A 46,238-nucleotide genomic window follows, 5' to 3' on the forward strand; every position below is an offset into this window, starting at 1 on the left:
TTGTCGTAATCGGTTTTGAAGATCACCAGTCCTTGGGGGATTTCGCCCAATTTAGCGTTGATGTCGCGGTCGGCGGCTCGGCAGGTGGGGCACCAGCTTGCTGCAAAAAACAACACCCGCTTCTGGTTACTGGCCTCTTCAAAAGCCTGGGCACTGTACTCCATATAAGCGCTGGACTTGGCCATGCTGCCTTGCGCCTGGGTCTGCGCTACCTGCATCCACACCACCGCTGCCACAACACCCACCAATCCCCACAACAGTTTTTTCATGTGATCCTCCTGGGTGGCCCAATTTCGACCACTTGAGGGGCTGTACGTAGGCCCAACAAAAATCGGATACGGAGCAGCTTCGTATGAGTTGCTGTTCCGTGTTCAGAAACGTGTTTGGGGAATTCTTTGACGCCTACGTCAGCCTCTCCCGCAGAGCTTGACAAAATCCGCCCAGAAGCTTCTTTGACACGAATGGGGCGGTTTGCAAATGGCTGAAACCACCCAGGTTTCGTGCATCGGTGTGCCTTCCGCGGCCAGTGCTCTCACGTAGAATGGCCTGGTGTCGTTGTCTTTTCAGTTGCGAGGCGCACTGTACTACTTTGGGTTTTGGGGGGCCAATGGACTGTACCAAGGCTTTTTAGGCGTGCATTTTCGCGAACTCGGATTAAATCCAACGCAGATTGGCATCGCCATCGCCCTCTTTCCTTTGTGCAATTTGCTTTTTAGCCCGCTGGTGGCGGCCTGGGCCGATGCGCGGCAAAAGCGGGTGGCTGTGCTCAGCGTTTCGCTGCTGGCTTTGGCGCTATCGCTGGTAGCGCTCTTTTTTGCCCAGGGCTTTTGGGGGGTGTTGCTGGGTATGGCAGCCTTGGGGCTAAGCCAGGCTTTTGTGTCCCCGCTGGCGGATAGCCTGATTGGTCGAATGGCCAGCCGCAACGGCCTCGAGTATGGACGCATGCGGCTGTGGGGCAGCCTGGGCTTTGCGCTGGCCTCCTCGCTGGCCGGCCTGGCCTGGGCCCGGGTGGGCTACGAGGCCATGTTCATCGTGGCCGCGGTGGCTACCCTGCCGTTGCTGGGCGTGGCCCGCACCTTACCCGAGGTATCGGCGGAGACGGGGGCTCGAGGGGATTTTTTTCAAACCCTGCACGAGCTGTTCCTGCACGACCGGGGCACCCTGCTGCTGCTCCTGGTGGTGCTGTTGATGGGATTTGGGTTGGGGTTGGCGGCCCCTTTTCTGGGGCTGGCCATTCAGGACCGGGGGGGTGCGGCGGCCATGGTGGGATTTTTGTATGGCACCATCGCGCTGGTGGAGATGTTGACCATGCGCTACGAGCGCAGGCTTTCCCGCTGGCTGGGCGACGCAGGGGTGATGATGCTGGCCTCAGGGCTGTATGCCCTGGCCTATCTAGGAATGGCCCTGGCGAACCATCCGGCCCTGATGCTGGCCTGTGGAATGGTAGTCGGGATGGGTTTCGGCCTATTTTTCGTGGGTTCGGTACGCATCATTGACGCCCGCGCCAAGGCCCACCAGGTCAGCACCCTGCAGAGCTTTCGCAATGGGCTGGCGTTTGGTCTGGCCCATTTGATTGCCGGGCCAGCAGGAGGCGCGCTCTACCAGGCCCAGAGCCCCACAGCACTGTTTTTGCTGGTGTCGTTCTTTTTCTCCCTGGCCCTTTGGTTGTTGTGGGGCGCTCGAGGCGCCATCAACACCCTGCCACCCCATTCCCTGCCCCAAAGCAAAACCCTGGCCTAGAGCGGCCAGGACGAGGGAGGAGCAAGTTCAGGTCGCTTTGCCCCTGGTGTTGATCTTAAACGCAGCCCAGATCGGGCAGAAATTGAGGGTCGCGGTTACGGCCATAATCACCCCCAGCAACCCAAACACCCAGGCCCAGATGCCGCTGCTGCCGAAAAAGGCAATCAGGAAAAACACCACCGCCAGGATGTAGCGAATGAGCCGATCCGTGCTGCCTACGTTGGGAATCATAGTTTCCTCCTCGGTGGAAGCAGGCCATGCCTATGGCGCGCGGAAGTCTGCGCATTGGCTATAAACTGGCCCGATTCACCCTACATTTTACATCCCACCCAGTTAAGAACATCTACCCTTCTGTTTACATTTATGGCCTATCCGCATGGCGCTAGGCCTTGCGCTGGGGCACCGGGCAGGTATTGATGCCCAGGAGCGCATACAGCGGGCAGAAGCCGACAACCGACGTCAAAAGCATGACCACACCCAGGCCCGCCGCCACATAGACCCACACCCCTGCAGCCACCGCAAAAGCCAGCAGGAAAAACACCACCGCCAACGCCAGACGGATGATCCGGTCGGTTGTACCTTCGTTGGGTTTCATATTCTCATCCTCGAGCTGGTTTGTTCTACTTTGGGAACAGAACCGTTTCTCTAGTTGTTAAGGTATACTGAGTTTAATGCTATATCAATAGTGAAAATAGCGAAAATATCTATGGCGAACGGGCGGGCGGCTGAACAGCCCATCCGCACGCAGAGTCCGGCACAAAGGTGAACAGGAGCGACCATGAACACCCCCCGCCAACTGATGGAATACCTCAAGCAGCACGGCCCCAGCACCATCAAGGAGCTGATGGCCCACCTGGGCCTGAGCGAGACCGCGGTTCGGCACCAGCTTAGCAGCCTCGAGAAAAGCGGCTGGCTGGCCAAAGAGCAGCGCCGCCTGGGCAAGGGCCGCCCGGCCACGGTCTACAGCCTGACCAAGGCTTCGGAAGGCCTCTTCCCCAAGCGCTATCCCGAGTTGCTGGATGCGGTGCTGGCGGAGGCCGAGCGCGAAGGCCTGATCGAGCGGCTGCTGGAGGGGGTGGCCGAGAGCATGGCCCGGGAATTGCGGCAAAAGCTCGAGGGTCTCGAGGGGCGGGCCAAGCTGGAGGCGCTGCTGGAGTATATGGACTATGGCGACATGCTGGGCACCCTGGAAGAAACCCCGGCTGGCTGGGAGCTCAGAGCCCACAACTGTTTGTACTACGCCACCGGACAGCGTTTCGAGCCGGTGTGCGACCTGCCCCCTAAGGTGATTACCAAAGCCACCGGACTACCCGCCGAGCGCCCTTTCTGTCAGCGCGATGGAAAGCGGGCCTGCCACTTTCTGATTGCCAGAACTTAGCGGAAAGTATCGCAGCGGTTGGGATCGCCGGTCTGGAAACCCCGGTTAAACCAGCCCACCCGCTGCTCCGACGAACCATGGGTAAAGGCTTCGGGCACCACATAGCCTTGCGAGCGGCGCTGGAGGTTATCGTCGCCGATAGCACTGGCTGCGGCGATGGCCCCCTCCACATCGCCAAACTCGAGCAAACCCCGCCGCTGGGCGTAGTGGCCCCAGACCCCGGCCAGACAGTCGGCCTGCAACTCCAAGCGCACCGAAAGCTGGTTGGCCACCGTTTGGCTGCTGCGGGCTTGCTGGGCCCGCACCTTGTCGGAAATGCCCAGCAGGTTTTGGATGTGGTGGCCCACCTCGTGGGCAATCACATAGGCTTTGGCAAAATCGCTGGTCTGCCCCCGGGTCAGGCGCTCCATCTGATCGAAGAAGCTAGTGTCCAGATACACCTTGGCATCGCGGGGGCAATAAAACGGCCCCACCGCGGCATCGGCAAACCCACAAGCCGACTCCACCTGTCCACCGAACAACACCAGTTGCGGGGGCTGATAGCCCTGGATCAGCTGCCCCCAGGTGTCTTCCAGATCCCCCACGATAGAGCGCACAAACTGGCTATCGCGGTCGTTGGCGGGCGCGTTTTGCGGTGCAGGGGCCGTGGTAACGGTTCCTCCCTGGAGTTGCGAGAGGATATCGGCAGGGTTGACCCCAAACAGCAGCCCCCCCAGCAAGGCTAATATCACTGCCCCAATGCCGATGCTAGTGGGGCCGCCCATGCGGGGGCCGCGTCCCCGCCGGTCTTCCACGTTCTGACTCTTGCGCAAATCTTCCCATTTCATGCTTCACTCCTTCAATCGTTCTTGAATTTGCCGCAGGTGGTGTCGCTCGTGGTAGACCAGGGTTTGCAGCCATCCCAGGGCGGTCAGGTCGCCGAAAAAGGGGTGTCCATAGGTAGGTGGGTGGGGTAAGCGTTCGCCGCTCTCGGCCACCTCGGTCAGCACCCGCATACGCATAGCTTGCAAGCGCTCCAACACCTCTGAGCGGGACAATTCCCCTTTAGGGTACATTAGAGGTGGAGCCAGGGGGCGGCCATCGGGGCGGGTCTGTCCAGCCGGCGAGGGTGGAAAGGGGTCGGCCTCGCCCAGTGCCACCTTGCGCAACCGGCGGATGATTTTTCCTGCCGACTCTTCCACCCGCGAGATATGCTCCAACACCTCTGCCGGGCTCCAGACCTCCACGCCAGGCCGATGCAATAGCTGCTCGTCGGACAGGCTCTCCACAAAATGCAGCAATTCGCGCCTCGAGCGCTCCAAATGTTTGAGGCAATTCTCGGCATCGCCAAAGCGACCCAACATCTCCTGGGCTGTTGTCATGCCGGTATTGTACAGAACTCGGGAGGCCGCGCACCAAACAAGGCCAGACCCCAATCGCACGGGACCTCGCAGTACCCAAAAGCGACCCCGCAGGGCCGCTAAAGAACCTTCTTGACCGAATTGGAGCTACACCTTATCGAAGGCTTCGCATAGCTTGCTGCTCGAGGGGAGGGAGATCAGGCCCTTGAGGTAGAGTTCGTGTACGGCATCAATCCCAGCAATTTGCTGCAACTGATCGAGGGTCACTTGCACATCATGGCCTGGCAAGTGCACCTTGACCTGGTTCATGGTACCTGGAACCCACTCACACTGGATGCCTCCCACTGTCGTCACCCCCTGTTGAAGCGTCTGCATACCTGCCTCCCTTGCTGCCGAAAGAGACCTGCACTTTGTTAGACGTTTATAGCCTAATGTGTGTGGATTACAGTAGTGAGAAATGTCCCACCATTGGTAATTATCTAAACAACTTGTTGTAGACAATATTCTATTGGGTTTTTATGAGGATTGGTTCAGAGGCCTGAAACAGCCTGAACAACACTTTGCTAGGAGAAGATTGGAACTATCTCCAATTACTCCACCTAGGCCTTGCCAGGCCTCGAGGGGTATGGGAATTTCCGAGTCTGCGTTTAAGAGACCCTCGAACGCACCCACAGGCGAAGTCGCTTACGCAATTCTGGCGCAAAGCACTGGGCCAAGCCGGAACCTAACCGGCGTGGTAAGTGAGGGGCGCGTTTAGCGTCACTCACGCACGGAGTTGGTATAAGATACGGAGGTTATGGTCTCTATTGACTTATCCGGCAAAAAGGCCCTGGTCATGGGCGTGACCAACGAGCATAGCCTGGGCTGGGCCATCGCCGAGAAATTGTATGCCGCCGGCGCGGAAGTGGCTTTCAGCTATCAAGGGGAGCGGCTAAGGGAGAAGCTAGAAAAACTGACCGCTGGGCGTCCCCATCAACGCCTCTACGAGGTGGATGTGACCAACGAGACCGCGCTCAAGGCCATGTTTGCCGATCTGGGAACTGCCTGGGGAGGGCTGGACTACCTGGTTCACTCCATCGCTTTTGCCCCACGCCCAGCCATGGAAGGGCGGTTTGTGGATACCACCGCCGCCGACTGGAACACCGCCCTGCAGGTCTCGGCATACTCGCTGGTCGCCGTAGCCCGCGAAGCTGAGCCGTTGCTACGGGAAGGGGGTAGCCTGGTCACCCTGACCTACTACGCTTCGGAAAAAGTGGTGCCCAAATACAACGTGATGGGCATTGCCAAGGCCGCTCTGGAAGCCAGCGTGCGCTACCTGGCCTATGAGTTGGGGAAGAAAAACATCCGGGTCAATGCAGTCAGCGCCGGGGCCATCCGCACCGTAGCTGCCATGAGCATCCCTGGCTTTCGCAAGATGGTGGCCAAGTACAACGCCACAGCCCCCCTGGGCCGCATGATTACCCATGAGGAAGTGGGCAACCTGGGCTTGTATCTGCTCTCTCCCCTATCCAGCGGAACCACCGGCCAGACGGTGTATGTGGATGCGGGCTACAACATCATGGGCATGAGCTGGGATGAAGAAGAGATCTGATTAGACCACTTTACAAGCAATGAGACTGTGGTCTCTTACGCCTCAACCCTCCATGCCCAACGACCCATGAGGCCAACATGGATAGCAGAGATTTATTCCTGCACGCTTCCATCACCGAGTTCCACCGCTACAAGACCTTGGCCGATCAAGCCCTGGCACAGGTTTCGCGGCAGGCTTGGTTCTACCTTCCTGCCGAACAGAGCAACACCTTGACACACATCGTCAAGCATGTGGCCGGTAATCTACATTCGCGCTGGACAGATTTTCTGACCAGTGATGGAGAGAAACCCGACCGGCACCGCGACAGCGAATTCGAGTTGGATACAAACGACAACATAGAGAACTTGCAAGCGCGTTGGGAGGCAGGCTGGCAGGCCGTCCTGAATACGCTGGAGGCCTTATCGGTAGATGATCTTGGGCGTACCATCTTCATTCGCGGCCAGCCCCATACGGTAGTCGAGGCCATCCAACGTTCCATCACCCATACGGCCTACCATTACGGCCAGATCGTACAACTGGCCAAGCAAATCCGGGGTGCGGATTTCGAGAGCCTGTCCATCCCTAAAGGGCAATCCGAAGCCTTCTCGCAAGCTCTACAAGAAACATACAAAAACAAGCGGGGCTAACCCCGCTTCCAACACAGCTTATGCAATTACTGCGAACTGGATGCAGTCCCCCTAGGAATGGCCGATCAGCTCATCAGCTAAAACCCCTACGGGAAACATTTAGCGACGCTTGCGCCCACCCTTTCCACCACCCGGCTTTTTGCTGCCACCGCCACCAAAACCACCTGAGCCACGCAAAAAGCTTTTGAGTTTGTTCTCAAACTCGGGGGCCTGGCGGGGCAAGCGCTTGGGCCGGGGGGGCTCCACGGGAGCCGGGGTAAGTTCTTTGATGGAAAGGTCGAGGCGGCCTTTATCGTCACGGCCCAGCACCAGCACCGAGACCACATCCCCTTCGTTCAAGTGATCGCGAATGTTCTTGACAAACTCGTGGGCTACCTGCGAGATATGCACCAGACCCGATTCCCCAGTGGGAAACTCGATAAAAGCCCCAAACTCCATGATTCGCGTGACGCGACCTTCTACGATTGCACCGGCTTCAAGCTCCATTCAGGCGTTCCTCCAAAACGACGCGAAATCCCATAACACAAGTGTACTCGAGCTGTGGGGGATTCACGATGCTTCACTATATCATCTACCGCTCATTTCACCGCAAAAGCATCTCGGGTCTTACACCAACTCTGCAAGTGGGCGGTGCTGGGCACGTCCGGGGTCTCTCCCGTCGCTTTTCGGGTTAGCTACAAGCAGAGACGTTTTTAGGTGATTCCCAAGAGGGGCCTGGGGTATTTTTTGTAACGTATTTCCAACACCAACTAAAAAAAGTGATATATTAGAACCACGGAGGAGTTTCAAATGATCGCTGACCGCCCCAAGGATTTGTGGTTTGAGCTGGATAGCGAGGAGCGCCAGATAATTGGTGCTTTACGGGATTTTTTACAGGCCGAGGTGGCCCCCACCGCCGCCGAACGCGACGAGACCGGAGCCTTTCCGTTTGAAATCGCGAAGAAGCTGGGCGAGATGGGTGTGATGGGAGCCCAGGTACCCGAGCAGTACGGCGGGGCGGGACTATCTACGCGCGTTTTTGCCCGCGTTATCGAAGAAATTGCAGCGGTAGATGGTTCGCTGGCGCTTACCGTGGCCTCGCACAACAGCCTGTGCACCGGCCATATCTTGATTGCTGGCAACGAGCAGCAGAAGCGGCACTATCTACCCCGGCTGGCCTCCGCCGAGGTGCTGGGGGCCTGGGGCCTCACCGAACCCGGCAGCGGTTCGGACGCGGCGGCCATGCGCACCAAAGCCGAAGACACCGGCTCGAGCTGGGTACTGAACGGTTCCAAGCAGTTCATCACCCAGGGGTCGGTGGCTGGAGTGTACGTGGTCAATGCTCGCACCGATGCCGCCCCCAGCGAGGAAAAGAAGCACCTGGGGCTTTCGGCAGTGGTGTTTGAGGCCCCCATTCCGGGCCTGCGGATTGGGCGCAAAGAGAAGAAGCTGGGGCTCAACGCTTCGGACACGGCACAGATTATTTTTGAGGACATTGCCTTGCCCAAAGAAGCCTTGCTGGGCGAGCGGGGCAAGGGCTTCTACGATGTGATGAAGGTGCTGGAGGGCGGGCGCATCGGCATTGCCGCGATGGCGGTGGGGCTAGGGCGGGCCGCCATGGAGTTTGCGGCCAAATATGCCCTACAGCGCGAACAGTTTGGCAAGCCCATTGCCGAGTTCCAGGCGGTCTCGCACAAGCTGGCCGACATGGCCACGCAGCTAGAAGCCGCCCGGCTTTTGTACCTGAAGGCCGCCGAACTGCGCGATGCCGGTAAGCCCTTCGGCCCGGCCGCGGCCCAGGCCAAGCTTTTCGCCTCGGAGGTGGGCGTACAGGCCTGCGACGAGGCCATCCAGATCCTGGGTGGCTACGGCTACATCAAGGAGTATCCGGTCGAGCGCTTCTGGCGCGACGCCCGCCTGACCCGCATCGGAGAAGGGGCCAGTGAAGTTTTGAAGGTCATCATCGCCAAGAATCTGTTGTCGCAATACCGGTGACAAGAGGTAGAACACCCCGGCGGGTTGGCGAGAGGGGGAGGAAAGAGGGACGAGAAAATTGATGGGGGCCTCCCCTCGCTTTCCTCGCTACAAAACGCTTCATCGTAGATAAACCTTCTTCCCTTGTTTCCCCTCCCAGCACAAAGCGTTTCCCTGCTATTCTTGGCCCGTGTACGAACTGCTCAAACCCTGGCTGTTCCGTCAAGACCCCGAGGCCATCCACGAGCGGGTGATGCACGGCCTGGCCTGGCTGGGTCAGCGGGGGCCCAGCCTCGAGCTCATCCGGCAGCTCTTTAGCCTGCGCGACCCGCGCCTCGAGGTCACGGCCTTTGGCCTGCACTTCCCCAACCCCATCGGCCTGGCCGCGGGTTTCGACAAAAACGCGGTGGCCGTGCGAAGCTGGGCCGCCCTGGGCTTCGGGCACGTGGAGATTGGCTCGGTCACAGCCCTACCCCAGCCAGGCAACCCCAAGCCCCGCCTGTTTCGGCTGCCCCAGGATCAGGCGCTAATCAACCGCATGGGTTTCAACAACGAAGGGGCCGAGGCCATCGCCCGCAGGCTAGAACGCTTACAACAAACCTTTGGCCGGCCCCCGCTGCCGCTGGGGATCAACCTGGGCAAGTCCAAAGTCACCCCCCTGGAGGAAGCCCCACAGGACTACCTGCAAAGCCTCTCCCGCCTCTGGCCGTATGGCGACTACTTCGTCATCAACGTAAGCTCCCCCAACACGCCGGGCCTCCGGGCCTTGCAGGACAAAGAGCGGCTGGAAGAGCTGCTGGCCGCCCTTACCAGTTTTGTGCAGGGCCGCAAGCCCCTGCTGCTCAAAATTGCCCCCGACCTCACCTGGGAGCAGATCGACGAGATTCTGGGCCTGGTGGAAGATTACCGGCTCGCCGGCCTGATCGCCACCAATACCACCACCGCCCGCACCGGGCTGCAAACGCCCATAGACGAAGCCGGCGGCCTCTCGGGCAGACCCTTGCGGGCGCGCTCGCTCGAGGTGCTCCGATACCTGCACGCGCGGCTGCAAGGCCGCCTGCCCATCGTCTCGGTGGGGGGTATTTTCGGCCCGGAGGACGTGTGGGAACGGCTGGAGAACGGGGCTGCGCTGGTGCAGGTGTACACCGGCTTGGTCTACCAGGGGCCCTTGATGGTGAAAAAGCTGTGCAGGGGGCTGCTGGAAAGAATGGAGCGAGAAGGTTTGCGCAGCCTGAGAGAGCTCAGTTCGACTCCATAACCAGCCGTTCGCGGATTTTCTCGAGCTCCCCTTCGGTAGCAGACTCGCCATCCCGGATGGCCTGCTCGAGCTGCTGGAAGCTAAAAAGCCCGATGCCCTCGAGCCTGGGCCGCAGCACCAGGTCGGGGCGCGAGACTGCCAGCTTCACCTCGGCCAGCCGAATCTGCATAATCTCCACCGAACGGTACACGTTCTGGATGGGGTTGGCGTCAATGCCCCGGCGGAAAATCTGCTGCCACCAGGTTTTCTTCTGCGGGTGCTCGCGCAGCACCTCCAGCGGGGTCACATCCACCGCAATCACCCGCTCGGCCCCCAGGAAGCGGGCCAGATCCACCGGAATCTGGTTTAAGATGCCGCCGTCGGCCAGCAGTTGTTCCCCCACCCAGATGGGGCTGATCACCCCTGGGTAGGCAATCGAAGCCCGAATGGCCTGAAACACATCGCCCTGGCGAAAATACACCTCGGTTCCGGTAACCAGGTCGGTGGCGGTGATGCCCAGGGGAATGGGAAAATCTTCCATCTGGCGGGGCACATAGGGCTCCAAAAAGCGCACCAGCTCGCTGAAGTTGAGCATATCGCTCAGGGGGTTCAGGTCCAAAAAGCGCCAGAAGGACACCTGAGACAAAATCCGCTCTACCTCGTCGGCAGAGTGGCCGGTGGCAAAAACCGCCGCCATGATGCTGCCCATGCTGGTTCCGGCGATCACGCTAGGGCGGAACCCTTCGCGCTCCAGCACCCGCATTACGCCGATATGGGCATACCCCCGGGCTCCTCCACCGCCTAAGGCCATTCCAAAACGCTTGAAATCCGGCATGCTCTAGCCTAAACCCAAGTCAGCAAGCACCACATTTAGCCATCGAACTGTGTTTTATAGACGACCTCGAGGGCGCTCCCAGAGCGGTCTCAAGAAACATCCAGGAAGCGCTTTTGGAGTTCTGGGGTGGGCACCATGCAGCGCTCGCGCCGACCAAAGAGGCGGTAACGATTTTTAGCAATCAACCGGTAGGCCCAGTCCCGCAGCCGTTTGGGCAAAAACCACAGCACGGCCGGAATGCTCCACACGCCGCCCAGGCGATAGAGGATGTGGAAGGCCGCATCTGATTCCAGCCAGACCTTCTCCCCCTCAATTACCACCACGCTATCGGCCAAGGCTGCCTCGATAGGGATACTGTGCTGCTGCAGGATTCTTTGCCCGGCCTCAGATTGCTGCGAAGCAAACTGGAAACGTCCGGCTTTATCGTGGCGAATAATAAATTGAACGGTGCTGTTGCAAAGGTTGCACACACCATCGAACAGCACGAGGGTCTTCATAGATTTAGCATAGCCCAGTCTCATCCTTGCTTTTGTGGGTTCGGTTGCGAGCCCAAGAAGCCAGACTCAACAGCCCGGCGCTGGATTTCCGGGATATTTGTAACCCACCTTGCGTCTTAGGCTAACCGTGTTGCTAGAATATGCAACACGGGGTCATCACAGTGAAACTACTAGACAACTACGGGCGAATCATCAAAGACCTGCGGCTTTCGGTCACGCCGCGCTGCAACCTGCACTGCCTGTACTGCCATCCACTGGGCTGGGAACAGTCGGAGCCCCCCGGCACCCTCTCGGTTGAAGACACCCGCCACTTCCTGAGGGCCATGCAGTTGCTGGGCCTCGAGTCGGTGCGCTTTACCGGCGGCGAGCCCCTGGTGCGCAAAGAACTGCCCCAGATGATCGCGGTGGCCAGTGAGTTGGGCATCCACGACATCGCCATCACCACCAACGGCCTGCTGTTTGCCCGCAAAGCCAAGGAACTGGTAGCTGCCGGTCTCAAGCGGATCAACCTCTCGATGGACGCCGTGACCCCTGAAGTCTTCAAGACCATGACCCGAGGCGGGCAGGTCGAGAAGGTCTGGGAGGCTATCGAGACCGCCTGGGAACTAGGTCTGGGGCCAGTCAAGATCAACGCGGTCATGATTCGGGGTATGAACGAACAGGAGGTAATTCCGCTGGCCTCGCTCTCGCTGGAAAAGCCCCTCGAGGTGCGTTTCCTGGAGTACATGCACCTCGACAACTCCAACCCCGAGCTATACCAACAGCGCTTTATTGCCGGAGCCGAAACCAAAGCTAAAATTGAAGCCCACTTCGGGCCGCTTGAAAAGGTAGACAACGACCCCACCGCTCCTGCCAGGGTCTATAAAATTCCGGGTGCAGCAGGCAGCATCGGTTTCATCAACCCCGTCGCGGAGCCTTTTTGCTCCAAGTGCTCCCGCCTGCGCCTAACCTCCGACAAAAAAATCCGGCCCTGTTTGCTGACCGATTTGGAGATGGACATCGCCTGGGCCTTCGAGGCCGAGAACCCTGTTGAGGCCCTGGTAGACGCCATTCTGCTGGCCACCGACCGCAAACCAGCTTTCGGCAACACCCTGCCCACCCTGCGCGAACGGGTGATGGTGGGGATTGGGGGATAGTGTTTCACAGCAAACCACCAGCACCAGCGATTACCTAGGACTTCTGACATGCCTCAGATGGGCTAAAACCGGAGACCTCGAGGAAGGCGAGGGATAACCCCCACGAAATGGTCGGAGCGCACCGTTCTCATGACCCCATCGGCCTACACTGGATGCCATGCGGTTTCACGCCTGGCAATTGTTGTTTTGGCTGCCCTTGTTGGGTCTGTTGACCGGCTGCCCAGCGCCGGTGGTAGAAATTGACCCCAAGGGGCCCATGCAGGTTTGGGCGGTTGGTTCACTGGAACGCATCCGCCCCGAGGACCCCGCCCAACCCCTCCAACCAATCGAACTGTTTGCCGCCAGGGGTGAAACCGAATCGTTCCAGATCATCCTGACCGGCGCCAAAGGGGTGAGGGCCGCAAACCTAGAAGTCTCCGACTTGCGCGGGCCGGGCAGCGCAATCATTCGCAAGGACCACCTCCGCCTCTACCGCCAACACTACGTGCGGGTGGGGGAACCCAGCCCCAGCCTGGGGGATGCCAACCGCTCCCAGGGCGCGGGTTGGTATCCCGACGCCCTCATCCCTTTCGACGCGCCCGGTGGAAGGTTCAAGGCCATCCCGGTGGATGTGAACCCTGGGCAAAACCAGCCCTTCTGGGTGGATGTGTCGGTGCCGCGCGATGCAGTTCCAGGCCAGTATAGCGGCACCTATCGCGTCACCGCTCAAAACGGAACTGTAGAGGGTTCGGTTCGCCTAACGGTCTGGAACTTCGAGCTGCCCCAGCGCCCCCGTCTGCTCTCCTTCGTGCCGTTGTGGAATACCAAAACCAAAGCCGCCCGCCTCGAGCTTCTCAAACACCGCCTGATGCCTGGACGGGTCGAGCCAGGCGAAGTGCGCGAGCTGGTGAGCGAGTTTGGCCTCAACAGCATTGACCTGGGCTTCTGGAGTGGGGCCAATGCCCAGACCTGCCGGGCCAAACCTGCACCCCCGGTGGCAGAGTTGGCCGCTGCGCGGGCCGCCCGCCAGTCCGATGTGCCCATCTACAACTTTGCCTTCGACGAGCTCGGTGTATGTCCCAACGACCTGCTGCCCGACATCCGCGCCTGGGTAGGCAATATGCGGGCGGCGGGCGTGCTGCACCTCAGCACCCTGCACCCGCGCCGCGAATTGCTAGACGATGGCAACGGCAAACCGCTAGTGGACATCTTCGCCATTAATGCGGAGATGTTTGAGGAAGCCCAGCGCACCGGCCTCTGGGAAGCTGCCAGGGCCAAGGGCAGTAGCTTCTGGTACTACACCGCCCTGCTCAACCGCGACACGCCCTTCGCCCCACAGTGGCTTCTCGACTACAGCCCGATGAACTGGCGCATTTCCAGCGGCTTCCTGGCCTATAACTTGGGCTTCACCGGTATCCTAGGCTGGGCCGCCGATTTCTACGACACCAGCCGAGACCAAGACCCCTGGACAGATGTGCGCTACTTCAACGCGCGCCGGGCCTTCAACGGCGATGGGCTATGGTTCTACCCCGGCCGAGACGTGGGCCTGCCCGGCAGCATTGTCCCCTCCATCCGGGCCAAGTGGTTGCGCGATGGCATCGAGGACTACGATTACCTGAGCCTGCTGCGGGCGCGTGGCCTGAACCTGCGGGTGGGTACTGTGGCCGAGGAGATGGCCCGTAGTTTTCGGGACTGGCAGAAAGACCCGGCCGTGCTCGAGCGCGCCCGACAGCGCATTGGAGAAGTGCTGGGTCAGAGCCGGTGAGCCCTGCGTTATAGATCAGATAACCCCGTAGTTGTAGGTCTCGTTCCGCCCGTTTTTGTCCACGATGGCCCACCAGCGGTGCTCGGAGAGGGTGGGCATTTCCAGCAGGAATATCCAGAACTTTTGCGGGTTTTCGCCGCCGTCGGGCTGGAGGGGGCTCTCGGGGGTGATCAGGGTGAGTTGGGAGTCACCCGCGTTCATGAAGTCTTTGACCGCATTTTGCAATTCGTCGGTATCGGGCTCGTCGGAAAGGTCGTAGGCCGAGGGGTCGGCCTCAATCAGGCCCAGGGGGCTTTCGTCATCATCGCTGTCTTCGATAAAACTGCGAATAGCGGCTTCCAGGGCCTCGAGGAAGCCCTCCTCGTCGCTCACCTGAGGCACCTCCACGCTGAGGTCAGGCACTTCAAGCGCCTTCAGTAAGGATTCAACTCGCTGCGGCAAGGCCATAGGTAGCTCGAGTGACTACATAACCACAAAAGCCCTTGGGTGGTCAAGCCAATTCAACCAACCCCATACGCCGCCAACACGGAATAAAAATGCAAACGCGCTAGCGATCCTTTACTTCCTTGAACCGCTTGATACAGGCTTGCACCTCAGCCAACGCACCCGCCTTGTCTTTCCAGCCCGAAACCTTGACCCATTTCCCCTTGTGCGCTTCCAGGGCCTTGTAGGTTTCGAAGAAGTTCTGGATTTCCTGCTTGTGGGCGGTGGGTACGTCGTTCAAGTCCTGAATATGATCCCAGCGGGGGTCTTCGGCCACCACCCCGATGATTTTGGCATCGCCGCCTTTTTCGTCCTGCATGTCCACCATCCCCACAATCCGCACATCCACTACCACCCCCGGCAAGAAGGGATGGGTCGAGAGGATGACGCCATCCAGGGGGTCGCCGTCCTCGGCCAGGGTGGAGGGAATGAAACCGTAGTCGCCGGGGTAGAACTGGGCGGTGGGCAGCACCCGGTCGAGCTTGATGGCCTCGAGGTCGGGGTCGTACTCGTACTTGTTGGAAGAGCCGCGCGGCACTTCAATCACCATGTGGACAATTTCAGGGGCTTTTTTCCCAACCGGTAGGTTCTTGAGATTCGCCATAGCGCACCTATTCTGACATCCTCTTGCAAAAGCGGCAAAGGTTTATGGCCCAGGCACGTGGGGAAGCAGTTGCACAGGCAGAGTCTAGGGGTTAGCATGAATGTAAGTATGTACTTACTTTCAAGCTTCGATGAAGCCGACCCCACCCGCGCAGCCCTGATGCGCGCGGGATTGGAGCTTCTGGCCGAAAGAGGCTACAAAGGCTCCACCACCCGCGAAATCGCGGCCAGGGCCGGGGTCTCCGAGGTTACGCTGTTCAGGCAGTTTGGCAGCAAGAAAGCCCTGCTGCAAGCGGCGGTACAAAAGCTACGCCCGCCGGTAGAGCAGATTCTGCCCGGCTCATCCCATAAGGAGATGGCCTCGTCTTCGCTGGAAAACAGCCTGCTGCACCTGGCCCGGGGGTACACGCAGATGCTCGAGGCCAACCAGGGGCTTTTGGTTCGGCTTCTACCCGAGCTGGCCCGCCACCCCGAGCTGCGCGGTGAAACCGGGCCCTTGGGCTTGCGCAAGGCCATGTCGGCGGTTTTTGAGCATTTTGCTGAGCTACAAAAACAGGGCTTGTTGCGCTCCGATGAGCCTCCTTCCCAGGTGGCCGTCGCGCTGCTGGGGCCGCTTTTTGCCAGGGTACTGCTTCTGGGCGCGATGGGGATTCAACCCCCATTCGATTTGAAAGCCCACGTGCGGGGTTTTCTGGAGGGAAGGCGCTATGGTCAGCGTTGAGCAGGTCTCGAGGCGGTTTGGCCCTCTGATGGCCCTTGACAGGGTGAGCCTAGAGGTTCGCCCCGGCGAGGTGTTTGGCCTGCTGGGGCCCAACGGTGCGGGCAAAACCACCCTGATTCGTATCCTGAGTGGGGTTCTGCTGCCCAGCGCAGGCCAGGCCCAGGTGGCCGGACTGGATGTAACCCGCTTCCCCGAGCAGGTCAAGGCCGCCATCGGTTACGCCACCCAGGAGGCCAGTGTCTACCGCGACCTCACGGTGCAGGAAAACCTGGAGTTCCGCGCCCGGCTCTACCTGGAAGCCCGCGCAGTGCCCCCAGCCGTTGAAGCAACTTTGCGGCGGTTTGGCCTGCAGGACTTTGCCCACCAGCTTGCCGGGGCCCTCTCGGGGGGTTGGCGGCAGCGGCTGGCCCTGGCCCAGGCGGTGGTGCATGGGCCCAAGGTGGTGTTCTTGGACGAGCCCACCACCGGCCTCGACCCGGTTTCGCGCCGCACCATATGGGATCTGATTCACCAGGAAGCCGCTCGAGGCGCGGTGGTACTGGTCACCACCCACTACATGGACGAGGCCGAGCGCTGCCACCGGCTGGCCCTGCTGTATGGCGGCCAGGTGGTGGCCCAGGGCACCCCCCACGAGCTCGAGCAGCTCGCGCTGCAGCAAGCTAGGGTGGCCTACTGCGAGACCGACCTGCCCCTCGAGCACATCCGGGCCCTGCCGGGGGTGCTGGATGCCTGGCCCAGCGGGCGCGGGGTGCGGCTGATTCTGGAACAGCAGGCCTCCCTCAGCCTGCCCCTCCAGACCGTGTACCCCAACCTCGAGGACGTCTTCATCATCCTGACCCGCCGTCAAGGGGGTGCTGCATGAGCCGCATTATGGCCCTGGCGCAAAAGGAGTTCACCCAGATCCGCCGCGATCACGTGCTGTCCCGGCTTATTGTGGGGCTGCCCATCGTCATGACCCTGTTGTTCGGCTACGCCATAAACTTCACCCTCTCGGGCATCCGCCTGGCCGTCTACGACGGCTCGCAAGACCGCATCAGCCAGTACCTGCTGCAGGAGCTGCAAAAGGAAAACCGCTTTACCCTCACCCACATCGCACAAAACCCAGCGGAGGTGCCGCAGGCCATCCAGAAAAACCAGGCCCGGGTCGGCCTGGTAATTCCTTCGGGTGCCCTGCAAACCGTGCGGCAGGATAAAGCCGTACAGCTCGAGGTGTTTGTGGATGGTGCCGACCCCAACTTTGCCTTCCAGGCCCAGGCCGCCCTGCGCAAGGTGCTGGGAGACGTCAACAGCCGCCTGCTGGCCGGCAAGGTGCTGGCCGGAACCGCCACCACCCCGCCCCTCACCCCCAGCCTGCACACCCTCTACAACCCCGACAACAAGACCGCCTGGTTTACCATTCCGGGCATCATCGGCCTGATTATGACCATTTTTACGGTGCTCCTGACCGCGCTTTCGATTGTGCGCGAAAACGAGGGCCGCACCATGGAGGCCCTGATGGCCAGCCCCATCAAACCCCACGAGGTGGTGCTGGGCAAGGTGTTGCCCTATTTTGTGATTGCCACCTTGGTAAGCCTGGTGGTGCTCTCGATTGGGCACTGGGTGTTTGGCGTGCCGCTGCGCGGGAGCCTGCTGCTGCTGTTTGGGCTGATCGTGCTGTTTGTCCTGGGCTCGTTGGGGGTGGGGGTGCTGATTTCCACCCTGGCCCGCACCCAGATTCAGGCCGTGTTTGGTACTTTTGCCTACATCCTGCCCACCATTTTTCTTTCGGGGTTCGTATTTCCGGTGGACGGGATGCCCCTTTTCTTTAGGTGGTTGGCGGCGGTAATCCCGGCCCGCTATCTGATTGATGGCACGCGGGGGGTGATGCTGCGGGGGGCCGGCCTCGAGGCCCTCTGGATCGACCTGGTAGCGCTGGTTATTTTCAGCGTAGTGGTGCTGGGTCTGGCCAGCCTGCGTTTTAGCAAGCGACTGGCGGCATAATATGCTTCGGATGAACGCTTACCCACATCTGCGCATCTTGCACCTCGTCGTGGCGGCCTTCGGCCTTCAGCTTGCAGCCTTTGGTTTTGCACAGTCCCTCTCTTTTGGGCTGTATGGCCGCTTGGCGCCCAACTACCTGACCCCCAGCCTCGAGGCCACCCTCCCGCTGGGCGAGTTTGAACTAAGTGCGCGGTTGCAGCGCGATGCCATCGGGATCGGGTTCGGCGGTGCGCTGGATTTCAGTGCCCTGGGGCGGCTGAGCTACGGCGCACGGGCCAGTCTGGGTTTGGCGGGTTGGGGATTGCAGGCCAGCGCCAGTGGAACCTTGGGCCCGGTGGCCGCCAGCCTGGAAGCCCTGTACAGCAACACCCCGCGCTCGAGCCTGTGGGTGGGCGAGGAGGCCGAAGGCGGGTTGAAGCTGGGGCTCGGGGGACGCTACCGCCTCGAGCCCCGCCAGACCCTGGGCCTGCAACTGGGCTTCAAAAACAGCCTGGCGGGTATCGCCAGCGGTTCGGGGGAGCTGAGCTATGCCCTGCGGCAGGAACAGACCTATACCCTTGGGCTGGGGGTGGACGACTCGCGCCTGTATGGCCTCTTGGGCTGGCGGGGTGAGCTGGACGAGGCCGGGACGCTGCTCGAGGCCACCCTGCGGGCCGGGCAGCTCAACCGGCTGGAAGCGGCCCTAACCACGCCTTTAGACCAGGAGCAACTCAACTATCTTAAGCTGCGCCTAACCGCGGCCTACCCCTGGGCTGCTACCTTGGGGGTGGAGGCCCACGGCTTCCGCGCTGAGGCAAGCTACGATGGTGGATTTTCCCTATGGCTAAGGTACATCCTCGAGTTCGGAGGCAATGAATGAAGAAACTGCTGGCAATCGCCTTTTTATCCCTTGGGCTGGCCATGGCCCAAAGCATCGCCGAAATTACCCGCCAGGTGCAGGCCAACATGGAGCGCTCGCCCTGGGAGGCCACCGTCACGGGCAAGGTGCAGCTACCCGACGGCAGCACCCAGGAGGCCGATTTCCGGCTCCAGGTGATTCCGGGCAAGGAGCAACTGGCCCGGGTCGAGTTCAGAAAACCCGCCGCCCTCGAGGGCAACTTTGTGGTGATCTCGGATAAGGAAGTCTGGAACTACCTGTTCCTGACCAACCAGCTCATCATCCAGCCCCGCGCCAAAGCCCGCATCGAGGGCCTGGGCTTCAACCTGTCCGACCTGGGCGACTTCGAGGAGCTCACCCAGCGGGTCACGCTGCGGCTTCTGGGCGAGCAAAACACCCCCGCCGGCCCGGCCTGGCGCATTGGCGGGGCTCCCAAGGACGCCTCGCTGGGCTTTGCCAGCATGGAAATTCTGGTGCTCAAGTCCGACCCCCGCCCCCTCTCCATCACCCTGCGCGACAACAGCAACAAGGTGCTGGCCGACCTTAATCTCACCAACTTCCGCCGGGCCAACCTAACCCCCCAGGCCCTGCGCAAGCGGCCCGCCGATGCCGAGGTGTTGCGGCGCAACTGAGCACCCCGTGGGAAGCCTGGCCCTTTGGCTCGTTGTAATAAACGGCCCTCTTCCACTTCCTCCGGATGTTGAAAAATGTCGCTATTTGTGCGACAGTTGACGTAGGAGGAAGGCATGGCCTACGCGGCTTATACACCCACTGCCTCGAGGAAAAATCATCCCGTGGCCCGGTTGCTGGGCCTACGGGCCAGAAATCTGGCGGAGTTGACGACCCAGATTGAGAAGGGGCTACCCGCGCAATCGCTGCACACCCTGGGCAGCCTGCTGGGGTTGAGCCAGCCGCAGCTTGCCGAGCTGCTGGGGATCAGTGTTCGCACCCTTCAGCGCAGCAAGGAAACCCTATCTCCCGCGGTGAGCGATCACCTGTACCGCCTGGGCAACCTGCTGGAAACGGCGGTGCGCTTCCACGGCAGCCTCGAGGCCGCCGTTCGCTGGCTCAAGCACCCCAACATCGCGCTGGGCGGGGTGGCCCCCCTCGAGTTCGCCCGCACCGAGGCAGGCAGTCAGGTAATTCTGGATCTGCTGGGTGGCCTCGAGCACGGGGTTGTGCAGTAATGGCCGAGAAGCTAACGCTCTGGCGGGTGTGTGCCAGAGACTACGCTTCCACTGCGTTCAACGGAGAAGGGGCAGCCCTGCATCCGGGCCGCTGGAACGGGCGCGGTACGCGGATGGTGTATCTGAGCGAATGCCTGCCTGGCGCCACCCTCGAGTGGTTCGCCTACGCGCTCAACGCCAAGCCGGGCCGGGAGTATGTGTATTTTGAGGTTTCGGCGCCCCCCGAGGCCGTGCTGGAACTGGAACCTGGGAGCCTGCCCGAAGACTGGAACCTTTACCCACACCCCGTAAGCACCCAAGAAATTGGCGACGAGTGGGTAAAAAGCAACGCCTCGCTGCTGCTGCGGGTGCCCTCGGTGCTGGTTCCCGAGAGCTACAACTTTTTGCTAAACCCACAACACCCCCACTTCCCCCAACTCACCTGGAGTGAGCCCAGGGCGCTGTGGCTGGATGGGCGCTTGCGAAGGCTGGTGGAGCAGGCTCGAGGGCAGAGGTAACTTTCCTCGCTGCGCCAATGCAATGCGTCTTTGCAGTTCCGCACAACGTCTGGGTTCAGCGGCGCGCGGCTTTTCGCGCGTCCGCTGAAACGATTTGTTGGGCGTTTTTCTGATAGCCTGACTACCTCGCATCCGCTAAGGTAGGAAACAGTGCTCCTTGACCTTGAGATTCACCTTTCGGCTTTGCTTTCTTTTTTGGTTCTAATTCGCAGACTGTTTCACCAATAAAGAAGTTGGCATGACTGTCATTCAACTCTCCAAAAACTCGCTTCACGACCTCAGCACTACGACCCTCAAGGAACCAAAATACAGACGAGGCTAAGTACTCCTTGTTCAACTCAAAAGTTAGCCACTTCCGCTTTAGGGCTTCGGCGACAAATCCAGTCGTATTTGATCCACCAAAAATGTCAAGAACAACATCGCCCTCATCAGTCAGCATCTTGATAAAAAATGCAGGGAGTTCCGGAGGAAATCGCGCCGGATGGCGCTCAACTCCAAGTTCCTTACAGAGCCGGAGATAGCTTGAATTGCTGGCGGTGTTCGGTATAGAGAGAAGGTTGGAGGGAATTGCTCCTCCATTATCCTTACCAAACCCAGCGCTAATATCATGACCAGATGGTCGTTTCTTCGGCTTGTAGAAGCTCTTTGGGTCCTTGATCAATTTCTTCATCCGGTCAGAGTACGGGGCCAGCACTTTTCGAACATCGGATTTGGGAAACTCTGTCTTACTAAACCACCATACAGTATTCACGGAATCCTTTGTCCTAATCTTTCGTTTGTTTACCCATTCGATTGGCGAAGGCAATTTCGCTGGATTGAACCAATAGAAATCTTCGGCTAGATGAAATCCGATCTCGTCACAAAAAGCTAAAAGTACGCGAAAGTTATACAGAGAGCGAGACGGCATTCCAGAACGATATGCACCCCCTAAGTCTAGGACGAAGCTCCCACTGTCCTTGAGAACGCGAAAGACTTCCTTGCCAAATGGTTTAATCCATTCCACGTACTCCTTTTCCTCAACATTGCCGTAAATTTTTTGACGCCGAAGTGCGAATGGCGGTGATGTCATGACCAGATCAATGCTAGCGTCGGGTAATTCAGCGAGAAGTCTAAGCGAATCTCCGACATAGGCTTGCCCGTTGGGAGTGCGGTAAAGCGGCTTGCTCTGCATATCAGTATTCCCTTAGGTCGTTGACCCAGCTTGCCACGATCTGCCACAACACACTCGCGGCGAAATAAACTTCCGGGTCTGCATTACAGATCGCCTCAACATCGCTGTGAATAAACTTATCTTTGCCATAGCCAACGATGTAGCTAATCCACTTTCTAAGGTTATCATCCGCTCCGACGATCATGTCTGATGGATTAAATTTACCAGTTCGAGCGAGTACCCATGATATGCCGTCGCGCTTGGAGGGGTCGCTTCTTTTCAGAAGATCAATCAAGTGAGGAATTTGTGGTTCGGCAATACGCAGAAGTGCGCGAGCAGCTTCGACCTTGATCTCCAAAGGGCTTGAATTGAATGTATCAACCAGTGCATTCGCAGAAGTGGTTGTAGCGAATTGCCCAAGCGCCCATGCTGCTCCAGCGCGCAGTTCATCGTCGCATTGTGAGTTCCGCAAAACTTGGATTAGTAGCTGCTCGCTCCGGCTCTTGGGTATTTCGGATGCAACGATAACCGTTTCAAGCTGTGTCTCAAGAGGAACCATCATGGCCGAACTGCACAGCTTTTTCTCAATGAACTCCCAACCTTCCGGGTCGTCATATGCGGCTAGGGCAGCGGCAGCCTCGAGTTGGACATAAATGTCTTCACGCTCATCGGTCATTCTTGATTTGAGCACCGGTTTGGCAGTCGTGTAGCCTCTGTACCGCAGTGCTTTTGCAGCGGCATACCGCTCGCTCAGGTTAACACTCTTGAGCTTTTCCACGAAATAGTCCTCGCTGACCGATGCGGGACACTGAAGCACGGTGCTCACTGGAACGACTGCTGCGACTATCTGATTTGCCTCAACGGTTTCACCAGCTTTGGCCTGTGGCAGCAAAGTTATCTTCCCTTTGCTTCGGCTCAACCAAATGGATTGTCGTCGCCCCCCTGAAATAGGAGCTAGGCTGACTCTTCCCGCTTCCACTGATTCAACAACTGATCGCTGGTGCGCGGCAGCACATGGCCACACCACACGGATTTCAGAACCTTCTTCAACGCCTTTCGGCTTAGTAATGGATACCTGCCCTTCGGCGAATGCCTTTCGCATTTCGCGCACGCTGACGAAGTGAACGGGTGAGGTTGGTTTCAAATCTATCGGAGAATCGTCGCTTTGCTCAAAGACAACGATCGAAACAAAGTCATCGTCACGCATGTCCGCGTCCCAAGCCCGCTTCGGGTCTTTGAGGGAATGAGACATTGATATTTCAAGCTTCGTTTTGCCACGGGACTCGAAACGTATGCCTGTGTTCAAACACAGAATGTCAGGAACCCGTACCCGCTTGATCTTGATCTTTTTCCATATTTTGAAGCCTGTGGAACCACGCTCAAGTTCTATAGGATTGAATCCCATAGCTTTCAGTCTGCTGATTGTTGAATTCGTGCCAGCAGCACCTACAACGAGTTTTCTCAGAAAGCTATCATCGCTCTTAAAGTTATTTGCCACCGCAAAACCACCATGATTTTTTGCGAATGTCTATTATATTCGCGCGCCCCTTCATGACGCCCAACGGACAAAACTCAACCGCGCTGCAAGGCGTCGGTTGCAGTGAGTAGATATGTGGCGACCAAACAGCCTCCGAAAAGCCATTTTCGCAGTTTGATTGTCTGCACAATTCTCCATCAATCCAACCACCTCAACTCAAATTATGTCGCCAAGAACGCCATATCGCCACATATCTAGTAATTATACCGCACCAGCGGTACAACAAAACTCAACAAGCCACTTATACCGCAAGTTTATCTGCTTCCCGATATAGACTTCTTTCATTCAAATATCCCTCCTTTTCTAGCTTGATACAGTTAGGCATTCAGGGTTCGTGTTTCGGCCTAGGGTCATAGGTTGCGGCTACTTTGGAATCAGATTTTATCCCATTTTCCCGCCTTCACAAACCCCAAATGCACCTCAACCCTTGTATCCTGAAGCCATGCGCCTGGGCGAGCGGGGCGAGGGGTATGTGGTGGGGCAGTTTGTCCTGCTGGGCCTGCTGGTGCTGGCTTTGTGGGTTACGCCTTCCTTTAGCCCGCCCTGGCTGGGGGGGCTGGGGCGGGGGCTGGCCTGGGTGGGGCTGGGGGTGCTGCTGCTGGCGGCCTGGCAACTGGGCCGCAACCTGACCGCCCTGCCCAAACCCAGGCCGGGGGGCTACCTGGTGCAGCAGGGGCTCTACCGGGTGGTGCGGCATCCCATCTACTGCGGGGTGCTGCTGTGGGCGCTGGGCAGCAGCCTGGCCCATCTGAACCTCTGGACGCTTCTGTTGTGCGGGCTGCTGTTCATCTGGCTCGACCGCAAGGCCAGCCTCGAGGAAACCTGGCTTCAAGAGCACTTCCCCGAGTACGGCGCCTACCGCCAGCGGGTCAAAAAGCTGATTCCCTGGGTCTACTAGATGCCCCCTGGCAAGCTTCGCCCCATGGCCGGTTGCAGGCCTAGCCCAAAGCCCGCAGCCAGTCCCACAGGCGCGGGTCGGTAAAGTTGGGAATGCACAAAAAAGCCCCCGCCTGGGCCAGGGCGTCGGGCGGGTGGCCGGTGGTGAGGGCCACGGTGGGGAGGCCGGCCCCCACCGCCGAGCGCACCCCGGAGGGCGAATCCTCGAAGACCAGGGCCTCCTGGGGGTTGAGGTTAAACTGCTGTAGAGCCACCCGGTAGGGCAGCGGGTCGGGCTTGCCAGCGGGCAGTTCTTCAGACAAAACGATGTGGTCGAAGGCCAGGCCCAGCCGCTTTAGCAGGTACAGGGCGTTCTCCCGCGGGGCATTGCTAACCAGCGCCCGCCAAAGCCCCCGTTCGCTAGCCCAGTCCCATAGCATCCTCAAGCCCGGTAAAGGCTGTACCGTGGTGGCCAGTTCGCGGAAGCGGGCTTCTTTCTGCTCGATAAAGCGCTGTCCTTCGGCCTCGGAAAGCTGGGGCAGCAGGCGTGCTACAATCTCGGGGTTCAGGCCGCCGCTGATCTGGGTCTGGTAGAAGTGGTGGTCACCCTGGATGCCGTAGCGGGCTAGGCCCTCGAGCCAGGCCTGCTCGTGCAGCCGGTCGGTGTCGGCCAGGGTGCCGTCAAGGTCGAAGAGCAGGGCCCTCAGCTTCACTTTTCCTCCAGAGCAGGTAGGTCATGCCGGCCATCCAGCCCACCACCAAAAGCATACCGGGGGCCAGCGCCGCCTTGGGCAACAGGGCAAATCCCGCCGGGATCAGGTTGCTGCCCACCGCCGCTGCATAAAACAAAAAGGCCAGCCCACCGTAGCCGATGTACTTCTCGGTGAAGGCATAAAGGGTAGGAAAGGTGGGGGCCACCCAGAACCCCACCAGGGGAAATAGCCAGGCCAGCGGGGGCACAAAATAGCACCCCACCAGCAGCAGCGCCCCCAGGTGCAGCCCCACCAGCCGGGCCAGGGGGTTGGCGGCCACAAAGTCGGCCAAGAGCCAGCGGCCCAGGGTCAGGCTCACCCAGTACAGCGAGAGCAGCACCCCCACCCAGTGGGGGTCGTAACCCAGGTGGCGCAAATAGAGGCCGGAGAAGCTCGAGACCACCAGCTCCACCGCCACATACGAGACCGCCGCCAGCAGCACAAAGGGCAGCAGCCCCGACGGGTTGCGGGCCTCCTCGGCCCGGGGGCGTGTGCGCGCCGCCGGGGCTTTCCACAGGAGGCCCGCCGCCACCAGGGCCACCAGCGCCAGCACCCCGTAGCCCACCCGCCAGCCCAGCCCCACCAGCAGCAGAGGGGCCAGCACCGCCCCCACCCCAAAAGCCGTGTTGATGCGGTAGAGCACAGCCAGTTGGCCCCTGGGGTAGAGCTCCAGCGGCAGGGCGTTGCAGTGGAAGTTGACCACCGCCACCCCCAGGCCCAGCAGCAAAGCGGCTGCAAACAACCCGCCCATCCAGGGGGTCAGGGCCATGCACAACAGGCCCAACCCCTCGGCCAACAAGGCCAGGGGCAGCCAGGGATGGCGCCGGCGCAGACGGCTGCCCAGAAAAATGCCCAACAAAGCCCCCACAAAAAACAAGTTGAAGTACCAGGCCAGCTCGGGGCCCACGGCAAACTGGGCTTGCCACTGGGGGATGGCCGCCCCCACCGCTGCCCCAATGGCCCCGGTCATAAACAGCCCCAGGGCGCTGCCCCAGGTCAGGCGTAAACGTTGGGCGTTGTCTACCGGGTTCATGGGTGGGCTCTCAGCCTCTCGACAAAGCTAAAACCCCCGGCACAAACCGAGGGCTGCTGGTGACCCCAAGGGGATTCGAACCCCTGCCGCCGCCTTGAAAGGGCGGTGACCTAACCGCTAGTCGATGGGGCCAGGTTGGGTTTATCCCGGGGGTGCTGCCCTGCGCCTAGGTCAGGGCGCAGCAGGTGGCAGTTCTTCGAGATAAATCTGGCTGGGGCACGTGGATTCGAACCACGATTGACGGAGCCAGAATCCGTAGTCCTGCCGTTAGACGATGCCCCAACAGGGAGCCTGTTCGAGCAGGCAACGGGTATGGTACAAGATGACCCTGGTTTTGACAAGGGCTTCACTATAATCGTCCAAAGGCCCGGCCTGTGTGAGCCCGCCCTTTGGAGGATGTGGTTGAACGATACCGAGCAGAAAATTACCGAGGCCCTCTCAAAGGTGATCTCCCCTGTGGCCGCCGCCAACCTGCTCCGGCGGGCTTTGCGCGGGCAGTCGCCGGACTCGCTGGGGCCCCGCGGCTGGGTAGAGCTTGTGGAGGGGCCGTTGCAGCGTGAGTTGATGGGTATTCTGCCGGTGAGCGGGCTTCTACCCGACCTGCAAAAGCTGATACGGCAACTCAAGGCGCAAACCCCGAGCCTCGAGGTGGTGCGCGACCCTACCCGGCCCACCCTCGAGGCCACCGACCTGAGGGAATATGTAGACCTGGAAAGGGAACCAGACCGCCAAGCCCTGGTGCTGGATTTGGCCCGCCGGGAGGGGGTGCTGGCGGTGGTGCTGGATTCAGTTCACGGGCGGGAATGTCGTCTGGGTGCGCATGACGATAACCTGTTAGGCTTGCTCACCACCGTGCATCGGTTACTTGACCGTAAAGGGAGTTACCGGGTGTTTTACACTGTGTTCAGGGAAGCCCAGCTGGTGCTGCGCCCATTAGACCGTGGCTACCTGGCTGTGCTGACACGCAACGAGACCAATCTGGGGCAATTGCTATATCGAATGAGCAAGATCGAAACCCTCCAGGTGGGCGCCGAGCGATAGGAGGTTATGACGATGAAGCGTTGGTTCGCAATAATCGCTCTGTTGAGCATGGCTTGGGCAGCCCCAGCCATCACCTTATACGACCAGCTCGCACCTACGCTGGATCAGGTGCGTTCGCTGCAGAGCAGCAACCCCGCACGGGCTCTAGAGCTCTTGACCAAGGCCGAGGACGACTTCCGTAAGGGGGCGGGCGACCTGACCCCGGTGCTGCGCGATGGGGTGCTGCAGTCGTTGGCCGATGCCCGCCAGGCCCTGGCCCGCCGCAGCAACACCGACGTCGAGGCCCGCATCCAGATCATCAAGGCCATCATGGGCAAAGCCCTCTACGACAACTACTTCAGCGCCCTTGCGGCGGGCAACAGCGCCGAAGCCAGCCGCCTGCTACCTAAGGTACTTTCGGCCAGCGGATTACCCAGCAGCCTGCAGGCCCAGGTGCAAACCCTGGCAGCCGCCAACAACCTGGATGGGGTACGCCGCCTGTTCGAGCGCACCTTTGCCCAGGGCATTACCAACGCCCTCCAGCGGGCCCAGGCCCAGACCAGCGCCGTGCAGGCCTACCTCGAGGCCACCCGTGCCTATGCGCTATACCTGATCGTGCAGGACTCACCCCGCGCCCGGGGCCTCAGCGCCAAGGGGTTTGTGGATGCGCTGGGTAAACTGTCCAGCGGAAACCTGAACGGTTTCAAGAGCGATGTGCAAGGGCTGGTAGCCCAGGCCCAGAGCTTCCTCAGGGCCGCTTCGACCCCCCAGAGCCAGCGGCGAAGTAACCCCACCACCGCCCAAAACCCCCCCGCTGCTGGGGGGGTTCGCCTACAGGCCCCCTCCACCCCACCCGCCCCCAAGGAAGTAGCCCCGGCCAGGGCTGCCGCAGCCCGACCCCCGGCCCCGCCTGCCGCACGCCCAGCCACCCCCACAACCCCTCAACCAGCCCCTGCCCCACGTCCCGTTCAACGGACGGCCCCTACCCCAACTGCCGTTCAACGCATGGCCCCTCCCCCCACCAATGACTCTTATCAACAACTCCTGGGCGACCTGCGTTTCCTGATCAAGGACAGCCGCAAAGTAGAGCAGGTTGCCGATAGCCTCTCGGGAGCGGGGATCTACAGTATTGACGACTGGAAACGAGCCTTGGTCGAGGTGCGTGGGCGCTTGTTGGAAGCCCAGGTGCAGGCCGAAACCGGCCAGAGCGACGCTGCCCGGCGCACCCTGGCCCAGGTCAACGCCCGTTACAAGATCGCCATTCAACCTGTGGTCGAAGCCCTCAAGCCCGAACTGGCCCAGCGTACCGGTCGGGTCTTTGCCCTGGCCGAAAACGCAGTAGGTCTGCGCACCAGCGACTTCACGGTGCTCTCAGGGGAGATGCTCGAGAACGGTCTGGCCCTCGAGGGCCAAAGCCTGGGCACCTTCCACGATGTGCAGGTCTGGTTGCTGCAAACCATCCTGGGCATCCCCCGTGCCTTCTTGTTCATCCTGGCGGGTATGCTGGCCTTCTTCCCCCTCTACCTCCTGACCCTCACCTTTGGGGGGCGCAACATCTACTGGCGCTTCCTGGGGCTGGCCTTCTTTTTCCTGCTGCTCCCAGCCATGATGGAAGGGCTTTCCTACATTGGCTCGATTCTGTCCGACTCGCGCTATGGGCGGCTGCCCTTCTTTGGTGCGCTCACCAACCTCTCCATCCAACAAAACCTGATGGCCCAGTTGTTCTGGGGATTCACGGTGTTTTTGGTAATTATTTTTGCCACCATCGGTCTGCGCGGCATCGCTGTTCAGTTCGGCCTATTGCAAAACCAGCGTACCCCCTTGCGGCGGGGCCGCAACCCCACCATCCCACAGGCCGCCGCTGCCGCTGCGGGGGTCGGCACGGCAGGTGTGGCGGGCGCGGCCAGCGCCAAGCCCAACCCTGGCCTCACCAGCGAGACCATTGTGGAGTGGGACGAGGAGTTTTAGTTTCTTTGCCAGGGTTCTCCCACTTCTACCCAAAAACCGGTATGCTCTGAAACCTCCAGCCAAAGCTGGAGGGTTCTTTCTTCCAAAGTCAGCCACGCTGCCGTGAAACAAACTCCTGGCACGTAACGCCTGGCTTCGCAACTTTCCACGGTATAATCCACCCATTTCTTCTATGAAGCTGGGTTTCAGCCCCCTCACTGCCGGCCTGAACTACCGCCAGTCTTTCGACCTAGCCGCGGAGCTTGGGCTTTTTCTGGAGATTGCCTACGACCAACACGAGATGGATCCCCGGCTGCCGGGGGCCAAGGAGCTGGCCGAGATGGGCCGCGCCGCCGGGGTGGGCTTTAGCTTGCATCTGCCCTTTGTGGACTGGAACCTAGCCTCGCTGGTGCCGCAGGTGCAGCGGCTCTCGCAGGAGCGCACCCAGCGGGCCATCGCTTTTGGGGCCGAGATTGGCGCAGCTTGCGGGGTGCTGCATACCGGTCTGGTTCCCTTGCGGTGGCCCGAGGCGGTGGCCCATGCCCATCAGCAAGTACACCAAGCGCTCGAGCAATTGGAACTGGCCATTCCGGTAGCCCTGGAAAACCTGGGCCTGAATAGGGCCGATTTGCTGGAAACGCCCGCCGAACTGTTGGCCCTGCTAGACGCCCACCCACAGTACGGCTTCTGCCTGGATGTGGGGCACGCCCTGATCCAACGCGGTTCTGGCGGCCCCCAGGAATACTACCAGTTGCTTCACAACCGCCTAAAGCATTTTCACCTGCACGACAACCAGGGGCATCGGGATGAACACTTGCCCTGCGGAATGGGGTTGGTGGACTGGGCCTGGCTACGCGGGGTGTTGCACCCATTTACCGGAACGGTAGCCCTCGAGGTGACGGGTGGAGTGGAGGGCGTGCGGCAGAGTGTAGCCCTACTCCGGGAAGGTGGGGGGTAAGGGTTGCCCCTCCACCCCGTAGCGTAGTTTCTCAAAACCAGTCCAGATTACTATTGGAACACAAAAGGTTTTTATCGTTACAATCGGAGCTAGGGACATTTGCCCTGGTTGAAAATTTTTATATTCAAATCTAGGGGCATAATGCCCCAATTTCTGGTAGTCTTTGGAACAGTGCCAGACCGATTTGGGAGGCCTGACTAGGAGGAACCCAGCAATGCCGATTGAGCGCATCGAAGTCTATCTGGATGGCGGCACCCAGCCTGTACAGGTGCTCACCCAACCCCCCTTCAAAGTTACCTACGATACCCGCTCGCTAAGCGACGGGGAGCACCTACTGCGGGTGGTCACCCACTACACCAACGGGGCCCGGGAAGTGAAGGAGATCCCCTTTAAGGTCGCCAATACTCCCGGTGTACTGGTGCAGGGCCTCGAGGAGGGCAAGGAGGTCTCGGGCACCCTGGACGTGACCCTGCGGGTGGCCGACCCCGATGTAAAACCCACCCGTGAGCGCTTTCCAGGGCTGGGCGCGGTCATCGCCACCGCGGTAATCCTGGGTGGGGTCTGGCTCTTCTTCGCAGCCACCGGCGTGACCAACAAGACCCTCGAGGAAGTGGCCAAACCCCCCGCCACCAAGGAGGCCGGGGCGCATGGTGAGGCAGCAGGCCCGGTTGCAGCGGTGGACGAGGCCCTCAAAGCCAAAGGGGAACAGGTCTACAGCGCCAACTGCGCCGGCTGCCACCAGCCCACCGGCAAGGGCCTGCCAGGGGTCTTCCCGGCCCTGGATGGCAGCAAAAACGTGGCCGATAAGGCCTATACCATCAACATCCTGCTCAAAGGCAAGGGAGGGATGCCCGGCTTTGCTCAACTTTCCGACGAGGAGCTGGCTGGGGTCGCCACCTATATCAAGAATAGCTGGAGCAACAACTTCGGCGGCGTAACGCCCGATGAGTTCAAGGCGGCCCGCTAAATCCTGGAGGGGACATGTATCGGAATGACACGGTGGTTCCCTACTTCGCCTTGGTTTTCTCGGCGGCGCTGTTTCTGATGGCCTACCTCAACAACCAGATGCGGGTGGTGCACGAGGCCGGGGTGGTGCCCCACCTCACGGTGGGCAACATCGGGCTGATGGCCTTTGCCATGGTGCTGTTTGTCTATGGTTTTATTGGGCTCCTGAGCAACTGGCTCGAGGGCTCCGAGTTGCGCCCCGGCAATCATCACCCCGAACCCAGCAGCCTGCCGATGGTGGCAGGGGTAGTACTCTCAATTCTGTTAGTGCTGCTTTCGGGCTTCTTTGTGCGCACCCTGGTGTTTGCCAACAACCCCGAGATCGGCTACTATAACGCCACCACCCTACAGGCCGGGGTGTTTGCAGCCATGATGCTCATCATGGCCTTGCTGATTGCTATTTATAAAAAGTTTTTCATGCAAGAGGAAGTGCTCGCCGAGGACGAAAAAGGCGACTTCCCTTGGTAGTTGGGAGGAACACACAATGGCCGAACATGAAGCCACAGCCCATCACCACGACCACCACCCCGAAGACCCGCAAGCCCATGCCACCCGCCGGGCGGTGTTGCAGGCAGCCATCGGGGTGAGTGCGGGTGCTGCGGTGCTTTCCACTTTGTGGGTGGGTGCGGGCCTGGTGCCCCGCGAGGAAAAAATTCCCAGTAGAGAGCCTGTCGCCGTGGGCGATACACTGGTCTTCGCCGCTGGCCCCAAGGCCGAGCAAGAGATCACCCTGGACGACCTCCGGGCTGCCCAGGGCACTGCGCTGCCTTTCTTCATCGCTTTTCCCAAAAGCCCCGAGAACGTGGTCAAAAAAGACCTCACCAACAACACCATCATGGTCATCCTGGCCGACCCCAACAAAATGAGCCCGGAGACACGCCAGCACGCCTCCCCCGAAGGGGTACTGGCCTACTCGGCGGTCTGCAAACACCTGGGCTGCACCGTTAGCCAGTGGCAGAACGATACCTGGCTGTGCCCCTGCCACGGAGGCAGGTACGACATCTACAACCAGGCCAGGGTTGTGGGGGGCCCCGTGCCCGCGCCCGTTCCCCAACTGCCCGTCAAGGTAGAAGGGGGCAAGGTGGTAGTCGCGGGCGAGTTTCTGGGCAAGCCGGGCGCGGATGTATAGGGAGGGAGTATGTATCAGTGGTTAGACGATCGCTTGAGCATAGGCAAGCTATATGCCAAGGCCTTCCGCAAGGCCTTCCCGGTGCACCACTCGTTTTTCCTAGGTGAGATCACCCTTTTTTCCTTTGTCACCCTGGTGCTCACCGGCATCTTCCTGACCCTCAACTACGAGCCTTCCATCCGCCCGGTCTCGGGCTCGCTTTCGGGCGGGCAAGAAGTACCGGCGGCCTACTACTCGATTCTCTACATTGACTCACTGCCCTTTGGCGCGGTGATCCGCTCGCTGCACCACTGGGCCGCCCACATCATGATTGCCGCAGCCTTCTTTCACATGCTGCGCATCCACCTGACCGGGGCCTACAAGAACCCCCGCGAGCTGAACTGGATTGTGGGGGTATTTTTGCTGGTGCTTTCTATCATTACCGCCTTCACCGGCTATGCCCTGCCTTTCGACAACTATGCCCTGACCGCAACCAAGATCGGTTACGAGATTGGCGCGGCGGCTCCCTGGGTGGGCAAGCTGCTCTCGGACATTCTCTTCGCCGGCGAGCTCTCCCCCACCAACACCCAGACCATCCCCCGGTTGTTCCCCATTCACGTCTTGTGGCTGCCGCTGGCCTTGATCGGTCTGATTGGTGCCCACCTGGCCATCATGATCAAGCAAAAGCACACCCAGCCCAAGTACGCCGAGAAGGTAGCACCGGGCAAGATTGTGGGCGTGCCGCTGTTCCCGCAGCAGGCCGCGATGATGGGCATTCTGTTTTTGGTCTACATCGCCGTGACCACCTTCATCGCCGGGGCTTTCCTGGCCCACCCGGTGCAGGCCTTTGGCCCCCCCACCGCCAACACCCCGCCGGTCAAACCCGACTGGTACTTCATGTGGATTTACGGGATTTTGCAGATCATCCCAGCCAACTGGCGCTTTGAGTTCCTGGGGGCCACCTTTGGCCCGCAGTTCTGGGGCGGCATCCTGGTGCCCACCGTGATTATTCTGGGAGCCCTGGCCATCCCTTTCCTGGACTATGCCAAAGACAAGCGGCGCTACCTCGAGCTCCCCAGCCAACATCCCTTCCGCACCAGCTTTGTGGTCGGGATGCTGATGTTCTACATCATGAGCACCCTGGCCGGCTACAAGGTAGACCTGAGCCTCTCCAACGGGCTGCTCTGGGTGCTGGTCTTCATCGTGCCCATCATTACCGGGATGGTCTGCTACATCATCATGAAGGCCATCTACGGCAAGGACTGGAACCGGGAGCCCGAAATCAAGTTCATCGGCAAAGGTTCCGCTGCCGACGACTAAACCCTACCCCCTCGTCCAAGCGCTCCCACTGTTGGAGCGCTTTTTTATGCATAATCTAAAGCATGCCCAGGCCGTGCATCCTCCTATGGGGTGTGCGCAGTGCGGCCCATCGGGAATTGAAAAACCTGAGGGCTACGTCCCGCGACGATTATTGGTGGCTGCACCCCCCGCTCGAGCCCGACCTGGAGCATCTGTACCAGCAGCAGGCGGGTTTTGCAGACCACCTTGCCCAGCTTTCCAAGGCGCTCAACTGCACCACCCTGGGGGTGATGAACCTCGAGGACAGCGCCCTGCTCATCTGGGTCTACCACCGGGGCCGGCTGGTTTTCCAGTACGACTCCAACCCCATGTACCTGGGCTGTCCGGTGTGCTCGTACAGCAGCGAGACGGTCGGGGCCTTTGTGCACGGGCTGGACAGGCTGTGTCACTTGCGGGGCGTGTCCCACCATCGGCAAGCCCTGCGTGCCTGGCTGGTGCGCCGCCGGGGGCTGGGGTTTTTGAGTGAGCGGGAGCGGTTGGAAAAGATTCTGGCCCTGCTCGAGCTGCCCCCCTCGAGTGCATACACATCACAGTAGTGACCCGCCCATGCGCATGGCTAATCAACCCGGTGTGCGCTGCTCAACCCGTGGCTTACCCGACTTCAGCCCATTCCCTGTCGCTGGATTCATTTGTATAAATATGCGTTTGCGAAATAAGGCACTATTCTGTTCAGGATTTGATTATCGAAGTCTTGCCGTCACAAAAAATACGGTTTTTGGCCCAATTGTATGTAATCCTTCATCGAGCCCAGGGGGCCTCGAGCTAAACTGAATCTACCCCGCCAAGGGGAAACCAAGCCAGAAAGGAGGTTGATCGAACACCGCAAGGAACTTCCCATTGCTGGTTAGACGTTGATTACAAGCAATACGACGAACTGCCACCACACGGTATGCCACCGTGCGATGGAGCGACTAAGTCGGCAGGGTGATGCCCGAGCATCCAGAACAATTCTCGGGAGAAAGGTTCGCAGAAGTGTAAAAAGGTAGATTTGCATGAAAACGCTCGTTATAGGCGCCGGAGCCGCCGGTCTGGCCGCGGCCCAAGAGCTACAAAAAGCCAAGCATCAGGTAACCGTTCTAGAAGCCCAACACCGCGTCGGAGGACGCATCCGCACCGATAGAAGTTTTGCTGCTGTACCTATCGAGCTGGGCGCGGAATTCATCCACAGCAGCCAGGTTCCCACCTATCCCCTCCCCGCACAGTTTGGCCTGCGCACCCGCTACTTCAACCAGCAGGACGATACGCTGGTACGCCTGCCGGATGGCAGTCTGCGCACCATTGCCGAGGTCGGCTGCGAGGCGCTGGGCTACAACAACATTCGGATGGTGGACTGGCCCCAGGCCATTGGCGAGGAGTCGTTGGCCGCGTACCTCCAGCGCAACCGGCTCGAGGGCCAAAAAATCCCCTACAAGCTGCAAGAGTACATCTCCGACTTCGATGCTCCAGAAACCCTGAGCGCCCAAGCCGCGCTGGAGTTTCTGTGCGACAAGTCCGCCGAGGAGGGGGATTACCGTATCCTCGAGGGCTACGATTAACTAGCGATAAAACTTGCGACCTCGCTGGACATCCGGCTGGGGGCCGTGGTGGAGACGCTCGAGTGGGGCCCTTTTGGCGTCAAGGCCCTCACCACCAACGGGCGGGTCTTCCTGGCCGACCAGGCCGTAGTCACCGTGCCCCTAGGCGTGCTGAAAGCCGGCAAGATCCGTTTTGTGCCCGAGCTGCCCGAGGCTAAGCAAGAGGCGCTGCACCAGCTGGGCATCGCGGACGCGGTTAAGCTCTTCTTTTTATTCGATGGGCCGGTCTTCCCGCCCGGCATTGTGGAGCTCTACGTGCCCGGCCATAACCCCGACGAATGGTGGAGCAGCGCCACCGGCCACGGCGTAAACTTCGAGATTCTGACCGCCCTGGCCACCGGCCCCAGGGCCCGCGAGCTCCTGGCCCTGCCCGAGGAAGAGGCCCTGCAGAACGCCCTGCAAACCCTGCGCCAAGCCCTCGGCCGCCCCGACCTCACCCCCCGCCGGGCCCGGCTGGCCCACTGGCAGGACGACCCCTACACCCTGGGGGCCTACTCCAAGGCCAGCGTGGGGGCCTCCCAGGCCCGCCGCATCCTGGCCCAACCGGTGGGCAACCGGCTCTTCTTTGCCGGCGAGCACACCGCCTCCAACGCCTGGGCCGCCACCGTGCACGGGGCCTATGCCAGCGGACGGCGGGCCGCCCGCGAAGTTCTACAAGCTCGCGCGCTCACCTATGCGATCCCCCGTTCCGAAACCCTGCGACCCGCCCTGCCTATGGGGGCCTGAGCATCACCCCTATTCCGTGTGGGATTGGGGTTTCTACAGTTCACAGTCCATAATCTTATACCAACTCTGCGCATGAGGGGCGCGTTTACGCCCCTCACTTGCCGTGCCAGGAAGGTTCCGGATTTGCTAGTGCTTCGCAATAGAATTGCCTTAGTGCTCCGGTAACTTAATTCCCAGGATGGATTTGGCTCCCTTAATATCTGGGAGTTGCTTTGAGCGCTTCATTTTGGGAACTTCACTGCATATCAATCTTTATCTTACCAAACCACTAGACTAAACCCTCAGAAAAGATAACCAGATTGCTACCAACAAGAATGCGGCTCCAGTAATCACAGAATTCCAAAGGAGAAACGAGGCCATCTCTGGTCGCACCGTGAGCCACTTGGTGGTTGTTCCAAAAAGGGCTTGGATGGTTAGAGTAAGTCCTAGTAAGAAAAGCCCCATTGAAGCCATAATAGATGGGTCAGACCAAGTAAACGGTTTTCCTTTCAATCCATGAAATCCGAGGATTAACAGGATGGTTCCGCTTGCGAGGTAGAAACCTCGAGCGGTAATCAGAAGTGCCTGAAAACGTGCTGGAACCATAAGCTTTCACCCCAAGCAACCAGAAGATCTAGCCTGTTGCAGAATACCATTATAGTTGAGTGCAGCAGCTGCGTAAGCAGCGATAGCAACCCAGCAATTGGGCGCCCACCAAGTAGCCCAACAGTTTGCAAACATAGCATGTGTGGCAAGTGTTAATAACCCAATAGGTGGTAACTTGAATTACTTACCAGACCACTAAGCAAGTGCTAGCAGTGCTGAGTAGTTAAAACCTATGGCGGCAAGAAGGGCTAACAATGCAGCAATCAGCAGCACCCGCGTCCAAAAGGGAGACATTTCGGAATCCGCCGAGAAAACCTTAAATCCAGGGATGAAAAAAGCAAGAAGCAGTTGAGAAGCCCCCATAATCAGCAGGGCCACAGCGAACAACGACCAGGTGTTGTTTCTGAGCCAAATTATGGCTGCCGCCAAAGTGAAGGTTCCGGCAATAGCCATAGTCAACTGCGCAACAATAAGTAGTTTACGAAGCCTGCTTGGCATTTGCTTACCTCCTTTCGAAATCGTGCCTAGAGACAGTGTTTTGCGGCTTCTACAGCAGCAACATAAGCCACCAGCGCAGAAGCATAGTACGTTGCTGCAATCCAGCAAGCGGGGGTCCACCAAGCGAATAAACACGTATTTACCATGTAAGCCGTAGCTGCTGCTAGAGCGGCGGTCGCTGCTGCGGCGTTCGCCAGCAAAATCTGGCAATTTTGCTGGGGCATCACATTTTGTTGGTTTAAGCTTATGGCATCCTCTACTCTTACCTCAAAAAGTTCGCCCAGGGAAGATATGCCTTTCGTAGGAGCTAAAAGCTCATTTCTCATTTTCGGATTTCCTTGCTCAAAGAAGACTGAGGCGGTCAGAGTCATTTTAGAAACGAGATCAGCAACAGCTATCTTGACATCGCCTGTATTTGAGACACGGGAAAGCAGTAATCCACTGACCCGACCATGCCCAACGGTGGCTACCAGTACTACAATACCTTGCTCGTCCCACCAAAGCGGTATTTGAACAACAGTCCTTCCTTCTACGTCCGTAGCTTGGGATGCCCGCGCCCAGGCCACCCGTTTGCCCTCCTGCGCTACCAGCCGTGCTACAAGCTGAAACTCTGGGAAGGCTTCGATTTGTGCGCGAATTTCGGGAGAAACCACACTGGGATCGGGCTGGGTCTCCACCATCCTGGGTGTGCTCGAGCACCCCGCCAATACCAGCAACCCCACCATCAGCCAAGCCAGCGCCTTGCGATTGTGTAGCATAATGCCCCCTTTGGAATGTTTTTTTGCACTTTAGACCAAACCCCCCCCAATGTATAGTACGAGTTACATTTCGTGCTGAATCCACCACACCCCCACCAACAAGCCCGCCACCTCCCCCAGCTCCACCAGCGCTCCGTACACATCGCCGGAAAGCCCGCCGCCCAGCCTTCTGGCAGCCCAGGAGGCCTGCAGTAGCATCACCGCAGCTAAAGCCAGGGCAACCCAGGGGAAGAAGTAGATGGCGGGCAGGGCAAACAGCAAGGCCGGGAGGATTCGACCCTCACGGCTGCGGGCCCCCAGGCCCTCCTTGCGGGCCGCTGGAAAGAGGTTCATGGGCAGGAGCAAAGCGAAGCGCACCAGGGCCGGCAGACACAAGAGCAGCCAGGGCGAGGGGCTCGAGGCCAGCAACTGCCATTTCAGGAGCAGCACCACAAACCCCACCCCAAAGGCAAAGCTGCCCATGTGCACATCGCCCAGGATGCGCAGGCGCTCGCCGGTAGGCTTCATGGAGAGGAGGGCATCGGCGGAGTCCAGCAGGCCATCCAGATGGAGCATGCCGGTACAGGCCAGCCAGACCGCCAGCAGGATGGCCCCTTGCAAGCCGTCGGGCAGGGCGGCGGTAAGCCAGGCCACCAGCGCCAGCACCCCGCCAATCAGGTAGCCCGCCAGCGGGTAGAAAGCTGAGGCGGCCTTCATTTCGCCGTCTTTGACCTCGCCCAGGTTGGGCACGGGAAACGTGGTCAGAAAACCTACAGCCAGCCAGAAAGGGCGCACCTTAAGGTTGTACCAGAACCGCCCCAAAATGCGCCTCGAACTCTTCTTTGGTTTTGATGGGACGGCCCTCGAGCCGCAGTTGCACGGTCTGAGCCTGAATTTCTTTGGGGTAAGGGCAATGGCGACACCTCGAGCCGCAACAGTAGCCGCGCTTGCTATGGTAGACCTCGGTGAAAACGTAGAGCCCGTTTTCGATGTAGTAATCTACGTTTTCTTTGAGTTCTGCTTTCGCCATTCTTTACCCCTGTAATTATTCTACCTTATTTTCTGGATTGAATATCAATCTGGCTTATGTTTGCTGGCTGTTTTCCTAAGCATTGGTAGCACCTGTAGCTCGATTGCAGCCTAAGGCACACGCTCATCCCGTCCCCTGCGGGATTTCTACGGCTCCATAGTTTGCGATACTCCAGCCTGGGAGAATGTAGCCATCCCTGCCATCACGCTAGCCGCCGCCCGCAGGACTGGAAAACTCAAGACCGCTCCTGTCCCCTCCCCCAAGCGCAAGTTCAGTTCCAGAATGGGCCGCAGCCCCAGCGCTTCTAACTGTCGGGTGTGACCCGGCTCCACCGAGCGATGTCCTGCAAACAGATAATCCCGCACATCGGGCTGGATTTGACAAGCCAGCAAAGCCCCCGCCGTCACCGGGAAGCCATCGCAAACCAGCGGCAGACCAGCCTCGGCTCCCGCCAGGAAAACCCCGGCTATCGCTGCAATTTCCAATCCGCCCAACTCGGCCAGCACCTCGAGCGGATCGGCTTGGGCAAGCTCTCCCAGACGGGCTTGGGCGCGGCGCAGCGCAGTAGCAACAACCTGCACCTTTTTTTGGTACCGGGCATCATCTACCCCCGTACCGCGCCCCGTTACAGCCTTCGCATCCAAACCCAACAAAGCCGCCGTGAGTGCCGAGGCAGCGGTGGTGTTGCCGATGCCCATATCACCAGCGGCCAGGACGGTGGCGTCCTGGGCAATGGCCCGGCGGGCCACCTCCGCCCCGGCCCGGATGGCTTGCTCGGCTTCGGCACGGGTCATGGCGGGTTCTCGCAGGATGTTGCCCGTACCGGGGCGAACCCGCACCCCCAGCCCCCCTTCCGCAAGGGGAGGCGCGTTGACACCTACATCGAGCACCCATACATCGGCGCCGGCAACCTCGGCGATCTGGTTAATCGCCGCACCACCCGCCAGAAAATTCAGTACCATTTGCGCAGTCACTTCAGATGGATAAGCCGAGACAGCCTCGGCAGTCACCCCGTGGTCGCCGGCACAGACCACCACCGCCCCCTTGCCCAGCGCGGGCCGCAGGGTCTGTTGGATGGCCGCTAGGCGTACACCAATTTCTTCTAAGAACCCCAGCGAGCCGGGCGGTTTAGTGAGCTGGTCTTGGTGGGCTTGGGCCTGGGTCAGCCATGCTTGGGAGATGGGTTGGATGTCGAAGTGGATCATAGGCTTGTATGTTTTGCAAAATCGAAGGCAACTGGGATTATGCTCAATCTGACTAGAACCAACCCAAACAAGTTGAAGGAGACCCTCGAATACGTCCTTCTTGCAGAGATGGAATCAGGGCGATTTGATCTTCAGCGGAATCCCTGAGACCAGCAGATAAACCACATCGGCCTCCTCGGCAATGCGGCGATTGGCCGCCCCCAGCAGGTCGCGGTAGCGCCGCGCCAGAGGGTTCTCGGGCACGATACCCATACCCACCTCGTTGGTGACGATTAGCAGGGTTTTGTCGGTTTCGGCCCGAATGGCCAGCAGGTTCTCGAGCTCGGGCAACACCTCGCGTTCGGCCAGCATCAGGTTGGAAACCCATAGGGTCAGACAATCCAGCAGCACCACTCCACCCTGGGCCAGCGAGAGCGTGTAGGGCACTTCCAGCGGTTCTTCGAATATCTCCCAAGTGATCGGGCGCTCGGCCTTGTGCTGTTCGATACGCTGGCGCATCTCTTCGTCCAGCGCTTGGGCGGTAGCGATAAAACTGACCTTACCATCCCCCAGCGCGTGGGCCCATTCCTGCGCAAAGGCGCTTTTGCCGGCTCTCGCACCTCCCGTCACCAGAATCAAGCGGGCTCGCATAGACATATTCTGGCCTCTCTTCAGTAGACAAGCGCCCCTACACCCCCTCCAGGGGTACAGGATGGCGCACAAACAACATCTGCTTGTGCTTCCAATCCAGCCCCACCACCGCGCAAGGCGGCAGGAAACGATCCTGATCGAACTGGCGCAGCACCATGCGCAACACCCCTCCGTGGGTGAAGATCAGGTGGCGGCCTGCCGGCAGGCCGTCGAAGAAGCCATAGACCCGGCGCTGCATCTGGGCGGTGGATTCGCCCCCCGGTGCCTGAAAACCCTCGAACCCCATCAGCGCATCTTTGTAGACTTCGGGCAGCTCGGCCCACTTCAAACCTTCCAGTTGGCCGAACTCGAGCTCACGCAGCGCAGCCGAGACTTCCTGGGGTTCGCCGTAGGCCAGCCGGGCGGTCTGGATGGCCCGTTGCAAATCGGAGGCCACTACCCGCTCGAAGCGTTGGGTGGCTAGCCACTCGGACAAGGCCCTGGCTTGCCGCTCCCCCAAAGCCGTGAGCGGCACATCGCTCCAGCCCGTGAGCCGACCTTCCTGGTTCCAGGTGGTCTGTCCGTGGCGCACCAGCCAAAGCTCGCTCATGGCTCCATCCAAGCATAAAAGGGCGTCTCGACGAACTCGGGCGGGCGATCGAGGTAGAGCTTGAGGCCGGGCAGGCGCAAATTAGGGCCTTCGTACTCAAAGTCCAGCGGATCGCCGGGCAGGGTGTAGAGCAGGGTCTGGCTGGACGGAACCCCCAGCCGCAGTAATCCGGAAAGCCCCACACCCCGACCCAGGCGGATACAACGGGCCTGCCCCTCGCGCATCACCGCCACATAGCGGGCCAGGCGAGGGCCATCCTGGGTCATCAGGCGGCGCACCTCGCCTAGGTCGAGCAGCAGCAGTTGGGGGGTCACCTTCAGACTGGCTTGCATTTAGCCTCCCAGCAACACCACAGGTTCGCCTTCCACTTCATGCACCCGCACCCAACCCCCATACGCCGATTGCAGCAGGTGCTGGTTCAACACTTCCCTGGGGGTGCCCAGTGCGGCCAGCTTCCCTGCCGACAAAAAGGCCACCCGATCCGCCGAGCGGGCCAGGTTGGGGTCGTGCAATACCGTCAGGGTGCCGATGCCCTGGGCCCGCAAGCCTGCCAGCAGACAAATGAACTCGGCCTGGTGGTGCAGGTCGAGGTGGTTGGTGGGCTCGTCCAGGAGCAGGTACTGGGGGCGAGCCGCCAGCGCACGGGCCAGCATGACCCGCTGCCGCTCCCCGCCTGAGAGCGTGGGCAGCAGCCGGTCGCGGAACCCGCTCACCTGGGTCTGCTGCAGGGCCCACTCCACCGCCTCCCAGTCGGCCTTGCCCGCCCGCCCCAACAAGCCCAGATGGGGGATGCGCCCCAGCGACACCACTTCCTCTACCGTAAGGTCTTCGGGGTAGCCGCCGTTCTGGGGCAGGAAGGCAATCTGCTGGCCCAGTGTCCAGCTCGAGAGCCGCTCCAGCCGCTCCCCGCCCAGCCGCACCTCGCCCACGCTGGGTTTGAGCAGCCCCGCCATCAAACGCAACAGTGTACTTTTCCCCACCCCATTGGGCCCCAAGAGCGCCAGCCACTCGCCGGGATGAAGTTCCAGGTTGATGTCGTTTAGCACCGCCCGGCCACGATAGGAGAAGGAGAGGCCGAGCACCGAGAGCCCCGAACCGAGGGCCGAATCCACCGCGTTCACACTAGTATATTGCGCTTTGCCGGTCATCCCTTACGCCTCCCTCGCCACAGCAAGTACAAGAAAAAGGGCCCCCCCAAAAGCGTGGTCAGAATGCCCACCGGCAACTCTGCCGGCCTGATCAGGGTGCGGGCCAACAGGTCGGCAAAGACCAGCAAAACCGCCCCGCCCAGGGCTGAGGCCGGCAACAAGTAGCGGTAATCGCCCCCGATCAGACGCCTGAGCGCATGGGGGGCCACCAGGCCCACAAAGCCGATGATGCCCACCTGGGCCACGGCAGCGGCGGTGAGGAGGGTGGCGGCCCCGATGATGAGGAGCTTGAGCTGGCCCAAGGGAAGGCCCAGGCTGCGGGCGGTTTCTTCACCCAGGTTGAGGGCATTGAGGGTGCGCCCCAGCAACCAAAAGATGGGCAGGGTGAGGAGCAGGTACAAGGCCAGCGACCCCACCCCTTGCCAGCTTATGAACGCTAGGTTGCCCAGGGTGTAGGCAAACACCGCCCGCACCCGGTCGGCATCCTGCAACATCAGGTAGCTGGTCAGGCTCACCAGCACACTCCCCACCACCACCCCGGCCAGAATCAGGTCGTGGGTGCGGCTGGCCCCACCCGAGAGCAGCAACACCACAAACACCGCGCCCACCGCGCCCAGAAAACCAAACAAGGTTGCCGAGACCGGCAGAAAATCGAAGACCGCATGCTGGGCAAATGCGCCGGTGAGGCCACCAGCCAAGCTCACCGCCAGCGTGACCCCAAAGGCCGCCCCTGCCGCCGAGCCCATCAGGTAGGGGTCGGCCAGGGGATTGCGAAACAGGCCCTGGAAAGCCGCACCGGAAAGCCCCAGCGCTGCGCCCACCAGCAGGGCGGCCAGCACCCTGGGCAAGCGCATATCGGTGATGATGGGGTTCTCTTGCAACCCCAGCATCGAGCGGATCACCTCGAGCGCCGGAATCTGCACCGCACCCTGCCCCACCCCAAGCGTCAAGCCGACCACTAGCAGTACCAGCAGGCCCAAGAAAACCAGCCCTCGACGAACCGCTAAACCCGCCTTACCTGCTTTGAGCGGGGTGAAGAGGGTGGGATGGGAGGTCTTTTGCATGTTGGCCTTGACGCTCTGCTACCGCAGATTGGGGTGGAAGCAGCCCACCAGCAGTTGCAAACCCTGGGCTACCCTCGGCCCCGGACGCGAGAGCAGGTTGTCCGATTCACCCACGAAGCTGCAAATTCGATTGGCCTGTACCGCCCGCAGGTTGCCCCACCCGGCCCGCTTGCGCAGGTCGGCGGCCCCTGGATGGGTGAGCACAATGATGGCAGGGTTCTTCTGCACCACCAGCTCGGGGCTGATCTGCGGGAAAGACCCCAGTTCCTTGGGGATGATGTTCTGGCCCCGGGCCTTGGCAATCAGCACGCCGATAAAGGACTCGGGCCCCACCGTGTAGGGGGTGGGGTCAATCTCGTAGTAGACCGTGGGGCGCTGGGTGGCCTTGGCGGCGCGGGTCTCCACCGCGTACACCTCGCGCTGAATCTGGGCGACCAGCCGCTCGGCCTGCGCCTCCAGCCCCAGCACCCGGCCCAGCAGGCGGGTGGTGCGGAAGATGTCGTCGTAAGTCTCGGGCTTAACGGCAAAGCTGGCAACCCCGGCCCGCTCGAGCCCCTCATGCAGCTTGCCGTAGACCGAGACGATCACCAGGTCGGGCTTGAGGGCCAGGATGGCCTCGAGGTTGGGGTTGAAATACCCCCCCACCTTGGGCAGCCGCCGAACCTGCTCGGGGAAATCGGAGAAGTCGTCCACCCCCACCAGCCGCCCACAGGCATTCAGGGCGCACACCGTCTCGCTGACCGAGGGCAGCATGGCCACAATGCGCTGGGGCGCGGCCTTGAGCGTAACGCTGCGGCCCAGATCGTCAGTCAGGGTGCGGGGGAACGACTGGGCCAGGCCAGAGGTCAGTAGCGCAAAGCTTAAGGTCAAAAGCAAAAGCCAGATAGATCTCTTCATCGCGTCCCTCCCCAACCCGGTCTCGCTATTGGGCGTAAAAAAACGCCCTCGGGAGTGAGGACGCCAAACAGGTTCCCCGAAACTCCCCCTTCTTGCGAGAGGTGCCTTCCGTATCGGAGTAAGAAGGCGTTTTGGCAGGTATTCGGACTTCGGGCGGTGGCTGGCGACCGCTATGCGGATCGCTTAAGCCCCAATGCACCGTTACCGCTGCGCGACAGTGCCGGACTTTCACCGGACTTCCCCACTTTAAGCCAGGGCTACGCGCCCAGGCACCAAAACTTGACCGGGTTGTCTGGCCCTAGCGGGCCTTGATTCAAGGCTACACCCCCAAGACCCGCCCGACAAGCACCTACCAGTTGGGCCAGGCCGGGGCGGCCTCGAGGCCCTTTTCACCCAGGTAGTTTTGCAAGCCCTCCAGGGCCTCGGGCTTGACCGGCTTTACCCCGTGGGCCAGGATGCTGCTGTGGCGCTGCTGCAACAAGCCCTGTAGCTTGCTCGAGTAGTCGCCGTAGAGCTGCTGGGCCAGGGTTCCGGTGTTGCCCAGCCGGGTGTCAATTTCAAAAGCCAGCCCCAGGGCCTCCTTGAGGCCGGGGGTTTTGCGACCGGCCAGATCCTGTAGCTTGTCGGGGTAGGTTGAATCCCGGCGCAGCTCAATGCCGGTGCGCTCGAACAGGTCGGCCTCGGCGGCCAGCTCCACCGCCCGGTACAGCCGGGCCAAGGCGTCGTCGTAGCGGCCCCTGGAGGCTCGGCGCTGGGCGTTGGCCAAGAGGTCGGCCAGCAGGGCAAGGGTGGGTTTGCCCTCCCGATCCAGGATGGCCCGCAGCCGGGCTTGGGCCTGCTGCAATTCCTGCAACACCCGCACCTTGGTTCCGTGCCCCCAGGCCTCGGCGATAGAAAGGGCGGGCTCGAGGTGTGCTTCCAGCTTCTGCCAGGCCGCCTTGTGGTAGAACAAGTCCCACTCCAGCATGCCCTCGGTAACCCCCTTCAGGTGCTCGTAAAAGCGCTTTTCGGAGGGGGTCAGGGGCCGGGCCAGCAGTTCGTCCAGAAACTCCTGTGCGGCCCGGTAGTCACACTGGTTCCAGGCCCGCCTGAAACCCTCCCACTCGCGCAGGCCGTAGCGGTAGGTGGGGTCTTCCAGCAGCCGCAGCCGCTCGCTGCCGCTTTTCACCCGCCCCTGACCGTCGCGGGCCTCGCCGCCCACGTAGCTAAAGGTAACGCCCTGCCCGGTAAGGGCCAGCACCAGCCCCGCCGACATGGTTTTGGTACCCCCGGTAATATCGGCCACAATGACCCGCGCCTCCCACTCGAGCGCCTTTTGCAGCGCCAAGCGCCCCTTGCGAAACACCTCGCCCAGATCCTCGGGGTCGTCGAGCAGCAGGGTGTGGTAGCGCAGCGATCCTCCATACCGGCGGATAAGCTCTCCCGCCGCCGCCTGCGAACCCTGGCTGGCTACAAACACCACCCCTTGGGGGGTGTGCTCGGCCAGTGCAAACTCGAGGGGCTCCAGGGTCTGCCCCACCCCCAGAATCAAAACTGTGTTTGGTTGCTCCTGCACGCTCCCAATCTACCAAACTTCGCGCGGCCCCCAAAGGGCTTTTGCACGCAGCAACTCAATCTGGATGCTCATGCGAACGCTTGGAAGTAGGTTTCAATCCCCTTACGGGGCTTTTTGTTTGCAACTTGACTACCCGCCTCTTGATTTAGCCGAGCTTGTAGGGTTTCAATCCCCTTACGGGGCTTTTTGTTTGCAACTTTTTTACTGAAATCGCCACAGACCCGCTTACATTCATAGGGTTTCAATCCCCTTACGGGGCTTTTTGTTTGCAACTTATGGAATGGCGCAATTCGCAATCGCTCATTCGTAGCAGTTTCAATCCCCTTACGGGGCTTTTTGTTTGCAACCTGGCCTCCAAGGAGAAGGAGGGGTTGTGTTAAAAATATTCAGTTTCAATCCCCTTACGGGGCTTTTTGTTTGCAACCCTATATCGTGTACAGGAGCAACGCCAACACCCAACATGTTTCAATCCCCTTACGGGGCTTTTTGTTTGCAACGACCGAGATCGAGTTGGGCCGGGGCCCCTATCTGGTGCAGTTTCAATCCCCTTACGGGGCTTTTTGTTTGCAACCGTCTCCTGATCGGGCGGCTACAGCCTGCCACGTTGACTAGTTTCAATCCCCTTACGGGGCTTTTTGTTTGCAACCATGAGCGCAAAACACGAGGCATCGCGGAGCATGTCAATCGTTTCAATCCCCTTACGGGGCTTTTTGTTTGCAACATGGCGACACGCCAGGCCGTGCAGACCCGCGCCCAGTCGCGTTTCAATCCCCTTACGGGGCTTTTTGTTTGCAACCCGGAATGTCTCAAGCGGAACTCGGCGCCGCGCT

53 protein-coding genes, 2 tRNA genes, 1 CRISPR repeat array and 1 riboswitch (1 of these 57 running past the window's edge) are annotated in these 46,238 nt (G+C 60.3%); of the genes, 26 read left to right on the top strand and 29 right to left on the bottom strand.

Annotated elements, in window-relative coordinates; all coding sequences use genetic code 11:
* Positions 1-269: the 5' portion of a thioredoxin family protein gene (locus WKI89_RS03685; protein WP_337867867.1), read on the bottom strand. 130 nt of this gene lie to the left of the window's left edge; only the first 269 of its 399 coding nucleotides appear in the window; it begins with the start codon at positions 267-269; its stop codon lies off the left edge, out of view.
* 280 nt (positions 270-549) lie between these two features.
* Between WKI89_RS03685 and WKI89_RS03690 the strand changes: the two genes are divergently transcribed.
* On the top strand, positions 550-1,740 hold the full coding sequence (locus WKI89_RS03690; RefSeq protein WP_337867868.1) for an MFS transporter: 1,191 nt from the start codon (positions 550-552) through the stop codon (positions 1,738-1,740).
* A 27-nt stretch (positions 1,741-1,767) separates the two neighbouring features.
* On the opposite strand, the gene WKI89_RS03695 is transcribed toward WKI89_RS03690, so the two are convergent.
* Both WKI89_RS03695 and WKI89_RS03700 read right to left on the bottom strand, forming a co-directional pair.
* Entirely contained in the window at positions 1,768-1,971 is a 204-nt protein-coding gene (locus WKI89_RS03695) for a DUF2892 domain-containing protein (protein ID WP_337867869.1), read from the bottom strand.
* A gap of 151 nt (positions 1,972-2,122) precedes the next feature.
* Complete coding sequence (locus WKI89_RS03700; protein ID WP_337867870.1) at positions 2,123-2,335, bottom strand: DUF2892 domain-containing protein; 213 nt, start codon at positions 2,333-2,335, stop codon at positions 2,123-2,125.
* A gap of 183 nt (positions 2,336-2,518) precedes the next feature.
* On the opposite strand from WKI89_RS03700, the gene WKI89_RS03705 reads away from it, so the two are divergent.
* The gene (locus WKI89_RS03705; protein WP_337867871.1) at positions 2,519-3,118 is read left to right on the top strand and encodes an ArsR family transcriptional regulator; all 600 of its coding nucleotides are present in this window, start codon (positions 2,519-2,521) and stop codon (positions 3,116-3,118) included.
* Here WKI89_RS03705 and WKI89_RS03710 read toward each other — a convergent pair.
* The 3 genes from WKI89_RS03710 to WKI89_RS03720 all read right to left on the bottom strand — a co-directional run bounded on the left by WKI89_RS03710 (position 3,115) and on the right by WKI89_RS03720 (position 4,833).
* Positions 3,115-3,945: a neutral zinc metallopeptidase gene (locus WKI89_RS03710; RefSeq protein WP_337867872.1), complete on the bottom strand. Its 831-nt coding sequence runs from the start codon at positions 3,943-3,945 to the stop codon at positions 3,115-3,117. The two genes, WKI89_RS03705 and WKI89_RS03710, sit on opposite strands and share 4 nt — an antisense overlap.
* Positions 3,946-3,948: 3 nt before the next feature.
* Positions 3,949-4,479, bottom strand: coding sequence for a DinB family protein (locus WKI89_RS03715; RefSeq protein ID WP_337867873.1), 531 nt, complete (start codon positions 4,477-4,479; stop codon positions 3,949-3,951).
* Positions 4,480-4,605: 126 nt separating this feature from the next.
* Entirely contained in the window at positions 4,606-4,833 is a 228-nt protein-coding gene (locus WKI89_RS03720; RefSeq protein WP_337867874.1) for a hypothetical protein, read from the bottom strand.
* Positions 4,834-5,254: 421 nt separating this feature from the next.
* Here WKI89_RS03720 and WKI89_RS03725 point away from each other — a divergent pair, with 421 nt between their 5' ends.
* Both WKI89_RS03725 and WKI89_RS03730 read left to right on the top strand, forming a co-directional pair.
* Positions 5,255-6,049 (top strand): enoyl-ACP reductase, encoded by a 795-nt coding sequence (locus WKI89_RS03725; RefSeq protein WP_337867875.1) that lies wholly within the window; start codon positions 5,255-5,257, stop codon positions 6,047-6,049.
* A gap of 77 nt (positions 6,050-6,126) precedes the next feature.
* Positions 6,127-6,675 carry a DinB family protein gene (locus WKI89_RS03730; protein ID WP_337867876.1) on the top strand — a complete coding sequence of 183 codons (549 nt, stop codon included), beginning with the start codon at positions 6,127-6,129 and terminating at the stop codon, positions 6,673-6,675.
* Positions 6,676-6,774: 99 nt separating this feature from the next.
* Here WKI89_RS03730 and WKI89_RS03735 read toward each other — a convergent pair whose 3' ends face one another.
* A complete protein-coding gene (locus tag WKI89_RS03735) occupies positions 6,775-7,161 on the bottom strand; it encodes a S1 RNA-binding domain-containing protein (RefSeq protein WP_337867877.1) in 387 nt (128 codons plus the stop codon).
* 303 nt (positions 7,162-7,464) lie between these two features.
* Here WKI89_RS03735 and WKI89_RS03740 point away from each other — a divergent pair, with 303 nt between their 5' ends.
* The gene (locus tag WKI89_RS03740) at positions 7,465-8,649 is read left to right on the top strand and encodes an acyl-CoA dehydrogenase family protein (RefSeq protein WP_337867878.1); all 1,185 of its coding nucleotides are present in this window, start codon (positions 7,465-7,467) and stop codon (positions 8,647-8,649) included.
* A gap of 169 nt (positions 8,650-8,818) precedes the next feature.
* A complete protein-coding gene (locus WKI89_RS03745; RefSeq protein WP_337867879.1) occupies positions 8,819-9,886 on the top strand; it encodes a quinone-dependent dihydroorotate dehydrogenase in 1,068 nt (355 codons plus the stop codon).
* Here the strand turns inward: WKI89_RS03745 and WKI89_RS03750 are convergent.
* Together WKI89_RS03750 and WKI89_RS03755 are read right to left on the bottom strand one after the other, a co-directional pair.
* Complete coding sequence (locus WKI89_RS03750) at positions 9,870-10,700, bottom strand: patatin-like phospholipase family protein (protein ID WP_337867880.1); 831 nt, start codon at positions 10,698-10,700, stop codon at positions 9,870-9,872. The genes WKI89_RS03745 and WKI89_RS03750 overlap by 17 nt on opposite strands.
* An 89-nt stretch (positions 10,701-10,789) precedes the next feature.
* A complete protein-coding gene (locus tag WKI89_RS03755; RefSeq protein WP_337867881.1) occupies positions 10,790-11,197 on the bottom strand; it encodes a thiol-disulfide oxidoreductase DCC family protein in 408 nt (135 codons plus the stop codon).
* 161 nt (positions 11,198-11,358) lie between these two features.
* On the opposite strand from WKI89_RS03755, the gene moaA reads away from it, so the two are divergent.
* Together moaA and WKI89_RS03765 are read left to right on the top strand one after the other, a co-directional pair.
* On the top strand, positions 11,359-12,333 hold the full coding sequence (gene moaA, locus WKI89_RS03760; protein ID WP_337867882.1) for a GTP 3',8-cyclase MoaA: 975 nt from the start codon (positions 11,359-11,361) through the stop codon (positions 12,331-12,333).
* Between the two features lie 157 nt (positions 12,334-12,490).
* On the top strand, positions 12,491-14,077 hold the full coding sequence (locus WKI89_RS03765; RefSeq protein WP_337867883.1) for a glycoside hydrolase domain-containing protein: 1,587 nt from the start codon (positions 12,491-12,493) through the stop codon (positions 14,075-14,077).
* 15 nt (positions 14,078-14,092) lie between these two features.
* On the opposite strand, the gene WKI89_RS03770 is transcribed toward WKI89_RS03765, so the two are convergent.
* Together WKI89_RS03770 and WKI89_RS03775 are read right to left on the bottom strand one after the other, a co-directional pair.
* On the bottom strand, positions 14,093-14,479 hold the full coding sequence (locus WKI89_RS03770; RefSeq protein WP_337867884.1) for a hypothetical protein: 387 nt from the start codon (positions 14,477-14,479) through the stop codon (positions 14,093-14,095).
* 145 nt (positions 14,480-14,624) lie between these two features.
* Complete coding sequence (locus WKI89_RS03775) at positions 14,625-15,164, bottom strand: inorganic diphosphatase (protein WP_337867885.1); 540 nt, start codon at positions 15,162-15,164, stop codon at positions 14,625-14,627.
* A 108-nt stretch (positions 15,165-15,272) separates the two neighbouring features.
* Between WKI89_RS03775 and WKI89_RS03780 the strand changes: the two genes are divergently transcribed.
* The 7 genes from WKI89_RS03780 (at position 15,273) to WKI89_RS03810 (ending at position 20,425) form a co-directional block, all read left to right on the top strand.
* Complete coding sequence (locus WKI89_RS03780; RefSeq protein WP_337867886.1) at positions 15,273-15,884, top strand: helix-turn-helix domain-containing protein; 612 nt, start codon at positions 15,273-15,275, stop codon at positions 15,882-15,884.
* Positions 15,871-16,746 (top strand): heme ABC exporter ATP-binding protein CcmA, encoded by an 876-nt coding sequence (ccmA, locus tag WKI89_RS03785; RefSeq protein ID WP_337867887.1) that lies wholly within the window; start codon positions 15,871-15,873, stop codon positions 16,744-16,746. The genes WKI89_RS03780 and ccmA overlap by 14 nt, the downstream gene beginning before the upstream one ends.
* Positions 16,743-17,864 (top strand): ABC transporter permease, encoded by a 1,122-nt coding sequence (locus WKI89_RS03790; protein ID WP_337867888.1) that lies wholly within the window; start codon positions 16,743-16,745, stop codon positions 17,862-17,864. The genes ccmA and WKI89_RS03790 overlap by 4 nt, the downstream gene beginning before the upstream one ends.
* A gap of 10 nt (positions 17,865-17,874) precedes the next feature.
* Entirely contained in the window at positions 17,875-18,723 is an 849-nt protein-coding gene (locus tag WKI89_RS03795) for a hypothetical protein (protein ID WP_337867889.1), read from the top strand.
* Positions 18,720-19,373, top strand: a complete 654-nt coding sequence (locus WKI89_RS03800) for an outer membrane lipoprotein carrier protein LolA (RefSeq protein ID WP_337867890.1) — start codon at positions 18,720-18,722, stop codon at positions 19,371-19,373. Before WKI89_RS03795 ends, WKI89_RS03800 begins: the two co-directional genes overlap by 4 nt.
* Before the next feature lie 114 nt (positions 19,374-19,487).
* Positions 19,488-19,928 carry an antitoxin Xre-like helix-turn-helix domain-containing protein gene (locus WKI89_RS03805; RefSeq protein ID WP_337867891.1) on the top strand — a complete coding sequence of 147 codons (441 nt, stop codon included), beginning with the start codon at positions 19,488-19,490 and terminating at the stop codon, positions 19,926-19,928.
* The gene (locus WKI89_RS03810; RefSeq protein WP_337867892.1) at positions 19,928-20,425 is read left to right on the top strand and encodes an RES family NAD+ phosphorylase; all 498 of its coding nucleotides are present in this window, start codon (positions 19,928-19,930) and stop codon (positions 20,423-20,425) included. Before WKI89_RS03805 ends, WKI89_RS03810 begins: the two co-directional genes overlap by 1 nt.
* A gap of 121 nt (positions 20,426-20,546) precedes the next feature.
* Here the strand turns inward: WKI89_RS03810 and WKI89_RS03815 are convergent, their stop codons facing one another.
* Together WKI89_RS03815 and WKI89_RS03820 are read right to left on the bottom strand one after the other, a co-directional pair.
* A complete protein-coding gene (locus WKI89_RS03815) occupies positions 20,547-21,596 on the bottom strand; it encodes a site-specific DNA-methyltransferase (protein WP_337867893.1) in 1,050 nt (349 codons plus the stop codon).
* Position 21,597: 1 nt separating this feature from the next.
* The gene (locus WKI89_RS03820; RefSeq protein ID WP_337867894.1) at positions 21,598-23,073 is read right to left on the bottom strand and encodes a HEAT repeat domain-containing protein; all 1,476 of its coding nucleotides are present in this window, start codon (positions 23,071-23,073) and stop codon (positions 21,598-21,600) included.
* A gap of 481 nt (positions 23,074-23,554) precedes the next feature.
* On the opposite strand from WKI89_RS03820, the gene WKI89_RS03825 reads away from it, so the two are divergent.
* Positions 23,555-24,010, top strand: coding sequence for an isoprenylcysteine carboxylmethyltransferase family protein (locus WKI89_RS03825; protein ID WP_337867895.1), 456 nt, complete (start codon positions 23,555-23,557; stop codon positions 24,008-24,010).
* A gap of 40 nt (positions 24,011-24,050) precedes the next feature.
* Here the strand turns inward: WKI89_RS03825 and WKI89_RS03830 are convergent, their stop codons facing one another.
* From WKI89_RS03830 to WKI89_RS03845, 4 genes are all read right to left on the bottom strand, one after another.
* A complete protein-coding gene (locus WKI89_RS03830) occupies positions 24,051-24,701 on the bottom strand; it encodes an HAD-IA family hydrolase (RefSeq protein WP_337867896.1) in 651 nt (216 codons plus the stop codon).
* A complete protein-coding gene (locus tag WKI89_RS03835; RefSeq protein WP_337867897.1) occupies positions 24,670-25,773 on the bottom strand; it encodes an MFS transporter in 1,104 nt (367 codons plus the stop codon). The genes WKI89_RS03830 and WKI89_RS03835 overlap by 32 nt, the downstream gene beginning before the upstream one ends.
* A 57-nt stretch (positions 25,774-25,830) precedes the next feature.
* Positions 25,831-25,905 (bottom strand) — tRNA-Glu (locus WKI89_RS03840).
* A 76-nt stretch (positions 25,906-25,981) separates the two neighbouring features.
* A tRNA-Gln gene (locus tag WKI89_RS03845) sits at positions 25,982-26,055 on the bottom strand.
* 114 nt (positions 26,056-26,169) lie between these two features.
* On the opposite strand from WKI89_RS03845, the gene WKI89_RS03850 reads away from it, so the two are divergent.
* The 10 genes from WKI89_RS03850 (at position 26,170) to WKI89_RS03895 (ending at position 35,470) form a co-directional block, all read left to right on the top strand.
* Positions 26,170-26,814, top strand: a complete 645-nt coding sequence (locus WKI89_RS03850; RefSeq protein WP_337867898.1) for a hypothetical protein — start codon at positions 26,170-26,172, stop codon at positions 26,812-26,814.
* Positions 26,815-26,826: 12 nt separating this feature from the next.
* Entirely contained in the window at positions 26,827-28,761 is a 1,935-nt protein-coding gene (locus WKI89_RS03855) for a hypothetical protein (protein ID WP_337867899.1), read from the top strand.
* A 172-nt stretch (positions 28,762-28,933) separates the two neighbouring features.
* Positions 28,934-29,698: a sugar phosphate isomerase/epimerase family protein gene (locus WKI89_RS03860; RefSeq protein WP_337867900.1), complete on the top strand. Its 765-nt coding sequence runs from the start codon at positions 28,934-28,936 to the stop codon at positions 29,696-29,698.
* 214 nt (positions 29,699-29,912) lie between these two features.
* Positions 29,913-30,665, top strand: coding sequence for a cytochrome c (locus WKI89_RS03865; RefSeq protein ID WP_337867901.1), 753 nt, complete (start codon positions 29,913-29,915; stop codon positions 30,663-30,665).
* Positions 30,666-30,679: 14 nt separating this feature from the next.
* Entirely contained in the window at positions 30,680-31,171 is a 492-nt protein-coding gene (locus WKI89_RS03870; RefSeq protein ID WP_337867902.1) for a cytochrome C, read from the top strand.
* 16 nt (positions 31,172-31,187) lie between these two features.
* The gene (locus tag WKI89_RS03875; RefSeq protein ID WP_337867903.1) at positions 31,188-31,832 is read left to right on the top strand and encodes a Rieske 2Fe-2S domain-containing protein; all 645 of its coding nucleotides are present in this window, start codon (positions 31,188-31,190) and stop codon (positions 31,830-31,832) included.
* 9 nt (positions 31,833-31,841) lie between these two features.
* Positions 31,842-33,131, top strand: coding sequence for a cytochrome bc complex cytochrome b subunit (locus tag WKI89_RS03880; RefSeq protein ID WP_337867904.1), 1,290 nt, complete (start codon positions 31,842-31,844; stop codon positions 33,129-33,131).
* 62 nt (positions 33,132-33,193) lie between these two features.
* A complete protein-coding gene (locus WKI89_RS03885) occupies positions 33,194-33,706 on the top strand; it encodes a hypothetical protein (RefSeq protein WP_337867905.1) in 513 nt (170 codons plus the stop codon).
* 456 nt (positions 33,707-34,162) lie between these two features.
* Positions 34,163-34,705 carry an FAD-dependent oxidoreductase gene (locus WKI89_RS03890; protein ID WP_337867906.1) on the top strand — a complete coding sequence of 181 codons (543 nt, stop codon included), beginning with the start codon at positions 34,163-34,165 and terminating at the stop codon, positions 34,703-34,705.
* A gap of 24 nt (positions 34,706-34,729) precedes the next feature.
* Positions 34,730-35,470: an NAD(P)/FAD-dependent oxidoreductase gene (locus tag WKI89_RS03895; RefSeq protein ID WP_337867926.1), complete on the top strand. Its 741-nt coding sequence runs from the start codon at positions 34,730-34,732 to the stop codon at positions 35,468-35,470.
* Between the two features lie 780 nt (positions 35,471-36,250).
* Here the strand turns inward: WKI89_RS03895 and WKI89_RS03900 are convergent.
* The 12 genes from WKI89_RS03900 to WKI89_RS03955 form a co-directional block, all read right to left on the bottom strand.
* Positions 36,251-36,553, bottom strand: coding sequence for a hypothetical protein (locus WKI89_RS03900; RefSeq protein ID WP_337867907.1), 303 nt, complete (start codon positions 36,551-36,553; stop codon positions 36,251-36,253).
* Between the two features lie 26 nt (positions 36,554-36,579).
* Positions 36,580-37,311 (bottom strand): hypothetical protein, encoded by a 732-nt coding sequence (locus WKI89_RS03905; protein ID WP_337867908.1) that lies wholly within the window; start codon positions 37,309-37,311, stop codon positions 36,580-36,582.
* Between the two features lie 63 nt (positions 37,312-37,374).
* Positions 37,375-38,085: an adenosylcobinamide-GDP ribazoletransferase gene (locus tag WKI89_RS03910; RefSeq protein WP_337867909.1), complete on the bottom strand. Its 711-nt coding sequence runs from the start codon at positions 38,083-38,085 to the stop codon at positions 37,375-37,377.
* Between the two features lies 1 nt (position 38,086).
* Complete coding sequence (locus WKI89_RS03915; RefSeq protein ID WP_337867910.1) at positions 38,087-38,320, bottom strand: DUF5522 domain-containing protein; 234 nt, start codon at positions 38,318-38,320, stop codon at positions 38,087-38,089.
* A gap of 146 nt (positions 38,321-38,466) precedes the next feature.
* The gene (cobT, locus tag WKI89_RS03920; RefSeq protein ID WP_337867911.1) at positions 38,467-39,525 is read right to left on the bottom strand and encodes a nicotinate-nucleotide--dimethylbenzimidazole phosphoribosyltransferase; all 1,059 of its coding nucleotides are present in this window, start codon (positions 39,523-39,525) and stop codon (positions 38,467-38,469) included.
* Between the two features lie 114 nt (positions 39,526-39,639).
* The gene (gene cobU / locus WKI89_RS03925) at positions 39,640-40,155 is read right to left on the bottom strand and encodes a bifunctional adenosylcobinamide kinase/adenosylcobinamide-phosphate guanylyltransferase (RefSeq protein WP_337867912.1); all 516 of its coding nucleotides are present in this window, start codon (positions 40,153-40,155) and stop codon (positions 39,640-39,642) included.
* A 37-nt stretch (positions 40,156-40,192) separates the two neighbouring features.
* Positions 40,193-40,744 (bottom strand): histidine phosphatase family protein, encoded by a 552-nt coding sequence (locus tag WKI89_RS03930; RefSeq protein ID WP_337867913.1) that lies wholly within the window; start codon positions 40,742-40,744, stop codon positions 40,193-40,195.
* Complete coding sequence (locus tag WKI89_RS03935) at positions 40,741-41,076, bottom strand: hypothetical protein (protein WP_337867914.1); 336 nt, start codon at positions 41,074-41,076, stop codon at positions 40,741-40,743. The genes WKI89_RS03930 and WKI89_RS03935 overlap by 4 nt, the downstream gene beginning before the upstream one ends.
* Positions 41,077-41,826 (bottom strand): ABC transporter ATP-binding protein, encoded by a 750-nt coding sequence (locus WKI89_RS03940; RefSeq protein WP_337867927.1) that lies wholly within the window; start codon positions 41,824-41,826, stop codon positions 41,077-41,079.
* A 62-nt stretch (positions 41,827-41,888) separates the two neighbouring features.
* Positions 41,889-42,956: an iron ABC transporter permease gene (locus WKI89_RS03945; RefSeq protein WP_337867915.1), complete on the bottom strand. Its 1,068-nt coding sequence runs from the start codon at positions 42,954-42,956 to the stop codon at positions 41,889-41,891.
* An 18-nt stretch (positions 42,957-42,974) separates the two neighbouring features.
* Positions 42,975-43,853: an ABC transporter substrate-binding protein gene (locus WKI89_RS03950; protein ID WP_337867916.1), complete on the bottom strand. Its 879-nt coding sequence runs from the start codon at positions 43,851-43,853 to the stop codon at positions 42,975-42,977.
* A gap of 115 nt (positions 43,854-43,968) precedes the next feature.
* Positions 43,969-44,145, bottom strand: a riboswitch (cobalamin riboswitch).
* 57 nt (positions 44,146-44,202) lie between these two features.
* The gene (locus WKI89_RS03955; RefSeq protein WP_337867917.1) at positions 44,203-45,408 is read right to left on the bottom strand and encodes a TIGR02710 family CRISPR-associated CARF protein; all 1,206 of its coding nucleotides are present in this window, start codon (positions 45,406-45,408) and stop codon (positions 44,203-44,205) included.
* A 90-nt stretch (positions 45,409-45,498) separates the two neighbouring features.
* Positions 45,499-46,204: direct repeats of the CRISPR family, unit length 35 nt; unit sequence GTTTCAATCCCCTTACGGGGCTTTTTGTTTGCAAC.
* Positions 46,205-46,238: the final 34 nt, after the last annotated feature.

It is taken from the genome of Meiothermus sp., from assembly GCF_037443965.1.
Classification (GTDB): Bacteria; Deinococcota; Deinococci; order Deinococcales; family Thermaceae; genus Meiothermus.

Bases quoted from the DNA above. Each gene is read 5' to 3' on its own strand.
- WKI89_RS03880 (WP_337867904.1), top strand. From the start codon at position 31,842: ATGTATCAGTGGTTAGACGATCGCTTGAGCATAGGCAAGCTATATGCC.
- WKI89_RS03810 (WP_337867892.1), top strand. From the start codon at position 19,928: ATGGCCGAGAAGCTAACGCTCTGGCGGGTGTGTGCCAGAGACTACGCT.
- WKI89_RS03825 (WP_337867895.1), top strand. From the start codon at position 23,555: ATGCGCCTGGGCGAGCGGGGCGAGGGGTATGTGGTGGGGCAGTTTGTC.
- WKI89_RS03855 (WP_337867899.1), top strand. From the start codon at position 26,827: ATGAAGCGTTGGTTCGCAATAATCGCTCTGTTGAGCATGGCTTGGGCA.
- WKI89_RS03805 (WP_337867891.1), top strand. From the start codon at position 19,488: ATGGCCTACGCGGCTTATACACCCACTGCCTCGAGGAAAAATCATCCC.
- WKI89_RS03695 (WP_337867869.1), bottom strand. From the start codon at position 1,971: ATGATTCCCAACGTAGGCAGCACGGATCGGCTCATTCGCTACATCCTG.
- WKI89_RS03790 (WP_337867888.1), top strand. From the start codon at position 16,743: ATGAGCCGCATTATGGCCCTGGCGCAAAAGGAGTTCACCCAGATCCGC.
- WKI89_RS03700 (WP_337867870.1), bottom strand. From the start codon at position 2,335: ATGAAACCCAACGAAGGTACAACCGACCGGATCATCCGTCTGGCGTTG.
- WKI89_RS03740 (WP_337867878.1), top strand. From the start codon at position 7,465: ATGATCGCTGACCGCCCCAAGGATTTGTGGTTTGAGCTGGATAGCGAG.
- WKI89_RS03795 (WP_337867889.1), top strand. From the start codon at position 17,875: ATGAACGCTTACCCACATCTGCGCATCTTGCACCTCGTCGTGGCGGCC.
- WKI89_RS03730 (WP_337867876.1), top strand. From the start codon at position 6,127: ATGGATAGCAGAGATTTATTCCTGCACGCTTCCATCACCGAGTTCCAC.
- WKI89_RS03865 (WP_337867901.1), top strand. From the start codon at position 29,913: ATGCCGATTGAGCGCATCGAAGTCTATCTGGATGGCGGCACCCAGCCT.
- WKI89_RS03775 (WP_337867885.1), bottom strand. From the start codon at position 15,164: ATGGCGAATCTCAAGAACCTACCGGTTGGGAAAAAAGCCCCTGAAATT.
- WKI89_RS03915 (WP_337867910.1), bottom strand. From the start codon at position 38,320: ATGGCGAAAGCAGAACTCAAAGAAAACGTAGATTACTACATCGAAAAC.
- WKI89_RS03815 (WP_337867893.1), bottom strand. From the start codon at position 21,596: ATGCAGAGCAAGCCGCTTTACCGCACTCCCAACGGGCAAGCCTATGTC.
- WKI89_RS03860 (WP_337867900.1), top strand. From the start codon at position 28,934: ATGAAGCTGGGTTTCAGCCCCCTCACTGCCGGCCTGAACTACCGCCAG.
- WKI89_RS03715 (WP_337867873.1), bottom strand. From the start codon at position 4,479: ATGACAACAGCCCAGGAGATGTTGGGTCGCTTTGGCGATGCCGAGAAT.
- WKI89_RS03755 (WP_337867881.1), bottom strand. From the start codon at position 11,197: ATGAAGACCCTCGTGCTGTTCGATGGTGTGTGCAACCTTTGCAACAGC.
- WKI89_RS03735 (WP_337867877.1), bottom strand. From the start codon at position 7,161: ATGGAGCTTGAAGCCGGTGCAATCGTAGAAGGTCGCGTCACGCGAATC.
- WKI89_RS03705 (WP_337867871.1), top strand. From the start codon at position 2,519: ATGAACACCCCCCGCCAACTGATGGAATACCTCAAGCAGCACGGCCCC.
- WKI89_RS03750 (WP_337867880.1), bottom strand. From the start codon at position 10,700: ATGCCGGATTTCAAGCGTTTTGGAATGGCCTTAGGCGGTGGAGGAGCC.
- WKI89_RS03935 (WP_337867914.1), bottom strand. From the start codon at position 41,076: ATGCAAGCCAGTCTGAAGGTGACCCCCCAACTGCTGCTGCTCGACCTA.
- WKI89_RS03780 (WP_337867886.1), top strand. From the start codon at position 15,273: ATGTACTTACTTTCAAGCTTCGATGAAGCCGACCCCACCCGCGCAGCC.
- WKI89_RS03720 (WP_337867874.1), bottom strand. From the start codon at position 4,833: ATGCAGACGCTTCAACAGGGGGTGACGACAGTGGGAGGCATCCAGTGT.
- ccmA (WP_337867887.1), top strand. From the start codon at position 15,871: ATGGTCAGCGTTGAGCAGGTCTCGAGGCGGTTTGGCCCTCTGATGGCC.
- WKI89_RS03800 (WP_337867890.1), top strand. From the start codon at position 18,720: ATGAAGAAACTGCTGGCAATCGCCTTTTTATCCCTTGGGCTGGCCATG.
- WKI89_RS03765 (WP_337867883.1), top strand. From the start codon at position 12,491: ATGCGGTTTCACGCCTGGCAATTGTTGTTTTGGCTGCCCTTGTTGGGT.
- WKI89_RS03875 (WP_337867903.1), top strand. From the start codon at position 31,188: ATGGCCGAACATGAAGCCACAGCCCATCACCACGACCACCACCCCGAA.
- WKI89_RS03835 (WP_337867897.1), bottom strand. From the start codon at position 25,773: ATGAACCCGGTAGACAACGCCCAACGTTTACGCCTGACCTGGGGCAGC.
- WKI89_RS03900 (WP_337867907.1), bottom strand. From the start codon at position 36,553: ATGCCAAGCAGGCTTCGTAAACTACTTATTGTTGCGCAGTTGACTATG.
- WKI89_RS03710 (WP_337867872.1), bottom strand. From the start codon at position 3,945: ATGAAATGGGAAGATTTGCGCAAGAGTCAGAACGTGGAAGACCGGCGG.
- cobT (WP_337867911.1), bottom strand. From the start codon at position 39,525: ATGATCCACTTCGACATCCAACCCATCTCCCAAGCATGGCTGACCCAG.
- WKI89_RS03930 (WP_337867913.1), bottom strand. From the start codon at position 40,744: ATGAGCGAGCTTTGGCTGGTGCGCCACGGACAGACCACCTGGAACCAG.
- WKI89_RS03945 (WP_337867915.1), bottom strand. From the start codon at position 42,956: ATGCAAAAGACCTCCCATCCCACCCTCTTCACCCCGCTCAAAGCAGGT.
- WKI89_RS03850 (WP_337867898.1), top strand. From the start codon at position 26,170: ATGTGGTTGAACGATACCGAGCAGAAAATTACCGAGGCCCTCTCAAAG.
- WKI89_RS03890 (WP_337867906.1), top strand. From the start codon at position 34,163: ATGAAAACGCTCGTTATAGGCGCCGGAGCCGCCGGTCTGGCCGCGGCC.
- WKI89_RS03905 (WP_337867908.1), bottom strand. From the start codon at position 37,311: ATGCTACACAATCGCAAGGCGCTGGCTTGGCTGATGGTGGGGTTGCTG.
- WKI89_RS03725 (WP_337867875.1), top strand. From the start codon at position 5,255: ATGGTCTCTATTGACTTATCCGGCAAAAAGGCCCTGGTCATGGGCGTG.
- cobU (WP_337867912.1), bottom strand. From the start codon at position 40,155: ATGCGAGCCCGCTTGATTCTGGTGACGGGAGGTGCGAGAGCCGGCAAA.
- WKI89_RS03870 (WP_337867902.1), top strand. From the start codon at position 30,680: ATGTATCGGAATGACACGGTGGTTCCCTACTTCGCCTTGGTTTTCTCG.
- WKI89_RS03950 (WP_337867916.1), bottom strand. From the start codon at position 43,853: ATGAAGAGATCTATCTGGCTTTTGCTTTTGACCTTAAGCTTTGCGCTA.
- WKI89_RS03885 (WP_337867905.1), top strand. From the start codon at position 33,194: ATGCCCAGGCCGTGCATCCTCCTATGGGGTGTGCGCAGTGCGGCCCAT.